The 55,011-nt window shown below is 68.1% G+C and carries 57 protein-coding genes and 4 tRNA genes (1 of these 61 running past the window's edge); 37 read left to right on the top strand and 24 right to left on the bottom strand.

The features are described 5' to 3' along the window. Positions 1-315 precede the first annotated feature (315 nt). The 7 genes from MRBLMX7_RS07155 to MRBLMX7_RS07125 all read left to right on the top strand — a co-directional run bounded on the left by MRBLMX7_RS07155 (position 316) and on the right by MRBLMX7_RS07125 (position 5,831). Positions 316-1,461: a low temperature requirement protein A gene (locus MRBLMX7_RS07155; RefSeq protein WP_363370855.1), complete on the top strand. Its 1,146-nt coding sequence runs from the start codon at positions 316-318 to the stop codon at positions 1,459-1,461. An 87-nt stretch (positions 1,462-1,548) separates the two neighbouring features. Continuing rightward, positions 1,549-2,544 (top strand): intradiol ring-cleavage dioxygenase, encoded by a 996-nt coding sequence (locus MRBLMX7_RS07150; protein ID WP_363367045.1) that lies wholly within the window; start codon positions 1,549-1,551, stop codon positions 2,542-2,544. Positions 2,545-2,600: 56 nt separating this feature from the next. Beyond that, on the top strand, positions 2,601-2,855 hold the full coding sequence (tatA, locus tag MRBLMX7_RS07145) for a twin-arginine translocase TatA/TatE family subunit (protein WP_363367043.1): 255 nt from the start codon (positions 2,601-2,603) through the stop codon (positions 2,853-2,855). Positions 2,856-2,857: 2 nt separating this feature from the next. After that, complete coding sequence (tatC, locus tag MRBLMX7_RS07140) at positions 2,858-3,655, top strand: twin-arginine translocase subunit TatC (RefSeq protein ID WP_363367041.1); 798 nt, start codon at positions 2,858-2,860, stop codon at positions 3,653-3,655. Then, the gene (locus MRBLMX7_RS07135; RefSeq protein ID WP_363370995.1) at positions 3,592-4,098 is read left to right on the top strand and encodes a Sec-independent protein translocase subunit TatA/TatB; all 507 of its coding nucleotides are present in this window, start codon (positions 3,592-3,594) and stop codon (positions 4,096-4,098) included. The genes tatC and MRBLMX7_RS07135 overlap by 64 nt, the downstream gene beginning before the upstream one ends. Positions 4,099-4,286: 188 nt before the next feature. Next, a complete protein-coding gene (locus MRBLMX7_RS07130) occupies positions 4,287-4,571 on the top strand; it encodes a hypothetical protein (protein ID WP_363367039.1) in 285 nt (94 codons plus the stop codon). Positions 4,572-4,715: 144 nt separating this feature from the next. After that, entirely contained in the window at positions 4,716-5,831 is a 1,116-nt protein-coding gene (locus MRBLMX7_RS07125) for a fatty acid desaturase family protein (RefSeq protein WP_414685139.1), read from the top strand. 10 nt (positions 5,832-5,841) lie between these two features. Here the strand turns inward: MRBLMX7_RS07125 and MRBLMX7_RS07120 are convergent, their stop codons facing one another. The 7 genes from MRBLMX7_RS07120 to MRBLMX7_RS07090 all read right to left on the bottom strand — a co-directional run bounded on the left by MRBLMX7_RS07120 (position 5,842) and on the right by MRBLMX7_RS07090 (position 12,629). Beyond that, a complete protein-coding gene (locus tag MRBLMX7_RS07120) occupies positions 5,842-6,465 on the bottom strand; it encodes a response regulator transcription factor (protein ID WP_363367037.1) in 624 nt (207 codons plus the stop codon). After that, a complete protein-coding gene (locus MRBLMX7_RS07115) occupies positions 6,462-7,667 on the bottom strand; it encodes a sensor histidine kinase (RefSeq protein ID WP_363367035.1) in 1,206 nt (401 codons plus the stop codon). The genes MRBLMX7_RS07120 and MRBLMX7_RS07115 overlap by 4 nt, the downstream gene beginning before the upstream one ends. 43 nt (positions 7,668-7,710) lie before the next feature. Continuing rightward, positions 7,711-8,547 carry an ABC transporter permease gene (locus MRBLMX7_RS07110; RefSeq protein WP_363367033.1) on the bottom strand — a complete coding sequence of 279 codons (837 nt, stop codon included), beginning with the start codon at positions 8,545-8,547 and terminating at the stop codon, positions 7,711-7,713. Next, positions 8,544-9,434: an ABC transporter ATP-binding protein gene (locus MRBLMX7_RS07105; protein WP_363367031.1), complete on the bottom strand. Its 891-nt coding sequence runs from the start codon at positions 9,432-9,434 to the stop codon at positions 8,544-8,546. The genes MRBLMX7_RS07110 and MRBLMX7_RS07105 overlap by 4 nt, the downstream gene beginning before the upstream one ends. A gap of 146 nt (positions 9,435-9,580) precedes the next feature. After that, the gene (locus MRBLMX7_RS07100) at positions 9,581-10,993 is read right to left on the bottom strand and encodes a cell division initiation protein (RefSeq protein ID WP_363367029.1); all 1,413 of its coding nucleotides are present in this window, start codon (positions 10,991-10,993) and stop codon (positions 9,581-9,583) included. Positions 10,994-11,159: 166 nt separating this feature from the next. After that, positions 11,160-11,681: a hypothetical protein gene (locus tag MRBLMX7_RS07095; protein ID WP_363367027.1), complete on the bottom strand. Its 522-nt coding sequence runs from the start codon at positions 11,679-11,681 to the stop codon at positions 11,160-11,162. 27 nt (positions 11,682-11,708) lie between these two features. After that, positions 11,709-12,629 (bottom strand): AEC family transporter, encoded by a 921-nt coding sequence (locus MRBLMX7_RS07090; RefSeq protein WP_363367025.1) that lies wholly within the window; start codon positions 12,627-12,629, stop codon positions 11,709-11,711. Positions 12,630-12,692: 63 nt separating this feature from the next. On the opposite strand from MRBLMX7_RS07090, the gene MRBLMX7_RS07085 reads away from it, so the two are divergent. After that, positions 12,693-13,991, top strand: coding sequence for a peptidoglycan DD-metalloendopeptidase family protein (locus MRBLMX7_RS07085; RefSeq protein WP_363367023.1), 1,299 nt, complete (start codon positions 12,693-12,695; stop codon positions 13,989-13,991). 518 nt (positions 13,992-14,509) lie between these two features. On the opposite strand, the gene MRBLMX7_RS07080 is transcribed toward MRBLMX7_RS07085, so the two are convergent. The 4 genes from MRBLMX7_RS07080 to MRBLMX7_RS07065 all read right to left on the bottom strand — a co-directional run bounded on the left by MRBLMX7_RS07080 (position 14,510) and on the right by MRBLMX7_RS07065 (position 18,694). Continuing rightward, complete coding sequence (locus MRBLMX7_RS07080) at positions 14,510-15,451, bottom strand: hypothetical protein (protein ID WP_363367021.1); 942 nt, start codon at positions 15,449-15,451, stop codon at positions 14,510-14,512. Beyond that, complete coding sequence (locus MRBLMX7_RS07075; RefSeq protein WP_363367019.1) at positions 15,438-16,505, bottom strand: ParB N-terminal domain-containing protein; 1,068 nt, start codon at positions 16,503-16,505, stop codon at positions 15,438-15,440. The genes MRBLMX7_RS07080 and MRBLMX7_RS07075 overlap by 14 nt, the downstream gene beginning before the upstream one ends. Before the next feature lie 79 nt (positions 16,506-16,584). Then, complete coding sequence (locus tag MRBLMX7_RS07070; protein WP_363367017.1) at positions 16,585-17,799, bottom strand: DNA cytosine methyltransferase; 1,215 nt, start codon at positions 17,797-17,799, stop codon at positions 16,585-16,587. A gap of 157 nt (positions 17,800-17,956) precedes the next feature. Further along, positions 17,957-18,694, bottom strand: coding sequence for a hypothetical protein (locus tag MRBLMX7_RS07065; protein WP_363367015.1), 738 nt, complete (start codon positions 18,692-18,694; stop codon positions 17,957-17,959). A gap of 106 nt (positions 18,695-18,800) precedes the next feature. Between MRBLMX7_RS07065 and MRBLMX7_RS07060 the strand changes: the two genes are divergently transcribed. The 8 genes from MRBLMX7_RS07060 (at position 18,801) to MRBLMX7_RS07025 (ending at position 25,340) form a co-directional block, all read left to right on the top strand. Next, positions 18,801-19,196 (top strand): plasmid replication, integration and excision activator, encoded by a 396-nt coding sequence (locus MRBLMX7_RS07060; RefSeq protein WP_363367013.1) that lies wholly within the window; start codon positions 18,801-18,803, stop codon positions 19,194-19,196. Positions 19,197-19,276: 80 nt separating this feature from the next. Beyond that, a complete protein-coding gene (locus MRBLMX7_RS07055; RefSeq protein WP_363367011.1) occupies positions 19,277-20,602 on the top strand; it encodes an FtsK/SpoIIIE domain-containing protein in 1,326 nt (441 codons plus the stop codon). Continuing rightward, complete coding sequence (locus MRBLMX7_RS07050) at positions 20,599-21,000, top strand: hypothetical protein (RefSeq protein ID WP_363367009.1); 402 nt, start codon at positions 20,599-20,601, stop codon at positions 20,998-21,000. Before MRBLMX7_RS07055 ends, MRBLMX7_RS07050 begins: the two co-directional genes overlap by 4 nt. A gap of 43 nt (positions 21,001-21,043) precedes the next feature. Next, a complete protein-coding gene (locus MRBLMX7_RS07045; protein ID WP_363367007.1) occupies positions 21,044-22,357 on the top strand; it encodes a replication initiator in 1,314 nt (437 codons plus the stop codon). Next, positions 22,341-22,580 (top strand): helix-turn-helix transcriptional regulator, encoded by a 240-nt coding sequence (locus MRBLMX7_RS07040; protein ID WP_363367005.1) that lies wholly within the window; start codon positions 22,341-22,343, stop codon positions 22,578-22,580. Before MRBLMX7_RS07045 ends, MRBLMX7_RS07040 begins: the two co-directional genes overlap by 17 nt. Then, complete coding sequence (locus MRBLMX7_RS07035; protein WP_363367003.1) at positions 22,552-23,712, top strand: tyrosine-type recombinase/integrase; 1,161 nt, start codon at positions 22,552-22,554, stop codon at positions 23,710-23,712. Before MRBLMX7_RS07040 ends, MRBLMX7_RS07035 begins: the two co-directional genes overlap by 29 nt. After that, complete coding sequence (locus MRBLMX7_RS07030) at positions 23,709-24,614, top strand: hypothetical protein (protein ID WP_363367001.1); 906 nt, start codon at positions 23,709-23,711, stop codon at positions 24,612-24,614. Before MRBLMX7_RS07035 ends, MRBLMX7_RS07030 begins: the two co-directional genes overlap by 4 nt. 192 nt (positions 24,615-24,806) lie before the next feature. Further along, entirely contained in the window at positions 24,807-25,340 is a 534-nt protein-coding gene (locus MRBLMX7_RS07025; RefSeq protein ID WP_363366999.1) for a hypothetical protein, read from the top strand. Here MRBLMX7_RS07025 and MRBLMX7_RS07020 read toward each other — a convergent pair. The 5 genes from MRBLMX7_RS07020 to MRBLMX7_RS07000 all read right to left on the bottom strand — a co-directional run bounded on the left by MRBLMX7_RS07020 (position 25,337) and on the right by MRBLMX7_RS07000 (position 26,797). After that, entirely contained in the window at positions 25,337-25,951 is a 615-nt protein-coding gene (locus MRBLMX7_RS07020; RefSeq protein ID WP_363366997.1) for a type IV toxin-antitoxin system AbiEi family antitoxin domain-containing protein, read from the bottom strand. The two genes, MRBLMX7_RS07025 and MRBLMX7_RS07020, sit on opposite strands and share 4 nt — an antisense overlap. A gap of 108 nt (positions 25,952-26,059) precedes the next feature. Continuing rightward, entirely contained in the window at positions 26,060-26,212 is a 153-nt protein-coding gene (locus tag MRBLMX7_RS07015) for a hypothetical protein (RefSeq protein ID WP_363366995.1), read from the bottom strand. A 268-nt stretch (positions 26,213-26,480) separates the two neighbouring features. After that, positions 26,481-26,553: transfer RNA gene (locus tag MRBLMX7_RS07010), tRNA-Phe, on the bottom strand. Between the two features lie 68 nt (positions 26,554-26,621). After that, positions 26,622-26,695 (bottom strand) — tRNA-Asp (locus MRBLMX7_RS07005). Positions 26,696-26,724: 29 nt separating this feature from the next. Continuing rightward, positions 26,725-26,797 (bottom strand) — tRNA-Glu (locus MRBLMX7_RS07000). 210 nt (positions 26,798-27,007) lie between these two features. Here MRBLMX7_RS07000 and MRBLMX7_RS06995 point away from each other — a divergent pair. Further along, complete coding sequence (locus tag MRBLMX7_RS06995; RefSeq protein WP_363366993.1) at positions 27,008-28,381, top strand: M23 family metallopeptidase; 1,374 nt, start codon at positions 27,008-27,010, stop codon at positions 28,379-28,381. 80 nt (positions 28,382-28,461) lie between these two features. On the opposite strand, the gene MRBLMX7_RS06990 is transcribed toward MRBLMX7_RS06995, so the two are convergent. Further along, positions 28,462-28,953, bottom strand: coding sequence for an inorganic diphosphatase (locus MRBLMX7_RS06990; protein WP_017204665.1), 492 nt, complete (start codon positions 28,951-28,953; stop codon positions 28,462-28,464). Positions 28,954-28,996: 43 nt separating this feature from the next. Next, positions 28,997-29,629, bottom strand: coding sequence for a TMEM175 family protein (locus tag MRBLMX7_RS06985; RefSeq protein WP_363366991.1), 633 nt, complete (start codon positions 29,627-29,629; stop codon positions 28,997-28,999). 66 nt (positions 29,630-29,695) lie between these two features. On the opposite strand from MRBLMX7_RS06985, the gene tilS reads away from it, so the two are divergent. Continuing rightward, entirely contained in the window at positions 29,696-30,679 is a 984-nt protein-coding gene (gene tilS, locus MRBLMX7_RS06980; protein ID WP_363366989.1) for a tRNA lysidine(34) synthetase TilS, read from the top strand. Positions 30,680-30,695: 16 nt separating this feature from the next. Here the strand turns inward: tilS and MRBLMX7_RS06975 are convergent, their stop codons facing one another. Beyond that, positions 30,696-31,274, bottom strand: coding sequence for a DUF937 domain-containing protein (locus tag MRBLMX7_RS06975; RefSeq protein WP_363366987.1), 579 nt, complete (start codon positions 31,272-31,274; stop codon positions 30,696-30,698). A gap of 129 nt (positions 31,275-31,403) precedes the next feature. Here MRBLMX7_RS06975 and hpt point away from each other — a divergent pair, with 129 nt between their 5' ends. From hpt to MRBLMX7_RS06925, 10 genes are all read left to right on the top strand, one after another. Then, the gene (gene hpt, locus MRBLMX7_RS06970; RefSeq protein ID WP_050721927.1) at positions 31,404-31,955 is read left to right on the top strand and encodes a hypoxanthine phosphoribosyltransferase; all 552 of its coding nucleotides are present in this window, start codon (positions 31,404-31,406) and stop codon (positions 31,953-31,955) included. Positions 31,956-32,113: 158 nt separating this feature from the next. Then, positions 32,114-34,114: an ATP-dependent zinc metalloprotease FtsH gene (ftsH, locus tag MRBLMX7_RS06965; RefSeq protein WP_050721926.1), complete on the top strand. Its 2,001-nt coding sequence runs from the start codon at positions 32,114-32,116 to the stop codon at positions 34,112-34,114. 2 nt (positions 34,115-34,116) lie between these two features. After that, positions 34,117-34,719 (top strand): GTP cyclohydrolase I, encoded by a 603-nt coding sequence (gene folE, locus MRBLMX7_RS06960; RefSeq protein ID WP_050721925.1) that lies wholly within the window; start codon positions 34,117-34,119, stop codon positions 34,717-34,719. After that, positions 34,716-35,516, top strand: a complete 801-nt coding sequence (gene folP, locus MRBLMX7_RS06955) for a dihydropteroate synthase (RefSeq protein WP_363366983.1) — start codon at positions 34,716-34,718, stop codon at positions 35,514-35,516. The genes folE and folP overlap by 4 nt, the downstream gene beginning before the upstream one ends. A gap of 3 nt (positions 35,517-35,519) precedes the next feature. Continuing rightward, entirely contained in the window at positions 35,520-35,912 is a 393-nt protein-coding gene (gene folB / locus MRBLMX7_RS06950) for a dihydroneopterin aldolase (protein ID WP_363366981.1), read from the top strand. Further along, positions 35,909-36,463, top strand: coding sequence for a 2-amino-4-hydroxy-6-hydroxymethyldihydropteridine diphosphokinase (folK, locus tag MRBLMX7_RS06945; protein ID WP_363366979.1), 555 nt, complete (start codon positions 35,909-35,911; stop codon positions 36,461-36,463). The genes folB and folK overlap by 4 nt, the downstream gene beginning before the upstream one ends. Then, positions 36,463-36,960 carry a DUF3180 domain-containing protein gene (locus MRBLMX7_RS06940; protein ID WP_363366977.1) on the top strand — a complete coding sequence of 166 codons (498 nt, stop codon included), beginning with the start codon at positions 36,463-36,465 and terminating at the stop codon, positions 36,958-36,960. Before folK ends, MRBLMX7_RS06940 begins: the two co-directional genes overlap by 1 nt. Continuing rightward, complete coding sequence (locus MRBLMX7_RS06935; RefSeq protein WP_363366975.1) at positions 36,896-37,492, top strand: PH domain-containing protein; 597 nt, start codon at positions 36,896-36,898, stop codon at positions 37,490-37,492. Before MRBLMX7_RS06940 ends, MRBLMX7_RS06935 begins: the two co-directional genes overlap by 65 nt. Further along, a complete protein-coding gene (locus MRBLMX7_RS06930) occupies positions 37,489-39,387 on the top strand; it encodes a PH domain-containing protein (protein ID WP_363366973.1) in 1,899 nt (632 codons plus the stop codon). Before MRBLMX7_RS06935 ends, MRBLMX7_RS06930 begins: the two co-directional genes overlap by 4 nt. Further along, positions 39,380-40,084: a DUF2520 domain-containing protein gene (locus MRBLMX7_RS06925; RefSeq protein WP_363366972.1), complete on the top strand. Its 705-nt coding sequence runs from the start codon at positions 39,380-39,382 to the stop codon at positions 40,082-40,084. Before MRBLMX7_RS06930 ends, MRBLMX7_RS06925 begins: the two co-directional genes overlap by 8 nt. 38 nt (positions 40,085-40,122) lie before the next feature. On the opposite strand, the gene MRBLMX7_RS06920 is transcribed toward MRBLMX7_RS06925, so the two are convergent. Continuing rightward, positions 40,123-41,946, bottom strand: coding sequence for a DUF2207 domain-containing protein (locus MRBLMX7_RS06920; RefSeq protein ID WP_363366970.1), 1,824 nt, complete (start codon positions 41,944-41,946; stop codon positions 40,123-40,125). Between the two features lie 122 nt (positions 41,947-42,068). On the opposite strand from MRBLMX7_RS06920, the gene lysS reads away from it, so the two are divergent. After that, positions 42,069-43,595: a lysine--tRNA ligase gene (gene lysS / locus MRBLMX7_RS06915; protein WP_363366968.1), complete on the top strand. Its 1,527-nt coding sequence runs from the start codon at positions 42,069-42,071 to the stop codon at positions 43,593-43,595. Here the strand turns inward: lysS and MRBLMX7_RS06910 are convergent. After that, positions 43,588-44,697 carry a DUF4192 family protein gene (locus MRBLMX7_RS06910; protein ID WP_363366966.1) on the bottom strand — a complete coding sequence of 370 codons (1,110 nt, stop codon included), beginning with the start codon at positions 44,695-44,697 and terminating at the stop codon, positions 43,588-43,590. The genes lysS and MRBLMX7_RS06910 overlap by 8 nt on opposite strands. Positions 44,698-44,809: 112 nt before the next feature. Between MRBLMX7_RS06910 and MRBLMX7_RS06905 the strand changes: the two genes are divergently transcribed. The 3 genes from MRBLMX7_RS06905 to MRBLMX7_RS06895 all read left to right on the top strand — a co-directional run bounded on the left by MRBLMX7_RS06905 (position 44,810) and on the right by MRBLMX7_RS06895 (position 47,310). Continuing rightward, positions 44,810-44,983: a hypothetical protein gene (locus MRBLMX7_RS06905; RefSeq protein WP_200903805.1), complete on the top strand. Its 174-nt coding sequence runs from the start codon at positions 44,810-44,812 to the stop codon at positions 44,981-44,983. A 91-nt stretch (positions 44,984-45,074) separates the two neighbouring features. After that, complete coding sequence (cls, locus tag MRBLMX7_RS06900) at positions 45,075-46,535, top strand: cardiolipin synthase (protein ID WP_363366963.1); 1,461 nt, start codon at positions 45,075-45,077, stop codon at positions 46,533-46,535. A 55-nt stretch (positions 46,536-46,590) separates the two neighbouring features. Next, on the top strand, positions 46,591-47,310 hold the full coding sequence (locus tag MRBLMX7_RS06895; protein WP_363366961.1) for a hypothetical protein: 720 nt from the start codon (positions 46,591-46,593) through the stop codon (positions 47,308-47,310). Here MRBLMX7_RS06895 and MRBLMX7_RS06890 read toward each other — a convergent pair whose 3' ends face one another. Beyond that, positions 47,311-48,312: a diacylglycerol/lipid kinase family protein gene (locus tag MRBLMX7_RS06890; RefSeq protein ID WP_363366959.1), complete on the bottom strand. Its 1,002-nt coding sequence runs from the start codon at positions 48,310-48,312 to the stop codon at positions 47,311-47,313. 96 nt (positions 48,313-48,408) lie between these two features. Between MRBLMX7_RS06890 and serS the strand changes: the two genes are divergently transcribed. The 4 genes from serS (at position 48,409) to MRBLMX7_RS06870 (ending at position 51,943) form a co-directional block, all read left to right on the top strand. Then, positions 48,409-49,692, top strand: a complete 1,284-nt coding sequence (serS, locus tag MRBLMX7_RS06885) for a serine--tRNA ligase (protein ID WP_363366957.1) — start codon at positions 48,409-48,411, stop codon at positions 49,690-49,692. Further along, positions 49,689-50,507: an HAD family hydrolase gene (locus MRBLMX7_RS06880; RefSeq protein ID WP_363366955.1), complete on the top strand. Its 819-nt coding sequence runs from the start codon at positions 49,689-49,691 to the stop codon at positions 50,505-50,507. Before serS ends, MRBLMX7_RS06880 begins: the two co-directional genes overlap by 4 nt. A gap of 42 nt (positions 50,508-50,549) precedes the next feature. Further along, positions 50,550-50,634, top strand: a tRNA-Ser gene (locus tag MRBLMX7_RS06875). A gap of 49 nt (positions 50,635-50,683) precedes the next feature. Further along, entirely contained in the window at positions 50,684-51,943 is a 1,260-nt protein-coding gene (locus tag MRBLMX7_RS06870; protein WP_363366953.1) for an LCP family protein, read from the top strand. 55 nt (positions 51,944-51,998) lie between these two features. Here MRBLMX7_RS06870 and MRBLMX7_RS06865 read toward each other — a convergent pair whose 3' ends face one another. Then, entirely contained in the window at positions 51,999-52,580 is a 582-nt protein-coding gene (locus MRBLMX7_RS06865) for a TetR/AcrR family transcriptional regulator (RefSeq protein WP_363366951.1), read from the bottom strand. 95 nt (positions 52,581-52,675) lie between these two features. On the opposite strand from MRBLMX7_RS06865, the gene MRBLMX7_RS06860 reads away from it, so the two are divergent. After that, on the top strand, positions 52,676-54,952 hold the full coding sequence (locus MRBLMX7_RS06860; protein WP_363366949.1) for a glycoside hydrolase family 3 C-terminal domain-containing protein: 2,277 nt from the start codon (positions 52,676-52,678) through the stop codon (positions 54,950-54,952). Positions 54,953-54,984: 32 nt separating this feature from the next. On the opposite strand, the gene MRBLMX7_RS06855 is transcribed toward MRBLMX7_RS06860, so the two are convergent. Next, positions 54,985-55,011, bottom strand: the 3' end of a protein-coding gene (locus tag MRBLMX7_RS06855) for a Gfo/Idh/MocA family protein (protein ID WP_363366947.1). The gene runs 1,068 nt beyond the window's last position; 27 of the gene's 1,095 nt are visible here — the last part of the coding sequence; its start codon lies off the right edge, out of view; its stop codon occupies positions 54,985-54,987.

Here is a 55,011-nt window from a genome sequence, read left to right as displayed (position 1 = left end):
CGATGCGACATGTGTTTCCCCAGTGTTCCCCAGAAACCGGGGACCCCACGTCCCCGGAAACGTCTGCAACCCGACCCCTCGGGACCTGCCGTGATCCGTGATCCCACATCACGGGCGCTCGCACCGTCCCACACGGTGCATGCATGCAGCAGGTACTGCAGACTTTCGTTCACTCTAGCGGATGCGGCCGTTCAGCGGAAGGTAATTCCGTCGTGTGGACGAAACGAATTCCCCATCGCCCGTCCTGCGGCGGATGCGCATGGGTAGTCTGTCCGCGTGACGACAGCCGCGACGCCCCGATTCCACCTGAGCCGGATGCGTCCGCGCGACCCCTCGCAGCCGCACCGAGCGGCCAGTTCGCTCGAGCTCTTCTTCGACCTGGTCTTCGTCGTCTCGGTGAGCATCGCCTCCGCGCAGCTGCACCATGCGCTCTCGCACGCCGACTTCCTGCACGGGATCACCTCGTACGCCATGGTGTTCTTCGCCATCTGGTGGGCGTGGATGAACTTCACCTGGTTCGCGACGTCCTTCGACACGGACGACTGGCTGTATCGCGTCACCACGATCGTGCAGATGGGCGGTGTGCTCGTGCTCGCCGCAGGACTGCCCGCAGCGTTCGAGCACGGAGACTTCACGGTCCCCGTGCTCGGCTACATCGTGATGCGCGTCGCGATGATCGCGCAGTGGCTCCGTGCCACACGCGGGGCCGGGGAGCTGCGTACGGCGACCCGGCGGTACGCGTTCGGCATCGCCGGCGTGCAGGTGCTCTGGGTGCTGTTCCTGCTCATTCCCGCCGGTCCCGCGCAGATCGCCGCTTTCATCGCGTTCGCTCTGATCGAGGTCGGCATCCCGGTCTTCGCGGAGTACCGACGGCAGACACCGTGGCATCCCCATCACATCACCGAGCGCTACGGGCTCTTCACCCTGATCGTGCTGGGCGAGAGCCTGCTGGCGTCCGCGAACGCGATCATCGACGCGAGTCACGAGCTGGAGTCCTTCGTACCGCTCATCTCGATCTCAGTGCTCACGCTCGTGGTCACGGCGTCCCTGTGGTGGGTCTACTTCTGGCCGCCGCACCACCGCGCGATCACGACGTTCGCGCGGTCGCTGCGCTACGGCTACATCCACTACTTCGTGTTCGCCGCTGCGGCCGCGTTCTCGGCCGGCATCGAGGTCGAGCTCGATGTGCTGACGGGCAAGAGCCACCTGTCGAGCGTCGTCGCGTCGTTCACGGTGACGATCCCGATCGCGCTGTTCCTGCTGGGCATCTGGTGGATCGCGATCCGGGAGAACGCGGATGCCGTCGTCAACGCGGTCGTTCCGGTGGGGGCGGGGCTCGTGCTGCTCGACCCGGTGCTCCCGATCCCCGTCGCGATCACCGCGGTCGTGATGGTCGTGATCGTCGTGGTGCTCGTGCTCCGTCCGCCGGTCACGCGCGAATCGACGAACCAGGGTGCATAGGTTTTACATAGCGGTGACATAGGTCACTGATCGTCCGCTCCGTGACGATGGGGTCATCGACACCCCGTCCCCGAGAGGAGCACGATCATGAGCCGCATCCCCGAACCTGTCCAGACCCCCGAGGGCCCCGCCTACGAGGGCCGCCTCCTCGACCGCGCCGACGAGGAGGTGGTCGACCAGGGCGCGGCCTTCGACATCCGCACTCTCGTCTCGCGGCGAGGCGTGCTCGGTCTCGCCGGCCTCGGGGTCGGCGCCGTCGTCCTCGCGGCCTGCGCCCCGACCGCCTCCGGCTCGAGCGGCACGGGCACCGCCGGCACCCCGACCGCGACGCCCGAGAGCACGAACGGATCGACGGCCACGGTCGCCGGCGAGATCCCCGACGAGACGGCCGGCCCTTACCCGGGCGACGGGTCGAACGGCCCCGACGTGCTGGAGGAGACCGGCATCGTGCGCCAGGACATCACGACCTCGATCGACGGGGGCGCCACCGCCGAGGGCATCCCGCTGACCTTCGAGTTCCAGGTCCTCGACATGGCGAACGGCAGCGTGCCGTTCGAGGGCGTCGCGGTCTACGCCTGGCACTGCACGGCGCAGGGCGAGTACTCGATGTACTCCTCCGGCCTCGAGGACGTCACGTACCTGCGCGGAGTGCAGGTGGCGGATGCCGATGGGCGTGTCTCGTTCACCTCGATCTTCCCCGGGTGCTACTCCGGACGCTGGCCGCACATCCACTTCGAGGTGTATCCCGACGTCGATTCGATCACGGACTCGACGAACGCCATCGCGACCTCGCAGCTGGCGCTCCCCGAGGACACCTGTTCCGCGGTGTACGCGGACTCGCGCTACGACGGCTCCGCGCAGAACCTCGCGCAGACGAGCCTCGCGAGCGACAACGTGTTCGGCGACGACGCGGCGGCGCTCCAGCTCGCCGCGGTCTCGGGCGACACTGCGAGCGGCTACATCGCGAGCCTCGTCGTCGGGGTCGACACGACCACCGCGCCCACCGCCGGATCGGCTCCTTCGGGTGGTTCGGGAGGACCGGGTGGCGGTCCCGGTGGCGGGGGAGAGCCGCCTGCACGCTGACCGATCGGGGCCCCCGCGCGGCGCGGACTCCCACATCACCACCGAAGGAGAGAACCATGTTGCAGAACCTCACGGGCTGGCACGCCCTCATCATCCTCGCGATCGTCGTCCTGGTGTTCGGCGCAGCGAAGCTCCCGGCGCTCGCGCGCAGCGTCGGCCAGTCCATGCGCATCCTCAAGTCCGAGGTCGCGGAGTCCGCGCCCGCCGAGGGGGCATCCGCCGCTCCCGGACGGGCCGATCCCGCGATGCCCGTCACCGTGTCCGCGTCGCGAGTCGACCCGGCGCGCCCGGCGCTGAGCCCGGGGGAGTAGCCGTGACCGCGCTCGCCACGACGACGACGGATCCAGGAGCCGGACTCCGCATGCCGCTCTCCGCGCATCTGCGGGAAGCGCGCACGCGCGGCTGCCGTGCCGCGATCGCCCTGGTCGTCGGCGTCGTGGCGGGCTACCTGCTGGCGGACCAGATCATGGACCTGGTCCGCGGTCCCATCGAGGAGCTCGCCGCCTCGCGGGATGCGAGCCTCAACTACGACAGCATCACCGGGGCGTTCGACCTCAAGCTCAAGATCGCGCTGTTCGCCGGTGTCGCGCTGTCGAGCCCCGTGTGGATGCACGAGCTCCTCGCCTTCCTCGCTCCCGGCCTCGACCGTCGAGAGAGGCGCTACACGTTCGGCTTCCTCGCGGCGGCGGTCCCCCTCTTCGCGCTCGGGTGCACGACCGGGCTCCTGCTGTTCCCGCACATGGTCGAACTGCTCGCCGGATTCGCGTCCACCGAGGACAGCACCCTCCTTCAGGCGTCCGCGTACGTCGACTTCATCCTCAAGATCGTGCTCGCGACCGGCATCGCGTTCGTCCTGCCGGTGTTCGTCGTCGTGCTCAACCTGCTGGGCGCCCTGTCGGCGAGGTCCATCGCCGCGAGCTGGCGCGTCGTCGTCGTGGCGATCGTGCTCTTCGGCGCGATCGTCACCCCCGCGGCCGACGTGCTGTCGATGTTCCTCGTCGCCGTGCCGATGACCCTGCTCTTCCTCGCCGCGCTGCTGATCGCGTGGTGGCACGACCGCGCCGTCGTCCGGCTCGCGGCGTCGTCGTCCGAGCTCGCGACGGAGGTCTGACCGTGTTCGGGCTCACGATCGAGAAGCTGTTCCTCGTCGCCCTGCTCGCGGCCGTGATCATCGGGCCGCGGAGGCTCCCGGGGGTCGCCGCGAAGCTCTCCGCGCTGCTCGGCCAGGCCACGCGGATCGCTCGAGAGGCGGCTCGCCGGATCGAGGACGAGACCGGTGCGTCGACGATCCGCGAGGACTGGCGGGCGCTGGATCCCCGCCGGTACGACCCGCGCCGCATCATCCGCGAGGCCTGGGATGCCGATGCACGGGATGCCGGCGAGCACGATGCCGACGAACAGGCTGAGGGGCGGAGGTCGGAGTCGGGTGCGCCCGCGGAGCCCGACGCGCGGGAGGAACCGTCTCCTCCGGCACCGCCGCGACCGGCGGGCGCGTGGGTCGTGCAGGGATCCTCGGGGCATCCGCGCCGCGTGTGGGTCGCTGCGGAGGACTGATCCGATCGCGGTAGGCGCGGATCTGCTAGACTGGGCCACGCACCGTGCAGCCGTGTCCCCCTCTGGACCGCCACAGTGCCACTGATCAGGGCCATTCCGGACCACGCACATCGACGCGCGCGGCATCCGCCCCGATCTCACGATCTGCGGGCCGCGAACGCGCCCGCCGCACAGCAATGAGTACCAGCATGACCATGACCACCCTTCCGCCCTCCGACCCGCTGACCTGGAAACAGGCCGACATCGACGTGCACGTCGCGACGCGCGCCGGCGAGTTCGCCGGTTTCGTCGAGTTCGACGGCACCGCGCACCTCGCGCACGACCATCGCGGTGTCGAGCTCGGCGTCTTCGAGACCCTCGACGACGCGCGCCGTGCCCTCGAGGGCGCGCACGAGCCCGCTCGACGCCCGCTGACCTTCCCATTCGCTCTGCCGCGCGTGCTGCGGCGGCGTCCTCGTCGCGCCCGCGCCTGACTTCGGACGGGGCTTCCTGGGAGTGGACAGCAAGATGCCGAAGTATTCCCTGGGACGCATGGCGGACGGGTTAGCGTGAGGTAAGCGTTGGGCGATCTGCCTTGGGCTTTCCACAGCTCACGGGCTCCCGATCGTCAGGAGAGCATCATCTCCCTCGCACAGGTCGACACGACCGCCACCCTCGGACCGATCCGCCAGACGTACTCCGGCACCGCCGACTTCCCGCCCATGGCGCACGCCTACAAGCAGGTGTCGCAGGTCGTGCGCGAGACCGGTCTGCTGCAGCGGGCCCGCTGGTTCTACGTGCTCGTCGGCGCCGCCCTGGCCCTCGCCCTCGGCGGCGTGGTCACGGGTTTCATCCTGCTCGGCGACAGCTGGTTCCAGCTCCTGATGGCCGCAGCTCTCGGGGTCATCCTGACCCAGGTGGCGTTCCTCGCGCACGAGGCAGCGCACCGGCAGATCCTCGCCTCGGGTCCCGCGAACTTCCGCCTGGCGCGCATCCTGGCCGCCGGTGTCGTCGGCATCAGCTACGCCTGGTGGGACTCCAAGCACACCAAGCACCACGGCAACCCCAACCAGGTGGGCAAGGACCCGGACATCCAGGTCGACACGATCTCGTTCCTCGACACGGATGCCGCGAAGTCGCGGGGTCTCATCCGCATGATCACTCGCCGTCAGGGTTGGCTGTTCTTCCCCCTCCTCACACTCGAGGGACTCAACCTGCACTACCTCGGCGTCAAGCACCTCGCCACGGGCGCGCGTGTCAAGGGGCGCTGGATCGAGCTGGCGCTGATCGCCGTGCGCTTCGCGATCGTGCTGGTCCCGGTGTTCCTGCTCCTGCCGCTCGGCATGGCGTTCGCCTTCATGGGAGTGCAGCTGGCGGTGTTCGGCGTGTACATGGGGGCGTCGTTCGCCCCGAACCACAAGGGGATGCCGATCATCGACCCGAGCGCCCGTCTCGACTTCTTCTCGAAGCAGGTGCGCACCTCCCGCAACATTCGCGGCGGCTGGTGGGCGACGTGGCTCATGGGAGGCCTCAACTATCAGGTGGAGCACCATCTGTTCCCGAACATGCCGCGCCCCCACCTCTCGAAGGCTCGGGAGATCGTCCGCGACTACTGCGCCGCGAACAGCGTCCCGTACACCGAGACGAGCCTCGGCCAGTCGTACGCGATCGTGATCGCGTACCTGAACAGGGTGGGTCTCGCCGCCCGAGACCCGTTCGACTGCCCGGCGTCGGCGCAGTTCGGCCGCGCCTAGCCGCTCGTCGTCAGAGCAGCCCGAGCTCCAGCGCCAGCGTCACCGCACGGGTACGATCCGAGACGCCGAGCTTCTCGAACACATGGAGCAGGTGCGTCTTGACCGTGGCCTCGCCGATGAACAAGTCGCGCGCGATCTCGGGATTGCTGCGCCCCGCGGCGACGAGTCGCAGCACCTCGAGTTCGCGAGGGGTGAGCTGCGGGCGATCGTCGCGCTCCGCGCGCATGCGCGTCACCAGAGTGGAGGCGATCGCGGGGGCGAGCACCGTGTTGCCCTGGGCGACCGAGCGGATGCCCGCCACGATCTCCTCGTGGGGCGAGGCCTTGAGCAGGTAGCCGCTCGCCCCGGCCTCGATCGCGCCGAGGATGTCGTCGTCGGTCTCGTACGTCGTCAGGACGAGCACGCGCACGGTCGGGAGCTGCGCGGTCAGTCGCGCCGTCGCCTCGATGCCCGAGACGCCCGGCATGCGAAGGTCCATGAGTACGACGTCCGGTCGCAGCTCCGCGGCCAGCGCGACGGCCTCGGCGCCGTCGCCGGCTTCTGCGACGACCTCCAGCCCCGGGTCGAGGTCGAGCAGCCCGACGATGCCGGAGCGGACGATCGGATGGTCGTCGGCGACGATCACGCGGATCATGACACCTCCTGGGAGACGGCTGGAGCGGCGGGGGCGACGGGGGCCAGGGGCACGTCGACGGTCAGAGCGGTACCGCCGTCAGCGCCGTCGGCCACGGCGAGCGTGCCTCCGACCAGGGCGACGCGGTCGCGCATGCCGGCCAGTCCGAACCCGAGGTCGTCGTCAATCGAGACGCCGCCGAGCCCGCGGCCGTCGTCCCGCAGACGGAGACGGGCCTGATCGTCGACCATGAGATCGATCGTCGCCGAGGCGGCGCCCGAGTGCTTGCGCACGTTGGCGAGTCCCTCCTGCGCGCAGCGGAGCAGGACCACCTGGACGTCCCGCGACAGCGCGGCATCCGACGCTCTCACGGTGACCCGCACCCCGGTCTCCCGCGTGAAGCGCTCGGCCAGACGGCGCAGCGCCTCCGACAGAGAATCGGCCGCTGGCGCAGGCGAGGTCTCCGCGACGAGCGCCCGGGCCTCCAGCAGCGCGTCGCGCGCAGCATCCTCGATCAGCCCGATGGCGGCGGGAGAGCCGTCGACCCGCGCGCGTTCGGCGAGCATCACGATGCTGGTGAGGCTCTGCGCGATCGTGTCGTGCACGTCGCGGGCCAACCTCGCCCGCTCGGCCATCGCCCCGGCCTCGCGACTCGCGGTCTCGAGCCCGGCCTGCGCGGCGGTGAGCTCGGCGAGAAGGCGCTGGCGCTGCACCCCCCATTCGGCGATGCGGGTGATCCACAAGCCCAGCGCGAGGCTGAACGCCGTGGACAGACCGCAGGTCAGCGCTCCGGCGGCGATCGCGTCCGTCCGGAACCCGCCCCACGCGGAATACGCGAGCGTGAGCACGATCCCGTTGCCGATCGTCACGAGGATCGCCTGTCGCGTGGTGCACGACGTCATCCACAGGAGAGGCAGCACGAGGGTCTGCAGGATCAGCATGTTCGGCTCGAGGAGGACGCCGAGGGCCAGCAGCGCGACGAGCGACACCTGCAGCAGCGCGGACGTGATCGGCGACGGATCCTGGACGCCCTCGTTGATGCCGACGTACGGACGGGCGCCGAGCGCGTAGACGAGGAACACCGCGACCGCGATCCCGATCAGCACCCACCGCGCGCCGGGAAACCGCTCCGGCAGCGCGACCGTCAGAGCCGACACCGCCACGAGCAGTGCGCTCGCGGCGATGTCCCACCCGAGGCGCTCTCTGCGGATGCCGCGACTCATACGTCCCACTCTTCCACGGGTCCCGCCTGCCGACGCCGCTGGCTCATCCGTCGCGGCGGATCCATCGGAACGTAGCCCGGCTCAGCACGGCTCCGATGATCAGCCACGCCGCGATCGCGAGGGCCACGAGGCCGAGCTGCCACTCGCCGCCCTGTTCCGCCGCCCGGAACGAGTCCGGCAGGAGCGCTGCGCGCATGCCCTGTGCGATCCACTTCAGGGGGAACGTGGCCGAGACGTTCTGCAGCCACTCCGGGAGAGTCGAGAACGCGATGTAGACGCCCGACACGAACTGCAGCAGCAGCACCACCGGGATCACCACGGCCGACGCGGTCTTGCCCGAGCGGGGGACGGCCGACAGGGCGATGCCCAGCAGGCTGCAGCTCAGCAGGCCCAGCACGAACACCCATGCGAACCGCCCCCACGCCTCGGCGTCGGTCGGCAGATCCACCCGGTACAGGACGACGGCGACCGCCATGAGCAGCCCGATCTGCAGGATCGCCGTCACGAACACCTGCCCGATCTTGCCGAGGAAGTACGTGACGGGCGAGATCGGCGTGCTGCCGAGGCGCTTGAGCGTTCCGTCGCTCTTCTCGACCGCGATCTCGATCGACAGCCCCTGTACGCCGGAGAGCAGGATGCCGCCCGCGACGAGGCCGGGCAGGTAGTAGGTGGCCATGCTGACGGCATCCGGTCCCTGTCCGATGTCGCCCGTGAAGATCGTCGCGAAGATCAGGTACATCACCGTCGGGAACAGGAAGGTGAAGAACACCTGGTCACCCGCACGGAAATACTGTCGCAGCTCGAAGCCGATGCGACGGATGCCGAGGCGCACGGTGCGCGCGGGGCCGAAGGTCGAGATCTGAGGGGTCGCGGCGGTCATGACTGCTCCTTCGCCTCGGCGAGTGCCCGTTCGTCGGCGGCTCCGTGCTCGCGGATCAGGTCGAGGTAGACGTCCTCGAGGGTGGGGCGGACGATCTCGAGATCACGAGGCTCGCCCCAGGTGCGATGGAGCTCGGCGACGAGCGTCCCCGGCGCGGACGTGCGCTCCTCGTGCACGGCGCCGGCGGCGTCCCTCCAGCGCACCATCGGCGTGCGCGCATCCGCGCCGCCGATCTCGTCGACGGCGCCGATCGCCGCGAGCCGACCGCCCACGATCACCGCGGCACGGTCACCGAGCTGGGCGGCCTCGTCGAGATAGTGGGTCGTGAGCAGGATGCTCGTGCCCTCGGCTTTCAGGGAGCGGATGAGCTCCCAGAACTGTCGTCGGGCCTCGGGGTCGAAGCCCGTGGTCGGCTCGTCGAGGAAGAGCAGTTCGGGCCGCCCGATGATGCCGAGCGCGACGTCGAGGCGGCGCTGCTGGCCGCCGGAGAGCCGACCGGCCCGAGTGCGCTGCTTCTGCTCCAGACCGACGGCGGCGATCACCTCGTCGACGTCGCGGGGGTGCGGGTAGTAGCCCGCGAACTCGGTGAGGAGCTCGCGCACCGTGAAGCTTCCGGCCTCGCCGGTGGACTGCAGCACGATGCCGAGCCGCGCCTTCCACTCGAGTCCTCCGTGCTGCGGGTCGACGCCCAGCACCCGGACTTCTCCGGAGGTGCGGTGGCGGTACCCCTCGAGGATCTCGATCGTCGTGGACTTGCCGGCGCCGTTCGGACCGAGCAGGGCGAAGGTCTCGCCACGGCGGATGTCGAAGGTGATGCCGTCGACCGCGGTGAACCCGCCGTACGACTTGCGGAGGTCGCGGACCTCGATCACGCTGCTGTCTGTCATGAGTCCAGCGTGCCCGTGCGGCGGCTCTCGCGGTAGCCATGGAGCGGCGGACACCGGCATCCACCGATCGGTGGATGTGACCGCAGACGGAGAGGGGCGCGGGCGGAGGATCCGCCCGCGCCCCTGTCATCGGAGCAGGATGCTGCTCAGCGCGAGGCCTTCTCGTCGGCCTCGACGACCTCGATCGTGATCTTGCCGTCGATCGTCTCGGTGTCCTCGTCGTCCAGTGCCTCGTCGCCGAGGAACTCCTCGTCGCCCAGGGACTCGGGGGTCTCGGAGGCCTCATCCAGGAGCTCGGCCTCGACCGCCTCGTCGGAGGCGTCCTCGTCGTCCGTGCTCGGCACGGCGATCGCCGAGGGGTCGTCGCTGAAGATGCCGTCGGGGCGGATCAGTTCGCGCACCTCGGCCATGAAGCTGGCGAGCTGCTGCTGCTGCCAGCGGAGCTGACGCGCATGGTCCTCGGCGTCGCGCAGCACAGTCGAGGTGTGCTGCGTGACGGAGTCGACGATCTTCTGCGACTTGACGCGGGCGCGGTCGAGTGCGTCCCGAGCGCGCACCTGCGCGTCCGCCTCGATCGTCTGGGCCTGCGAGCGCATGAGCCGCTCGTAGTCGTCGGCCTTGGCCGAGATGCGCTGCGCGTGATCGAGCGACGCCGCGACCTGCTCGTTCGCGTCGGTGGTGATGCGCTCGGCGTGCGCGACGGCCTGGTTGTGCAGCACGAGGAATTCCTGCTGCGCGTCATCCTGACGGCGCGTGAGCGTCTCCTCGAACTCGAGCACGCGGGCGTTCATCTCGCGCACCTCGCGCTCGGCGTCCGCGCGCAGCTGCGTGGTCTCGCGGGTCACGAGCGAGCGGAGCGCCGCGGCGCCCTTCTCGGCCTCGGTGCGGATCGCCGTGGCCTCCTGCGATGCCTGGTGCACCTTCTCGGCGGCGTGCGCGGCCTCGCGCTCGAGGGTGGCCTCGTGCGCCGTGTACTCGGTGTCGATCTTGAGGCGCACCTGGTCCGCGTCGTGCTGGGCCTGCGCGATGATGCGTGCGACGTCGGCGTCGGCCTCGGCGCGCTGCGCGGTGACCTCTTCGCGGGCGGCGGCCATGAGACGGTCGGCCTGGACCGCGGCGTTCTGGATCAGGACGTTGGCCTGCTCCTCGGCAACGCGCAGGATCGTCTCGAACTGCTCGCGCGAGGGGGCGTCCTTGCCCTCAGCGCGCGGGGCGTCGACGAGCTCGTTCGTGAGCGTCGTGACCTGCTGCTCGGCGGCGTCCGCCTGGGCCTTGGCCGCCGTCAGCTCGGCCTCGAGGGCCTCGCGCGCGCTGCGCTCCTCGTCGCGCACCGATTCGACGGCGTCCTCGTGTCGGGCCTCGGCGTCGGCGAGGTCGGCCTTGGCCTGCTGCAGCTGGTTGCGCAGAGCGCTGAGGGCCGCATCGACCTCGGCCTTGTCGTAGCCGCGGAACGAGGCGGTGAAGCCGCCCTGCTGCGGCGACTGCTGCTGCTGCGGAACGTCTTCGATCAGCTTGTCGAAGAAGTCCGGCGTGCGGTCGTTGTCGGGAGTTTCACTCATGGTCAGCCTTTCCGGCGCGTGTCACAGGGAGGGAGAACTGTGATGAGGCGTGGTGCCGTGATGTCGAGGGCGCCCGAACGGCGCATCGACGACACAGCACAGCCTAGTTGCGTCGGCTGTGATCCGCCCACCCCATGTGGAGGGCGGACTCGTCGTGACGCCGGCCTCAGGACGAGGGGTCGACGAGCACCCATATCGGGGAGTCCCCGGCGACGCGGTCGAACAGCTGCGGGGCATCCGGCACCGTCGTCCCGATGCCGCGCGCGGTCGCTTCCCGGAGCACGGCTGCGCGGAGGACGTTCCAGAAGGCGCTGGTGTTGGGGCGACCCAGGTGCTCCCCGAAACGCTCGACCTGGAGGCGCATCCCGTCCGGCGTGCCGACGAGGCGTGCGACCGCGTCGTCGGGCTCGAGGAAGCGGATGCCGTAGGAGCCGTCGTCGAGCACGGTGAACCGCCGAGGATCGCGGCGCACCACGTCGTCGACGATCGATCGCGCCGAGTCGGGCGTCGCGTGCAGGACGACGGTCGCACCGAGGTCCTCGAGGATCTCGAGCACGCGGTCCTCTTCGAAGCGCCGACCCGCGCGTCGTCCGCGGGAGCCTGAGGATCGGCGGATCCAGCGCGGTGCGAGCATCGCCACCACGATGATGATCACGATCACGGCGCCGATCACGAGCGGGTTGTCCACGTGCACCAACCTACGTGACCTGCGGGTTCAGCCGAGCAGCACCATGATCAGCACCAGCACGGGAAGACAGCCGAGTGTCGTGAGGAACACGGTGTCGCGCGAGATCGACTCGCCCACGTCATAGCGCTGCGAGTAGTTGAAGACGTTCTGCGCGGTGGGGAGCGCCGCGAGGATCACGACGAACAGCACCTCGGAGGGGCCGAGGCCGAACGCGAACTCGGCGATGACCCAGGCGATCACGGGCATGGCGACCAGCTTGAGGGTGGTGGCGAGCACGACGTCGCGGCGGTGCCCCGGTGCGCCGAGCACACGCTGGCCGTGCAGGGAGATGCCGTAGCTGATGAGGAGCACCGGCACCGCGGCATCCGCGATGAGCTGCGCGGGGTCCATCACGATCGGAGGAAGGGTGATGTCGAACACCGACACGAGGGTGCCGAGCAGCGAGCCGATGATGACCGGATTCGTCGCGGTGCGTCGCAGCGTGCGCGCGATCGAGACGGAGTCGCTCGTGACGGCATCCAGGATCGACAGTGAGATCGGCGTGAAGACCAGCAGCTGCATCAGCACGACGGGAGCGGGGTAGGCGGCGCTGCCGAGTAGGTAGAGCGACAGGGGGATGCCGATGTTGTTGGAGTTCACCTGGCCTGCCGCGAGAGCGCCGATCACCGTCTCGCCCGCCGGGCGCTTCCACCACAGCTTCGCGACCAGCGCGTACAGGGCGATCACGGCGACCGCCGCGATCGCCGAGACCGGGAGCAGCGAGGAGAACAGCATCTTCGCGTCCGCCTGGGCGAGCACCGTGAAGAGGAGGAACGGGGAGAGCACGAAGAAGATCAGGCGCCCGAGCACGTGGCGCGCGTGCGGCCCGAGGAGGTCGATGCGGCCGATGACCCACCCCAGTGCGATCGCGACTCCCACCACGGCGAATCCGGTGAGCGTCTCGATCATGCATCGAGCGTATCGGGGCCGAAAGGGTGCGGAGCGCATGAGAATATCTCTACGTTTGTACTCATGAACAAGGCATCCTGTGCACAACGAAGGTCTCGCGACGGGTGGCGTCGTGTGTGCGCAACACTCCTTGTCGCCCTCGCACTCGTGGGCGGAGACCTCGTATCACCGCCGGAGGCCGAAGCAGCCGTGGCCTTCGTGTCACCCACGAGCGGCAATGTCGGCGACAGGGTTCTCGGGTGTCCGGCGCAGAGCCGTCCCACACACCAGGGTGTCGACATCAATCAGAATGCCGGAGCAACTGTGTATGCCGCAGCAGGAGGCACCGTGACGACGGCGGTCAACTCGGCGGCTGTCACGGGGTACGGCACGCAGATCGTGATCGCGCACGCCGAGGGATACACCACCCGGTATGCGCACATGGTCTACGGATCCGTCACTCTCACGCCAGGGACGGTCGTGCAGCAGGGAGCCGTTCTCGGGGTCGTCGGCAGCACCGGCGCGAGCACGGGTCCGCATCTCCACTTCGAGATCTACGCCGGGAACGTCAACGTCACGAATAGCTACTTCCTGTGCGGCCAGGGCCGAGTCACCGCTCTCGCGCCGCTCTCCGCCCGTCGCTTCCCGGTGAACGCCGACGTGAGCGGCGACGGCCTTGCCGACCTCGTCGCGATCTCCACGACAGGGCAGATGTACGTATACACGGGCGATGGCCGAGGAGGTTGGGGCATGGTGCTGCTCGGCATGGGATGGGAGACGACCCGAGCGCTCATCCGTGGCGACTTCAACGGTGACGGTCGCGGAGACATCATGGCGGTCCGCGCCGACGGCACGCTCTGGTTCTATCGCAATGCGGGGGGATACGCCTTCTATGCGACACAGGTCGGCTCGGGGTGGCAGAACATCCGCATGGTGACGGGCGGCGGCGACTACAACGACGACGGCCGGGCTGACCTCATCGCGGTCGGGGCGGACGACAGGCTGTACATGTACACCGGTAACGGCGCTGGTGGGTTCACATCTGCCATCGTGATCGGTAGTGCGTGGGGAGTGATGGATCACATTCTCGCCGGGGAGTACTCGGGCGACGGTCGGGGGGATCTTCTGGCGCGAGATCGGGTGGGCAACCTCTACCTGTACCGAGGCAACGGCTACGGCGTGAACAACGCCGCGCAAGTCGGCAGCGGATGGAGCGGAATGACTGTGATAGCCGGAGGTGCCGACTTCAACTCCGACGGGAACGCCGACGTCCTCGCCCGCGACGCGAACGGCAACCTGTTGCTCTACCCGTGGCTCGGGAGCTCGTTCGGGAACCAGTATCTTGTGGGGCACGGGTGGAACATGCATCGCCTCATCCACTGATCGGGGAAGGCATCCCGGATGCCCTGCTAGTCGGTCGCACTCGTGACGTACCGTCCACGCGCAGGTGCCGTCGTTCCCCGACCGCACCGGCGGTGCTGTCACCGCGCTCGCTCTCGTGACCGTCTGCCGCAGGGGGTGGCGACGTCGGTCGCCCACGAGCCGCGGATCGACGCGGTGCCTTCATGGGGGCGAGTTCGGCTACGCGGGCCAGCCGGAGGCGTTCGCCGCGCGGCTGCGGCGAGGTCCTCGACGCGGGCTGAGGCCCCAGGGCAAAGCAAAACCCCCGCCATGTAGAAGCTAGGCGAGGGTTTCTGGGGCCATTGTAATGATGGTCCGTGTGGCTCCGACGGGCGTCGATCCCGTGACCTCACGATTTTCAGTTGGATGTGGCGGGTCAGCGGGTGCTCGTTGGTCGCAGTTTGGCGCGTGATTCTGCGGAAGTCGTCATCCTTGGTCGCGGCTGGTTGAGGGTGGTTTCAGTGGAGCTACCGGCACGGAACCGGCACAGGGCGCCGGGACTAGACCTTAAAGGAGGCGTAATCGCTAGCCATGAATGCCTCGACTACCCGACGTTGATCGGGGCTATTCGCGTGCAGGTTTTGAACCAAACGAGTTCGGTCGAGGATGTTCACGTCAACGCGTGCCACGTATTTGAACGTGTCGTGGTCGGCATGATGAGGGATCGCGAGGAAGGGTACGGGCGCAATTGCTTCGCCGAAAAACTGCTGCCAGTCGAGTGGTACAGGCTCCTGCGCCTTATTCCGCCACGAATCGCTAACTGCGCAAGTAACTTGTCCGATGAAGAGCCAACGCCCGTGCCGGGATACGCCCCAATCGAGGTGCGCAACGACGTCAACATCCTCATCGTTGGCGTTACGTCGACGGGTAGTCGCATTCGGGTTGATAGGGATCGAGAGGTGCTCCCCAAGAGCGTTCATTGTTCGTATGAAGTCGGACCCGTTGGCTCGCGATAGCGGGCCCAGCCGCCCAACGTGAAACCCTACATTTTCGAGGGAATCGCTCACGACCTCTTCCAACAGGTGCTCGACTGAGACCGGAGTGGGAATCTTGAATGCATGGCTCATCGTGATCGCGAGCAGGCTGACGTAGGCGGAATCTGCAGGGTCCAGCCCCTCCGCCCGTCGCAAAACCTTGCCTTGGACGGTGAAGGGATACTTGTCGCCTAGGGCTTCCGCTCGTTCGAGGATCGAGGTCCATGCTTCGTCGGCGAGATCAGTCGCCTTCCACGAAGCCACGGGGTTGCCGTTCGCGTCGACCGCTTCCTCTCCGCCGGGTCGCAGAATCTGCTTTACCCGCGTGTACGTGTCCTCAATCAGGTCCTGCAGCGAGGAGAGCTTGACGCGTCGGTCTCGGAGTGCGACAACCTCGAGATAGTCTGCCAGGAAGGATGCACGTGCTAGCGTTCCGTACTTGTCGATCTGCGGTTCAATCTTCGCCATCGAGCCTGTCCTTGACGAGCGCGTTTAGTGAGCGCGCGGTGTTGAAAACGTTGGCTGCGGATTCAACTTCCTCTGCTCCGATCTCGTATGAGTCGATATTGCGAAGAATGAGGTCGAGGCTCCTAACGATGTTGCGGAGTTTCTGTGGGAGAGTCGCGCCGTCGGCGACTTGTGCAGCGAGATCGAGGTCGCGCGAAGTAAGAAGCGTCTCCCGAGCGGCGTCGTGCGCCAAGACGCGGCCGTAGGTGGTTACGTCTCGCGAATCCTGTAGCAACGCGATATGGCTTCCCGCAGGCGGAACCATGTGGTCGAGTACAATCGCGAGATTCGCAGGATCAAGGTGGCCGAGACGGTCCTTGATGGTTGCGTAATCCAACGCATCGCCCAGGCCGATGAAGTTGCGGACTTCAGCACTGTTAAGCAGTCGATTCCAGACGCCGAAGCGATCCCTGAGCACGACCTTTGCGGGTCCTGCCAGGTCGAGTTCATCGCGTGCCACCTTGAGAGTCTTGAGAGCTAGGTACGGTCCGCGTACCCCCAAGGCATTAGTGCCGACGCGCTTGCCTACATCCTTGAACGGGTTAGTGCTACCAGCAGCGGCGGCGGCCTCGACTTCAGCTTCGAGGTAGCGAGCTTTCGCTTCCGCGCTCCAAGTCTTGATGCCACCGATATGGCGATATCCGAGGAACTTTCGTACTTCTGCGTCACTCGACACGATCACGCATGGCACCGTGCGGAGGTCATCCAGCTGCGCTTGCGTCGGCGCGACGTCGAAATCGAACTCCAGGTCGGCGATTTTCGCTGCATCAGTCTGTAGCAGGATCTGGATGGTGGAGAATCGCCGGTTGCCCTCAACCACGATGTACTCATCTGCATTGGCTGTGGTGCGGACGATGAGTGGTTCGTGGTCGAAGAAGCCGTTCTGAATCATCGACGACGCGAGTTCTTCAAGGGTCGATGTCTCTTCGAGCCACGCGAGCATCTCGGCTTCTGATGAGCCGAGCAGGTCTTCCGGGAGCCGAGGGTTTGCCGGGTCCAGGTGCAGACTCGTCACCGGAAGCCGAACTATACTCGTCGGCGGCTGAGTCGTCGCACCGTGCGCCGTTTCGTTAGACAATGTCTTGTCCTATCCGTCAGGTTGCGGTTGTTGGTAGACCTTGCACGGTGACCGGTCGCGGTGAAGGGCCCCGCCCTGTTCCCTCGTGCGCCGCCTTAGCGCCAATTAGATCTCGATACTCGTGCCGAACTGGCTTCGGCTCCGCCAGCTTAGGCGGTTCGCAACTGGCTCGCGCTAGCGCGAGTTTCGGACTGTGTGTAACGGCTTGCCCGAGTGCCTGAAGGATCGCTGATCCCATCACTTCTGCGAGCAAGGCTGGGGTCGCGTTGCCAACTTGCTTCACCTGTTGGCGTTCATCCCCGATCAGTTCCCAGTCATCGGGGAAGGTTTGGAGGCGCAGCTGTTCGCGAATCGTCAGGTGGCGGTTATCCCAGTGGAAGGGTCCCGTCGCGGGTCCTGGAGATGCTGAGAGCGTCCACGAAGGCTCGCCGGGGGAAAGCTTGAGCAGAAAGTTCCAGTATCGCGTGCGGTACCCGAAGAGCTCTTCACCGCCCCCTCGGCTAGTCAGCCACTGGTAGTTGGCGCCAGCGGGGATGCTCTCGAGTAGGCCTTCCCATTTGCCCGCTGATCGAGTGGAGACGGACCCCTGGAGGTCTCCGATTGCATCCCAAGCGCGAATCGGAGTGCCCGCGTAGGTTGGTTCTGGCCATTCGAAGCCGACGCCGTCTCGTAGGGCCACAATGATTACGCGCCGACGGTTCTGAGGCACCCCGTAGTCCGCGGAGTTCACGAGGCGCCATTCGAGATGGTACGAGGTGCCCGTCTGCTTGGCTATCGCGTCGAATTCTCCCCGGAGGTATTCGATTGCAGAGTGGCGTCCTTGGACAAAACCGAGGACGTTCTCCATTAGGACAGCCTTCGGGAGGAAAGATCGAATGAGTTTCATGGTCGCGTGTACCGTCTGCGCGCGCGGATCCTCCATCCCTCGACGCCCGCTCGCAGCCCATTGGGCAGCGAGTGAGAACGGCTGGCATGGCGGTCCGCCAGCCAGCAGATCGAGGTCTCCCTTCGACAGACTGAGCGACTCCGGTGAAAGAGTCTCGGCCGCGACCAGGACATCACCTTCGCCAAGATGCGCCCACTCTGGCCTGTTGTGGGCAAGGGTTGCGGAAGCCGATTGGTCAATTTCAATCACGCCGAGGTGATCAAAACCGGCTGCCTCGAGCCCGATGTCCATGCCGCCAGCGCCCGAAAATATTGAGAGTGCGGTTGGCTTACCCGGGGAGATCATGCTTCGAGCTCAGCACGTGGACGTGTGCTTGTCAATTCGGTCGTGTTGCCCGCCGAGGAGCGCCCGCCCGCAGCGAAGCGAGGACGGACGCACCGCAGGCGGCGCTGCCGGCCGGAGGCCGGCCTTGAATGAGTAAAGAAAGTCTTCACAGCTCGGCTCACGCGCCTGACCGACGGACGCGGGTGGCCTTGGCCTTGACATCTTCGGGCTTGATCGGTCGGGCTTCGAAGCGCTGGTGCCACGCGTCGAACACTGGCAGAAGCTCCGGCTCGCGGCGCTTCAAAGCGGTGCTCATGAACCCGGAGAGGTCGTCGATCGGTCGGGTGATCCGCTCGTCGGCCGGGTTGCGCACGAAGCCCATCTGCTTGGGGGCGTTCTCACCGAAGAGGGCGACGAACTCCTCGGAGACGATGCTGCGCATGCGGGTGCGGAGGTTCAGCTGTTCGTCCAGTTCGGGACTGATGCCCTTGAAATCGCTGTCGACCACCGCGATGAACGGCTCGAGGACGATATCGATCAGGGGCTCAGGCTTGAGCAACTCGCGCACCGACTGCACGTGCTGCTCGTTGTACCGGTGCCGGAGGGCGCTCGGGGACACGCGTTGCCACTTGGCGAGCATCGACAGCTCAGGACGCGGATCCGCGACTACCTGGCAATAGGCCGTCAGTAGTGCACGAACATCCGCTGAGCGGTCCGCCAACTCGGTGCTGACGCCTGCGACGCGCTGGAGCCACTCTTCTGTCGTGTCCTCGGGGAGGTCCGTGGCCGTCGGAGTCCAACGAGGCGGCGCTGAGCGCTCGAAGTCTGCAGCGGGGTCGGTATGGACCCTCGTGAGGTTGGCGAGCAGCCCGGCGACAGGTGCCGGTATCTGTAACTGATTCAGATTCTTGCTCACCGGATCAGACTACGGGATCTCGTGTCGCAAAGTACTTGCGCAAAGTAAAGCGGCAAAGTACTGTGACAAACGTAAGGCAACCATCTCTAGTTGGAAGGAGCCAGCGATGGCACTTCAGTCAGGAATCCCGGTCAGCTTCGAGGCGTACTTCCCGGTCGGCGCGTTCGCCATCGGCGAGGTCACCCCGGTCATCAAGTGGGAAGACGGGCAGCCCCACGGGCAGGACCTCGACAAGAACACCGGTCACCCGCTGTGGCAGGTCCGCGTGATCGACGCCGATCCCGATGCGCGGAAGGGACAGAACGAGATCACTGTGAAGCTCGCGAGTGTCCTCGAACCGCAGCTTCCCCCGGAAGCGAATGGCCTCCCGTTCCGGCCGGTCGTCTTCGACGGGCTCTTCGTGACCCCGTACATCCAGGAGACCGGCGGACGCCCCCGCGTTGCGTTCTCGCTCCGCGCTCGCGAGATGAAGGCGCCGGCCAAGCCGCGGGGCGGTGAATGATGACGTGGTCATGGCGCCTCGAGAAGGCGTACTGGTCGACGGAGATTCCGGTCCTTGCGCGGCGCGGCTGGTGGCTGCTGGTGCTCATCGTGGTGCTCACGATGTTCAGCGCGATCCCGTTCGTCGGACAGCTCATCAACTGGCTGCTCGTTGTCGCGATCGGAGTCGTGGTGCTTCGCCGAGCGATCGCGAGTCGTCGCTTCGCCACACTGGAGCGCGACCGCTGGCAATCCCAGATGGCTAACTGGATGGTCAGCGTCTGGCCATCCCTCGCTGTTCAGCTCGGGCTCGAGGTCAGGACCTACAGCGGGCAGAAGCTCGTCACGGGCGCGGGCCGGCCGACATGGCACGGGGACACGTGCATCCTGCCCGTGTCGATGCCGGCTGGGCTGGCGCGTGAAGACCTCGTCGCAGCGTCGAACCGCATTGCGCAGGCATTCAACGCAGTACGGGTTACCGTCTCGGGCGAATACCTAAGCGAGCTTGCGCTGCGGATCGACTACGTCGACGCTCTCGCCGAGCCTTTCAGCTTTCCGCTGGGCGGCACTTGGGACGGGGCATCCGTTCTCATGGGCATCACGGATGGGGGAGAGGAGTGGCGCCTGCCGCTTGGCCCTCACACGCTGGTCGCCGGGTCCTCGGGGAGCGGTAAGGCCTCTCTGGTGTGGGGCCTCCTCCTCGGTCTTGTGCAGCCGATCCACTCCGGCCTTGTCGAGGTCTGGGGTATCGATCGCAAGGGCGGCATGGAACTCGCGATGGGCCGCGACCTGCTCACGCGGTTCGCGTCGGATGCTGCTCACTCGGTGGCGCTGCTCGAAGAAGCCGTACAGGTAATGCAGGCGCGTGCTCGAGACCTCGCTGGAGTTACACGTCAGCACACCGCAACCGCCGAGAGCCCGACGGTCGTCGTACTCATCGACGAGTTGGCTGCCCTCACGGCATATGAAACGGACCGCGAGATGCTGCGCCGCGCGAACGCGGCCATCGCGACACTCGCGTCGCAAGGGCGGGCAGTCGGCTTCATCCTCTTCGCATGTCTTCAGGATCCGCGGAAAGAGACGCTGCCTGCGCGCGGACTCTTCACCCAGACCGTTGGGCTGCGCCTTCGCGACCGCGTCGAGACCGGGATGGTGCTGGGGGACGGTGCCGTCGCGGCCGGGGCCATGTGCCATGAGATCTCGCCGCGGACACCCGGCGTCGCCTACGTGCTCGCTGAGGACGGGGCGCCTCCCGAGCGCGTGCGCGCAGCCTACGCCGCAGACGAGCAGATCCGCGACGCAGCGCTCGGATACTTCGCGCCCAACCCCCGTCCGATCGAGCTGCCGGAAGCGGACGACGCACCAAAGCCTCGACGCGCGCGTGCTCGGAGGAACAGAGAGACGACAGAAACAAAGGAGGAGTCATGAACAAGGCGACGATCACCGTGACCGCGGTGCTCTCCGGCCTGGTTCTGCTTGCCGGCGGCGGTGCAATAGGAGCGGCCATGCGCCCCGCACTCGAGACCAGCGCGGAGACGGTAACGAATCCCGTTCCCTGCAACCTGAGGCTCGTATGGGACCGCTCTGAGCAGACGTTTCAGGCCGTCTACGAAGACTCGGCGATGATCAGCTACACGCCTACGTACGGTCGCGTGGCGAACCTCTCCTGCACGGATGCCGAGATCCTCGAGTGGCAGGGCCAGCGGGAAGCGGACGGCCAGGACTCAGATGTCTGCCGCCCTGTGCTTCAGAGCGACGTCGCGGGCAACGTGTACCCGATCGGCTGCGCCAACCCGACGATGGTGGTGACCGGTGAGCCTCGCTGAGTCCGTCGCAGCCCGACTGCGGAGCCCGGAGTTCGACTCGTGGATGGCCGGCGCGGCGAGAACCGGATACTGCTCCAACCCGGTGCGGCTCTCCGGTTCGTCGTCGACACTGCATCCCGGAACCGGCGAAGTGCTTAGCGAGTTCAGCAGCACCTCCCAGCCGGACGGGCTGACGTACACCCGCTGCGGCAACCGGCGATCCCGTCGGTGCGAGTCCTGCAGTCACGAATACAAGGGCGACACCTGGCACATGATCATGGCGGGTGCAGCCGGTGGGATGAAGGGTGTTCCGGAACGAATCGCCGAGCATCCGATGGTCTTCGTCACGCTGACCGCGCCATCGTTCGGCACGGTGCACTCGACCTCGCGCTCACGCATTCATGGCACCTGCGAGCATGGTCGCCCTCGAGGCTGCCGCTGTGGTCATAAACCGGGGGATCCGCTGCTCGGCGACCCGATGTGCGACGACTGCTACGACTACGAGGCGCACATCGTGTGGCAGTACTTCGCTCCAGAGCTCTGGCGACGGTTCACGATCCAGCTTCGTCGCAGTCTCGCGCACGAGCTCGGCCTCACCCAAAAAGCCGCAGCCGAGATCGTACGGGTGCAGTTTGCCAAGGTCGCGGAGTTCCAACGACGGGGCGCCGTGCATTTCCACGCGATCATTCGACTTGACGGTGTCAGCCTGGATGAAGAGTTCCCAGCCACTCCGCGCGAGGTGACGGAGGTGCACCTGAGTGCCGCTATCCGATCAGCGGTACGTCTTGTCGCCTACGTCGCGCCGCCGCTCACGTCTGGTGCTGAGTCACGCACGCTGCGATGGGGTGCTCAGATCGACGTCCAACCGATCGTGCGGCGCGACGGGCTCGACGGAACGCTCTCCGACCGGGCCGTGGCTGCATACATCGCGAAGTACGCGACCAAGGCGACGGAAGACCTTGATGGCGGAGCCGGCGCTCGGATGCACATTCGCAGGCTCAAGGAATTATCGACTCGGATGGGTGAAACCGGCGACGCGGACGGCCCATACGCGCTGCTGTCCAAGTGGGCTCACATGCTCGGCTTTCGAGGTCACTTCTCCTCAAAGTCGCGTCGCTACTCCGTCACCCTCGGGTCCCTTCGCGACGCTCGTCAGCGCTGGAGACTCGATCGCATTGTCGAGCGTGCCCAGAGCGATGGGCACGACGTCGAAGAAGTGCTCGTCATCGGTTCGTGGAGCTTTGCAGGCATGGGATGGCGATCCGACGGTGACCGGGCGCTCGCGATCGAAGCGGCTCGAGCTGCGCGGGAATGGCGGGACGGGCGACGCGTCCGTTTCGAAGACAAGAAAGGAGAGAAAGATGCGCAACGCAACTGAACTCGTCGACGAGCGAGCCGACGTCGAGTCCGTTGAGATCGACAAGTACATGACGAGGAGGGAGGTCGCCGAGCGCTGCCGCGTTCCGCTCTCCACGTTCGACTCGCTGAGGCGACAGGCGCGCGTGCCATTTCCGGATGCCCACGTGGGCAAGCACATGCTGTGGCGGACATCGACGATCGAAGCGTTCCTGGATGCTGGAGGCACTCGTGTCCTCTCGTAGCTCGAGGATCGATCCGAAGACTCGAAAGCCACTGCCTGAGGGCATCCGCTACCGCGCCGATCGGAACAAGTATCAGGTACGCGTGTGGGCTGTCGGGATGAACGGCGAGGACCGCGAACGCAGTTTCCTCGTCGAGACACTTGCAGAGGCAAAGAAGGTCCGCAGCGAAGCGCGTTTGACCGTGCGCCCCGAAGGTGGGATGACCCTCAACGCCTGGCACACGAGATACTGGCCGGTCCTCACTGAAGGGATCCGCCCCGCGACCGAAGCGGCGTACGAACGCGGATGGCGACTTCGGGTGCAGCCGTGGCTCGGTCACCGCAGGCTTGAGACGATCTCGGTCTCGGACATCGACGGCGCCATCGCGGAGTGGAGTGGGTCCGCATCGACTCGAAATGACGCACTCGCACTGCTCAGCCGTCTGCTGGAAGGTGCGGCACGAGCGGGGATCATCGTCACGAACCCTGTCCGTCTGGCTCGCAGACCCCGGCCCGAACGGCCGGAGAGTGTTCGGTCGCGAGCGCTGAACACGGCCGAGGTCAGGGCGATGCTCGACTTCGTAGGCGAAGGGCCGCATCGCGACTACCTCGCAGCGTTGGTCTACACCGGGATGCGCGCGGGAGAGGCCAGCGCATTGCGAGTGAGTGATGTCGATCTTGATCACGGTGTCATCAATGTGCGGCGGAGCTTCTCGCCGGCGGGAGGCGGCAAGGTGAGAGAACAGTCGCCAAAGAGCCACAAGGAGCGCACCGTTCCGCTTCCGGCTGCGCTGCGCCCGATCCTGGTGCGACGCCTGGACGGGCTCGGCCGGAATGAGCTGGTGTTCACCGGTGCTCGGGGTGGCCGGCTCAATCCCTCGAATGTTCGGCGGGCCGTCGACTGGGATGGGCTGCGATCAAGGCTCGAGCGTCCGGATCTGCGCATCCATGACCTTCGCCACACACTCGCGACGCTGCTGTTCGACGCGGGGGCAGCAGCGAACGACGTCCAGGCCATCCTCGGGCACTCGTCGATGCAGGTGACCGAGAAGTACAGCCGTGCGCGGTCGGATGCCGCCGTGCGAGCGAATGGTGCACTTGACCGCCTGCTGGGCGGAACCCGAGCAGTAGCGACGGAAAGAGGGAAGCGATGAACATGAACGTGTGCCCCTACCGGTACACGAGTCTCACGGCTGCGATCGGCGATCGGACCTCACCCCTGCGGCAGTTGTTGACCGCGGAGTTCCCGAACACGCGTCTGATCCAGGCCGAGTATCGCGCTGCGCGGCCGACCCTCCGCGTTGAGGGCGGATCGTCGAACCCTGGCACGCTGGGCGGAGCATTTGACTACGCCACACGGTTCCGGCTGGATCACTCCTACAGTGCTGACCTCGCACGGTTGGCTTTCCTTGGCGACGAGAATGACCTCGCCAACATCGACGCAGTGATCGTGGCAGCTCAGGTCGCGCAGTCGATCGGGGATCGCTCAACTGTCTTCCGGGCGTCGTGGGCGCTGTCGCTGCTCACCGAGGTATACAGGATCGGGCTTGCCGGGGGATCACCGCTGGCTGCGCTGCTTAAGGACGCCACATTCGACGCCATGCACCTGCTTGAGCTGGCCCCGGAGGACGCGATCCGCCAGCTGGACTCTCTCGTCACGCTTGCCGAGACGGCACTGATTCCGAACATCGCGGGGCCGTTCCGCATCGGGCCGATCTTCGACGGATCTGCGTTGTGCGCTGCGGACGCCGACATCATTGCGGGTGATCTGCTCTTGGATCTCAAGACGAGGCTTGGCGACAAGGTCAAGAGGGCAGGCGGACGATCGGACACCTTGCGGATCCAGGACCTCCTGCAGCTGGTCGGATACGCCCTGTTCGACCGCTCCGATACTTACCGCATCGCACGGGTGGGCATCTACTCCGCCAGGTTTGGACGCATGGTCGTGTGGGGCCTCGACGAGCTACTCGAGAAGCTCGCGGGGCAGCCTGTCGATCTCAGCGAGATGCGGGAGCGGGTCTGGGCAGTACTTGGAGGAGACTCCGATGGCGAGTGAGATGCGAGCGACGAACGTAGTCAGTGACATGAAGCAGGTTCTGATGATCGGCGCGCTCGACGAGTATCGAATGCTGTTGCTCGGAGCATCGGCCTCGAGAAGATCGAGGCGAAGTTGTCGACACTGGAATGGGCCAACACCGGCGCGACCTGGTGACCGTCTGCCTTGTAGCCTGCTCGGTAGCCTGGGTGCATGCCGGAACTCATCCGAAGTGCCGCCGGAAGCTTGCAGGAAGCCGGGTGGACGTTTGAGCCGCCGACGTCGACGGAGAACGGCGTTCCCTCCCCGCTGCGGGCGGCACCCGAAACGGTGATCCGCTGGGTGTCCTCGTTCTCACTCCTGTCGAGCTCAGACGAGACGGTGTGGTTCTTGTCCCGCGACGACTACTCGACCGGCGCGGAGGGGGCGTTCGCGTGGAACGAGTGTGAACTGCTGAGCATCCAGGCTGCGACGACGGATGATGAGGCGGTCGCGGTCTCCCGTTTCTGGAGGCGCCACGCACCCATCCTGCTTTCCGTTCGCAACGGATACGAGTACCTGGCGGTGCGAGACGACGGAGCAGTCGTCCACGGTTCCGAACCAGAGTTCGAAGAAGCGGCCGTCGTGTTCTCTCACTTCGAAGATCTGCTGAGGTACACCACCGCGCGGCCGGCCCGGCGCAACCAGGTCGTCGACAGCTTGCTGTTCGGTGCCGCCGACGTCACTGACCCGACGCCAGGCGACTAGCTTGGCACCGCTTCACTGAGTCGCTCCATGAGCGCGGCCCCCGACGGCTCCCGGTATCGGTGGGCCAGTGGTTCGAGCATCTCGTTCAGGCGATTCGGGCGCAGCAGAGTCCCTCGTTGAATTGCCTGCGCGACGGCATCGGACACGAGAGATAGGTCTTCCCGCGATTCGACGAGGTCCGCGATCGTCCGCTCGACGGTCATGGACGGCATACCGTCCACGAACACGATGTCTTCGGTCGCCAGTGATCGGACACGGATTCGAACTCCGTCGATCCTCGTGGTCCGTCGAGTGGCGGCGACGAACTCGGATGCTCCAGGGAACCAGTCGCCGATCTCGTGCAGCGCCGCTGCCGACTTTCCCGATGCGATCACGGATGCCGTGCCGCCGAGAGCGAGCCAGTGAACTCTGATGGTGTCGATCTCCAGCGCGGCCTCCGGTGCGCCGGCCATGCGGTAGACGCCCTGCGCGAGACGTTCGAGGGCGCCGGCAGCAGTGAGGCTCGAGAGTGTCTTGCGAGAGATGCCGGCGTTGGCCGCCTGCGCGGTCGTGACCATGCCCCAGCGCTCTGCGGCGATCGCACCGAGCTTCGCGATCGTGGAGCCTGCCATGCAGCATTTGTACACCAGATTGATTACAAATGCTGCACGCGGTCGTCGCTGGGGTTTCGACTCGCGTGGAGTTACATGTGCCGAGAAGGCGCTCGCGACGAGTTGACCTCACAGGGCGTTGAGGTCGACTCCGAAGCGGGCCGCGATGTCGCGAAGAGGCTCAGCGTCCATGTTGCGACGCTCGTGCAGAATTGCAGCGATCTCCTGGTCCTCGAGCGCTGCCAGCGTGGCGTTGCGATCCCAGTTCACACTGGCGTCCATGCGATCGCCTCCTCCGTTGCAACGCTACGCTACCGGGCGGACGAGTGTCGTTGGCGGCTCCCTACCGGCACAAAACCGGCACAACGCCTCAGGGAACGCGTTTCGTCTCGCCCCGCTCGCTCTCGTTCGAGGATGGGAAGCCCGTTTCGTCTAGCTCCGTCCGTCCCTCGACGGGAGGCGAAAACCTCCCCTCACCAGCCCAAAGCAAAACCCCCGCCATGTAGAAGCTAGGCGAGGGTTTCTGGGACCGTTGTAATGACGGTCCTTGTGGCTCCGACGGGCGTCGATCCCGTGACCTCACGATTTTCAGTCGTGCGCTCTACCAACTGAGCTACAGAGCCGTGCGACCGGCGAACCTGTCGCATCTAGACGAAAGGCCCTCTCCGAAAAAAGGACCCATCGCTCAGAGCGACCCTGACGGGACTTGAACCCGCGACCTCCGCCGTGACAGGGCGGCACGCTAACCAACTGCGCTACAGGGCCATACTTGTTTTCAATTGTATCGGATGGAGTGACCCCAACGGGATTCGAACCCGTGCTACCGCCGTGAAAGGGCGGCGTCCTAGGCCGCTAAACGATGGGGCCGAAGGTTCGTCCCGGGGGACTTCCTTGCCGACGCTCAAGCATAAGGGATGCGTCGGCGAAATTGCGAATCGAGGGCGCGCCTGCCCGACTCCCGGGCGTGTTCAGGGTCAGGATGGGGAGGGTCGAGCGCGAGAACGCTGCCTTCACCCCTGTTGCGGATGTGAAAGTTGTTGTTACTGTGACAAGTGTGAAACCGGCGGAAGGGGCCGAGTGAACGACAATCTCCCCACGAAGGATGCTGCCCTCGCGGCATCCGACGACTGCGGCTGCGCTCCGACGCCGGCCGAGAGTCGCGCTCTGTGGCCCCGTGGTCCGCTCAGTCGCCGCGGTGCGCTCGGGCTCGGCATGGGCGCCCTCGGCGTCGTCGCGCTCAGCGCCTTCGGCATCGGCGCTTCCACCTCCGCCGCGTACGCCGCCACGTATCCCAGCTGGGACGACGTGCAGCGTGCCAAGGGCAACGAGGCTGCGAAGGCCGCCGAGATCACGCGCATCGAGGGCCTCATCAACTCGCTCACGCAGAAGGTCGCCGAGACGCAGGCCGCAGCGGAGGCTGCGGGCCAGGAGTACTTCGAGGCGCAGCAGGCCTACTTCGACGCGATCGCGACAGCGGATGCCCTGCAGGCGCAGGCCGACGCGCAGGCGGTCGTGGCCGACGAGGCCACGAAGAAGGCGGCGCAGCTCGCCGCGCAGCTGTACCGCAACGGTGGTGACGACACCGCCCTGGAGCTCTTCTTCTCGGGGTCGGCCGACAACGCCGACGACCTGCTCTCGCGCCTCGGCTCGATGGACAAGGTCTACCAGTACAACCAGACGATGTACGACAAGGCGGTGGCCGCACGCAACTCCGCTCAGTCGCTGAGCGACCAGGCCGTCGTCGCGAAGACCGAGCGCGACCGTCTGCAGCAGGTCGCCGAGCAGAAGATGATCGCCGCGCAGCAGGCCGCTGAGGCCGCGCAGGATGCTCTCGACGAGCAGACCGCGAACCTCGCCACGATGCAGGCGCAGCTCGCCGCCCTCAAGGACCAGACCGCCACCACGGTCGCCGGGTACCAGGAGGGCGTGCGCGTCGCCGAGGAGCAGCGCCGGCAGCGCGAAGCCGCGGAGGCGGCAGCGGCAGCCGCCGCAGCCAACAACGGCGGCGGTGGCGGTGGAGGCACCGGCGGGAGCGCCGGAACGGGCGGCTGGGTGCGCCCGCACGGCGGCCACCGGAGCGCAGGCTTCGGACCGCGCCCCAAGCCGTGTGCCGCGTGCTCGGGCTACCACTACGGCGTCGACCTGGCGAACGGATGCGGTGCGGCGATCTACGCGGCCCAGTCCGGCACGGTCGACTACGCGGGCCCGAACGGCAACTACGGCAACTACATCCGCATCCAGCACGGCAACGGCGTCGCCAGCGGCTACGCGCACATCCGCGACGGCGGCTTCGCGGTGCGTCGCGGGCAGTACGTCAACTCTGGTCAGGTCATCGCGTACGCCGGCAACACGGGTGCTTCGGTCGGATGCCACCTGCACTTCGAGGTGTACATCGGCGGCGCCTACACGAACCCCATCACGTTCCTCGCCGATCGCGGCATCTCGGTCTGATCGCCCCGGCGCACACGCACAAGACCCCCGGTCGCTGAGCGGATCCGGGGGTCTTCTGCGTCGATGCCGACGGCGTGAGGTCAGTGACCCTGCTCGCCGAAGCGGACGATCGCCTCGTCGAGGATGCGCTGCGCCTCGGCGGCGTTCCCCCACTCGTCGACCTTGACCCACTTGTTGGGCTCGAGGTCCTTGTAGTGCTCGAAGAAGTGCGCGATCTCCTTCTTCGTGTACTCGGCGATGTCGTCGATGTCCTGGATGTGCGCCCAGCGCGGGTCCTTCGACAGCACGGCCACGAGCTTGTCGTCGCCGCCGGCCTCGTCGCTCATCTTGAGCACGGCGACGGGGCGCACCTCGACGACGACGCCCGGGTAGATGGCGTGGTCGAGCAGCACGAGCACGTCGAGCGGGTCGCCGTCCTCGCCGAGCGTGTTGTCGAAGTAGCCGTAGTCGGCGGGGTAGCCGAAGGTCGTGTAGAGCACGCGGTCGAGGTGCACTCGCCCGGTCTCGTGGTCGACCTCGTACTTCACGCGGCTGCCGCGCGGGATCTCGATGACGGCGTCGTGTGCGCCCATGCGTGTGCTCCTCAGAAATGACGGGTGGATGCCGCCGACCAGCCTACCCGTGCGCTTCGCGCCGTGCCGCGACCCGGTTCAGCACCCGGGTGACCAGCCCCGTGGCGAGCAGCAGGAACAGGCCGGCGTAGCTGTGGTCGGGGAGCAGCAACGCGATCGCGAGGGCGAGCGCGAACAGGACGATGGCCGACAGGTCGCCGATCACCCCCGCCCGCAGGGTCGACGGCGTCGCTGTGGTGAGCTCCGGGTTGCGCTGCAGATAGAGCCACGCGGCCAGGGTCGTGACCTGCGTGAGGATCAGGGTGCCGATGTACACGACGGTCTGCAGCGCGTCCGTGTCCATCTGGCCGATCATCGCAGTGGGCACGGGCAGCCATACGATCGTCAGCATCCAGGCGATGTTGATCCACAGCAGCGGCCCGGTCATCCACTCGACGTCGCGGTACTGGTTGTGGTGGCCGATCCAGAAGGTCGCGATCAGGACGAAGCTCAGCGCGAAGCTCAGCAGCTGTCCCGAGTGCTCCGAGAAGAACTCTGCCGTCGTCAGTGTGCCTTTCGCCGCCTCCGTGACGGCCTCCATGAGGGGCAGGATCAGCAGCGTCATGGCGATCGCGACGACCGCGTCGACGAACGCCTTGAATCGCTCGGGTCGGAACCGGGAGGAGTCTTCTGCCACGGCGCCAGACTAGGACGCATCGACGCCACTGCGCGAGAGGCGCGTGCCGTGATCTAGCGTGGAGGCGTGCCCTCGCTCCCTCCCGCCATCGCCGAGATCCGTCTGGCCGTGCGCACCGCGCTCGCCGACCTGCCCGCCGAGTCGACCGTCGTCGTCGCGCTCTCCGGGGGCGCCGACTCGCTTGCGCTCGCCGCAGCCGTCGCGTTCGAGGCGCCGAAGCTCGGCCTCCGCGCCGAGGCCCTGACCGTCGACCACGGACTGCAGGTCGGATCGGATGCCGTGGCGCAGCGCGCCGCGCAGATCGCCGGCGATCTCGGCATGACCGCCCGCGTGGTCCGTGTCGAGGTCGAGCGCGGGGCGGACGGTATCGAGGCTGCGGCCCGTGCCGCCCGTTACGCCGCCCTGCGCGATGCGGCCGGTGGAGCCGTCGCGGTGCTCCTCGGGCACACGCTCGACGACCAGGCCGAGACCGTGCTGCTCGGACTCGCGCGCGGCGCCGGAGCGACGAGCCTGCAGGGGATGGCACCCTCGCGCGAGGACGAGGACGGTCTGCGGTGGGTCCGGCCGCTGCTGGGAGTGCGTCGCGCGACCACGCGGGCCTTCTGCGCGGCATCCGATTTAGCGGTGTGGGACGACCCCCACAACCTCGACGACCGCTTCGCCCGGGTGCGCGTCCGCGAGCGCGCGCTGCCGGTGCTCGAGGCCGAGATGGGGCCCGGCGTCGCCGAGGCGCTCGCGCGGACGGCCGAGCAGCTGCGCGAGGACGCCGAGGCGTTCGAGGAGATGATCCACGAGACGATCGAGGACATCGTCGAGCACGCCGAGGCGGGCATCTCAGTCAGCGCGGCGGCCCTCGCCGCGAATCCGGCCGCTCTGCGCAACCGCATCATCCGCCTCGTGGTCGACAGCGAGTTCGGTGCGAGTCTGACGCGGGTACAGACGCTCGAGGTCGCGCGGCTGGCGACCGAGTGGGCGGGTCAGGGCCCGATCGACCTGCCCGGATGCTCCGCCGCACGACTCGGCGGACGCATCGTCTTCACCGCACGTTGAGGTGGTTCGAGAGACCCTACTTCTTTCCGCCGAACAGGCCGCCGAGCAGGTCGCCGATGCCGCCGCCGGAGTTCGAGCCGCCGCCGAGGACTCCGCCGAGCAGGTCGCCGATGCCGCCGCCCGACTTCGAGTCCCCACCGCCCAGAAGGCCGCCGATCACGTCGCCGATGCCGCCGCCGGACTGCGCCTGACCGGCATCCGACTGCTTGCCCTTGTTCGCGTTCGCGATGAGCCCCATGACGATCGGAGCGAGGATCGGGAGCAGCTTGCCGAAGTCGATGCCCGCGGTCGCCTTCGACTCCGTGAGCTTCTGGGTGACCTCCTTCTCATCGGAGCCGAGGATGTGCGAGACGATCTTGCCGCCGTCGGCCTGGTCGATGTCGTCGACCTTCGCCGCGCCGCCCGTGCCCTCGTGCCGTTTCAGCGCGTTCTCGATCGCCGACGACCCCTCGGAGGTCGAGGCGTTCTTCGCGAGCCCGCCGAGAAGCACCGCGCCGCCCTGCTCGACCGCGGCCTTCGCCTCGTCGGCAGAGACGCCCAGCTTGGCGGCGATGTCGTCGATCGGGACCTGCTTCAGGATGTCGTCGAGAGCCATGGGATTCCTTCCGTCGGTGGGCGCGACCGCCCCTCTCACCGCTCACAGTAGTGCGCGGTCCCGCGCGGCGGGGAGCGATCCTGGGTTCCGGAGGCGAGAGCATCCGATCGCGTCGCCTAAAATCGATCCATGCGCGCCGCGGAGATCCAGGACGACCTTGCACAGATCCTCGTCACCGAGGAGGAGATCGTCGCGAAGCTCGACGAGCTCGCTGCCCGGGTGGCGGAGGACTACGCGGGCAAGGACCTCGTCCTCGTCGGCGTGCTCAAGGGCGCGGTCATGGTGATGGCCGACTTCGCCCGAGCCCTGCCGTTCCACGCGCCGATGGACTGGATGGCGGTGTCGAGCTACGGAGCCAGCACGAAGTCCAGCGGCGTCGTGCAGATCCGCAAGGACCTCGACACCGACCTGCACGGCAAGCACGTGCTGATCGTCGAGGACATCATCGACTCGGGTCTGACCCTCAGCTGGCTGCTCGAGAACTTCGAGTCGCGAGGCGCCGAGTCGATCGAGGTGCTCGCGCTGCTGCGCAAGCCCGAGGCGGCGAAGGTCGAGATCGACTGCAAGTATGTCGGGTTCGACATCCCCGTCGAGTTCGTCGTCGGCTACGGGCTCGACTACGCCGAGCGCTACCGCAACCTGCGCGACGTGGCGGTGCTCGCCCCGCACGTGTACTCCTGACCCTCAAACCCGTCTATTTCTGCCGTTTGACGCAAACCGGACGCCGGTTTGCGTCAAACGGCAGAAATAGCGGGGTGGGGAGCGAGGCGGGGCTACGGGTACGCCGTGGGTGAACGCACAGCGGTCCCCTAGCCCGTGCGCGATACGCTGATCCGACCATGGATGTCAAGAAGCTCACGCGGAACCCGCTGATCTACGTCGCCCTGATCGGTCTGCTGCTGTTCGGCGGATTCCTGCTGATCTCGAACCTCGGCGCGCCGAAGCAGATCACGACCCAGGAGGGGCTCGAGCTCCTCAAGGGCGAGACCGTGACCGAGGTCGTGACCACCGACGGCGACCAGCGCGTGGACATGACGCTCTCCAAGCCGTTCGAGGGCTCCGAGAACGTCCAGTTCTACTACGTCGAGGCTCGCGCCGACGAGGTCGTGACGGCGATCAATGCCGCCGATCCCAAGGACGGCTTCAACGACAGCGTCCCGCGTGCATCCTGGTTCGACGGCATCCTCTCGCTCCTCCTCCCGCTCGTGCTGCTCGGACTGCTGTTCTGGTGGCTGCTCTCGTCGATGCAAGGCGGCGGCGGCAAGGTCATGCAGTTCGGCAAGTCCAAGGCCAAGCTCGTCAGCAAGGAGACGCCGACCGTCACCTTCGCGGACGTCGCCGGTGCCGACGAGGCGATCGAAGAGCTCCACGAGATCAAGGAGTTCCTGCAGGATCCGGCGAAGTTCCAGGCCATCGGCGCGCGCATCCCGAAGGGCGTGCTGCTGTACGGCCCTCCCGGAACCGGCAAGACGCTGCTCGCCCGCGCCGTCGCCGGTGAGGCCGGAGCACCCTTCTACTCGATCTCCGGCTCGGACTTCGTCGAGATGTTCGTCGGCGTCGGCGCCTCCCGCGTCCGCGACCTGTTCACGCAGGCCAAGGAGAACGCCCCGGCGATCATCTTCATCGACGAGATCGACGCCGTCGGACGTCACCGCGGCGCCGGCATGGGCGGCGGCAACGACGAGCGCGAGCAGACCCTCAACCAGATGCTCGTCGAGATGGACGGCTTCGACCCCAACGCGAACGTCATCGTGATCGCGGCGACGAACCGCCCCGACATCCTGGACCCCGCGCTCCTGCGCCCCGGTCGCTTCGACCGGCAGATCGGCGTCGACGCGCCCGACCTCAAGGGCCGCCAGAAGATCCTCGAGGTGCACAGCAAGGGCAAGCCCCTGTCCAAGAGCGTCGACCTCGAGGTCGTCGCGCGCAAGACCCCCGGCTTCACCGGCGCCGACCTCGCGAACGTGCTCAACGAGGCCGCTCTGCTCACGGCGCGCTCGAACGCCCAGCTCGTCGACAACCGTGCGCTCGACGAGGCGATCGACCGGGTCATCGCAGGTCCCCAGCGGCGCACGCGCGTCATGAAGGACCGCGAGAAGCTCATCACCGCCTATCACGAGGGCGGGCACGCGCTCGCCGCTGCGGCCATGAACTACACCGACCCCGTGACCAAGATCACGATCCTGCCGCGAGGCAAGGCGCTCGGCTACACGATGGTGCTGCCGCTCGACGACAAGTACTCCGTCACCCGCAACGAGCTGCAGGACCAGCTCGCCTACGCCATGGGTGGTCGTGTGGCCGAGGAGATCGTGTTCCACGACCCGACGACCGGTGCGTCGAACGACATCGAGAAGGCGACCTCGATCGCCCGCAAGATGGTGCTCGAGTACGGCATGACGACCGAGCTCGGCCCCGTCAAGCTGGGCTCCGAGGGTGGCGAGCCGTTCGCCGGCCGGGACATGGGTCGTGGCCGCGAATACTCCGAGACGATCGCCGAGCGTGTCGACACGGAGGTGCGCGCGCTGATCGAGCAGGCGCACAACGAGGCGTACGAGGTCATCAGCGACAACCGCGAGATCCTCGACCGGCTCGCTCTCGCTCTGCTCGAGGAGGAGACCCTCGACCACAACCAGATCGCCGAGATCTTCTCCGAGGTCAAGAAGCTGCCCGAGCGCCCCCTCTGGCTCTCCAGCGACGAGCGCCCCGTCTCGGAGCAGCCGCCGATCGAGGTCCCCAAGAAGGTCATCCCGGTCGCGGCCTCCGTCGAGGAGCCGCAGGTCGCCCCGCGCACGCAGCCCGGAGCGGCGGGAGCCGGTCAGGCCCGACCCGCGACGGCCTGATCGTGGCGGTCGACCGCGCGCGCGTCGAGCGGCTCACCCGTGAGCTCCTCGAGGCGATCGGGGAGGACCCGGACCGGCCGGGTCTGCGCCAGACGCCGTCGCGCATGGCGGAGCTGTATTCCGAGTTCTTCGCCGGAGTGGGAGAGGATGCCGCGGCACCCCTCGCACACACGATCAGCGTCTCTCGCGGTCCTGCCCCGGACACCCTTCCCTCCGGCGCGGTGCTGCTGCGCGACATCCGCTTCCGATCGGTGTGCGAACACCACCTGCTGCCCTTCGCCGGACGCGCGCACATCGCCTACCTCCCGGGAGAGCAGGTCGTCGGCCTCGGTGCGCTCGTCCGCGTCGTGGAGACCCTCGCGACCAGACCGCAGGTGCAGGAGCGCTTGGGCGAGCAGATCGCCGACACGATCGCCGAGAGCCTCGACACCCGCGGGGTGCTCGTCGTGCTCGACGCGAGCCACGGATGCGTCACGATGCGCGGCGGACGCCAGCCCGAGGCGTCGACGCTCACGATCGCCGCGCGCGGGGAGTACACCGACACCGCTGCGAGGGCCGAGCTCATCGCGCTGATCGGTGCATCGCCGGGAGGTCTGCACGCATGACCGCGATCTGGGGCATCGTCAACGTGACGCCGGACTCGTTCAGCGACGGCGGACGCTATCTGGACGTCGATCGGGCGGTCGCCCACGGGCTGCGACTGCGCGAGGAGGGCGCCACGGTGCTCGACGTCGGCGGAGAGTCCACCCGACCGGGGGCAGAGCGGGTGGGACCCGAGATCGAGCAGCAGCGCGTTCTCCCCGTGATCGAACAGCTCGTCTCGGCCGGTGCTCCCGTCAGCATCGACACCCTCAACGCCTCGACGGCCGACGCCGCAGTGCGCGCGGGCGCGCGCATCGTCAACGACGTCTCCGGCGGCCTCGCCGACCCCGAAATGCGCGCTGCCGTCGCGGCGTCGGGCGCGGACTACGCGATCGGCCACTGGCGCGACTTCTCCGACGACATGTACGCGCACGCCCAGTACCGGCGCGCCGCGCGCGAGGTCGCGGGCGAGCTGAAGGCACGGATGGGCGAGGCCGCGGCAGCCGGCATCGCGCCGTCGCGGCTGATCGTCGATCCCGGCATCGGATTCTCCAAGCGGGGCGGCCAGAACTGGGGAGTGCTCTCGGGCCTCGACGAGATCGTCGCGCTCGGGCCCCGCGTGCTGATCGGAACCTCTCGCAAGCGGTTCCTCGCCGAGACGCTCGACGCCGATCCCGCCACCGTCACCGAGAAGCGCCGCGACCTCGCGACCGCGGTCACCAGCGCACTGGCCGTGCGGGCCGGGGTGTGGGCCGTGCGCGTGCACGACGTCGCGGCGACGCGCGACGCCATCGTGATCGCCCAGGCCTGGGAGGGTTAGACCATGGACTTCCTCGACGAGATCGTGCTCACCGGGCTCACGGTGTTCGGTCGCCACGGCGTCTACGACCACGAGCGCGCGAACGGGCAGGAGTTCACGATCGACCTGACCGTGCGGATGCCGTTGCGCGATGCCGCGGCATCCGACGACGTGGTCGACACCGTGCATTACGGGGAGCTCGCCGAGAAGGTCGCGGCCGTGGTGGCGGGGGAGCCGGTGAACCTCATCGAGACTCTCGCCGCGCGCATCGCCGATGTCGCCCTCGATGATCAGCGCGTGCACTCCGTCACCGTGACGGTGCACAAGCCGCACGCTCCTATCGCCCTCACGTTCTCGGACGTCGCGGTCACCGTGCACCGCGCGCAGCCCTACACCGCCGTGGAGTTCTCCTCATGAGCCGCAACCTCGCCCAGCCTCCGCAGCTGCCCGGACCGCATCCGGGCCGAGAGGACACTCAGGCGGTCGTCGCCTTCGGAGCGAACCTCGGGGACCGCGAGGAGACGATCCGCGAGGCGGCCGCCCGCATCGCCCGGCTGCCCCTCGTGTCGGAGGTGCGCCTGTCTCCGCTGCACGAGACCGTCGCCCTCACGCTCGACGGCCCCGACCCGGATGCGCCCGGGTACGTCAACGCCGTCGCGATCGTGACGACCCGCCTCGCGCCGTCGGTGCTTCTGGGCATGCTGCACGCGATCGAGCAGGAGCACGGTCGCGAGCGCCACGTGCGCTGGGGCGATCGAACCCTCGATCTCGACCTGATCGCCTACGGCGACGAGTCCTCCGACGACGAGCGCATGCTGCTCCCGCATCCCCGCGCGGCAGAGAGACTGTTCGTGCTCGACCCGTGGCTCGACCTCGATCGCGACGCCGTGCTCCCGGGGCATGGCAGGGTCGCCGACCTCGCGGCGGCCCTGCGCGACACGAGCGACCGGGATGGTCGGGGCGACTGATGCGCCGCACCTCGATCGGCCTCCTGGTCGTGCTGGCGCTGCTCGGGGGCGGAGCGGGCTATCTGCTCGACCATGCGCTGACGGCGATGGGCCGCGTCACCTTCACGCCGTCGCTGCTGCTGCCGCTTCTGCTGCTGCTGATCGGCGCCGCGTCGTTCGCGGTGGCGTGGCCGGTGCGTGCGAGCGTGCGCTCCGGCATCCGCATCGATCCCTTCCGCGCCACGCGCGCGGTGACGCTCGCCCGCGCCTCCAGCCTCCTGGGCGCGATCATGGCGGGCTTCGGCGCGGGTCTCCTGGTGTTCCTCCTGTCCCGCCCCATCGATCCCCCGGTAGGGTCGACTGTGGCGATGCTGGCGCTGATCGGGAGCGCGATCGTGCTCGTGGTCGCCGCGCTCATCGCCGAACAGTTCTGCACACTGCCGAAGGATCCTGATGACTCAGAACCCAGAGACCGAGCCGACGACCCCGGCCCCGCTGAACTCGGCGGAGGTCACTGACCTCGGCGCCCTCGACCAGGGCACGTACACGCAGCTCCGCACCGTGCGCAGTGAGGCGCGCCTGGAGCTCGACGGCACCTGGCACCAGATCTCGCCGCGCTACGTGGTGTCGCAGATCGTCCAGAACCTTCTCTTCCTCGTGTTCGTCGCCGCGGTCGCCGTGGTCCTCGCGATGGTGCTGCATCAGACCTGGGCATGGATCCCGGCGGGCGCGATCGCCGTGGTGGTGCTCATCACGCTCGTGATCCTCCCGCGGCAGGCGCGTGCGATCGGATACATGCTGCGCGACGACGACATCGTGTTCCGCAAGGGCATCCTCTGGCAGCGCATGATCGCCGTGCCCTACGGCCGCATGCAGCTCGTCGACATCACGCAGGGTCCGCTCGACCGCGCGTTCGGCGTCACGCAGCTCAAGATGGTCACGGCCGCAGCCACGACCGGTGTGCAGATCCCCGGTCTCACGCAGGGTGCGGCCGAGACGCTCCGGGACACCCTGATCGAGGTCGCCGAGACCCGCCGGACCGGCCTGTGAGCGAGCCGCAGCTGCCGCCGCCTCCTGCGGCCACGACGCCGCGTCCCTCGGGGGAGTCGTCGACTCTCGCCGACGGCGACTGGCATCGGATGCATCCGCTCACCCCGCTCTTCAAGGGCGGGCTGGCGCTCATCATCGTCGCCGGCATCGCGATCGCGAACCTGCGCGATCGTCTCATCGCCTGGTTCGTCGACCTCTTCACTCCCGAGGAGGCGCACTACGACCAGTACGGCGGCGACCCCGTCGAGTGGGTGCTCGCGAACAACCTGATCCTCGTGGTGCTGCTGGGCGTACTCGCGCTCGCCGTGGTGCTCGTCGGGATCTTCTGGTTCGTCTGGCGCTTCCAGCAGTTCCGCATCACGGGCGACCACGTCGAGGTGCGCAAGGGCATCATCTTCCGCTCGCATCGTCGCGCGCCGCTCGATCGCGTGCAGGGTGTGAACCTCACGCGCCCGTTCCCCGCGCGCATCATCGGTCTCGCGAAGCTCGAGGTCGTGGGCGCCGGGAACGACTCGAACGTCGAGCTCGAGTATCTGGCGACGCCGCGAGCCGAGTCGGTGCGGGCCGACATCCTGCGCCTCGCCTCCGGCGCTCGCGCAGCCCGGCAGTCCGCGACGGGGGGAGCCCGCGGCGGTGCATCCTCCGTCGATGCCGGGGCAGTGGGCCCGGGGGCCGCGGGTCCCGCCGCACCCGGATCGGCTCGTGCGCAGCTCGTCGGCACCATGAACGACGGGGTCAACGATCTGATCTCCGGCGTCGACCTCGCCGACGTCGAACCCGAGAGCGTCGTCAAGATCCCCACCGGTCGCCTGGTGGGGTCGCAGCTCATCTCGAGCGTCCTGTGGATCGTGTTCTTCGGGCTGATCTTCCTCGTCGCGATCGGCGGGATCCTGATCGGGTCGCTGCTCGACGGCGAGCCGCTGGGCAGCGTGATCGGCCTCGGCCTCGGGCTCGGCATGGGCATCCCGCTCGTGATCGCCGTGATCGGTATCACCTGGGCGCAGATCTCGAAGTCGCTGCGCTACTCGATCGCGCCGACTCCCGACGGCGTGCGCATCACGTACGGTCTGCTCACCACCGTGACCGAGACTCTTCCTCCCGGGCGCATCTTCGCGGTCGAGGTGACGCAGTCGCTGCTGTGGCGACCGTTCGGATGGTGGACGGTCCGCATCAACCGCATGAGCGGCAAGAGCGCGGCGCAGCAGCAGTCCGGTTCCGCCCAGCAGTTCAACGTCGTGCTGCCGGTGGGCAAGCGCGCCGATGTCGAACGCGTGCTGGGGCTGATCCTGCCCGACGCCCCGGCCGCCGATCTCCCGGTCGTCTGGGACCACGGGATCCTCGGCCCGATCGACGGCGATCCCTATGTGCGGATGCCGCGCCGCGCGTGGTGGCGGCGCCCGTTGTCGTGGAAGCGTCAGGGGTACTACCTGACCGATTTCGGCCTGCTGCTGCGGCGCGGGATCGTATGGCGCAAGCTCGCGATCTTCCCGCTCGCCCGCCTGCAGGGCGTCTCGCTCTCGCAGGGGCCCATCGACCGCGCGCAGCGCGTCTCGGGGGCGCAGATCCACTCCGTGCAGGGTGCCATCACCGGTTATCTGGCCGGACTCGAGATGCCGGACGCGCGCTTCCTGATCGACGGTGTGACGGCCGCGGCTGCCGCTGCGGCTGAGGCCGATCACTCGCATCGTTGGGGGCAGTACGCGGCGAGTGCGACACCGGATGCCGGGGAAGCGGATGCGGGGCCGCCCGCGCCGCCCGCGTGGTCGGAGGACTCTGCGCTGCCGACTTCTTCCATGCCGTCTGCGCCTCCGGCGCCGCCAGCGGCTCCGCCGTCCGTTCCGCCGGCGCCGCCTGCGGCTCCGCCGTCCGTTCCTCCTGCTCCGCCTCGTGACTGACCCGACGACGCGTGATGGGCGTCTCGGTGTCGGCATCATCGGCGCCGGACGTGTCGGGCCCGTGATCGGGGCCGCACTGGCGGGCGCCGGACATGCCGTGACCGGCATCACGACCGGCTCGGATGACGACCGAGCGTCGGCGGTGCTCCCGGACGTCCCGGTCCTCGAACCTCTCGACGTCGTGCGCCGCAGCGAGCTGGTCGTGCTGGCCGTACCGCACGACCAGCTGCCCGGCCTCGTGGCGGGCATCGCCGAGGTCGGCGGCTGGCAGATCGGTCAGCTGGTGCTGCACACCGACCCGGCGTACGGGATCGAGGTGCTGCGTCCGGCCGCGGAGCGCGGGGCGATCCCGTTGGCGGTGCATCCCGCGATCACGTTCACGGGGACGTCGATCGATCTGCGACAGCTTCAGGTGGGCTACGCCGCCGTGACCGCCCCGGCAGCCGTGCTGCCGATCGCGCAGGCGCTCGCCGTCGAGATGGGCTGCGAGCCGGTGGTCATCGCGGAGGCGGATCGCGCAGCCTACGCGGACGCGATCCAGACCGCGACCGAGTTCTCCCGCTCGATCATCGCGCAGTCCACGGCTCGGCTGTCGGAGATCGGCGTCGAGAACGCCGGCGGGTTCCTCTCCGCCCTCGTGCAGTCCACGGTGGAGCGCGCGCTGCGCGAGGCCTCGGCCCCGCCGCCGCTGCTCTGACGACCTCATCCGCCGGCGGGTGGAGGGGCTGCCATGGTTCAGCGACCGCCGGAGAACCCGCCGCCGCCTCCGCCGCCCGAGAAACCGCCACCGAACGATCCTCCGGTGCTCGAGGAGGTGCTCGCGCTCGGCGCCGTGTACGTGGCGGACTGGTTCGAGGTGGCCGCGAACGCGGCGAGGTGGCCGTAGACGAACGGCGAAGCGGGGTCGCCGATCCAGGTGGCACCGCGCTGCTCGGTCGCGTAGGCGCGTTCGAGCACGGCGCCCCACTCGTTCTCCATGCCGAAGAGCATCGCGTAAGGGAGCAGCCGCTCGTAGACGACGACCACGTTCGCGCTGCCGTCCTGGCGGCGCTCCGCGCCCGTGTACGACTGCAGCATGCGCAGCCGGTCGGCCTCGGCGACGCGGATGAACTCCTTCACGCCGAGGAGGTATTCGAGCTCCCGCGCACCGTCGGCCGTGAGCACCGTGTGCTTCGAGAAGCCGTAGAAGCTCGACAGCAGCACGAGGAAGAGGCCGAAGGCGATCGCGACGAACGCGGGGATCGCCGTGACCCGCCCCGCGATGACGCCGAACAGTCCGATGCCGAATCCGGCGAGCGCGACCGCGATGGCGCACCACTGCAGGGCGATAGCCACTCCGCTCCGCGCCTTGGTCGTGAGACCGCGCGTCGTGGCCGCGGCGACTCCGCTCGCGCTCAGCGCGGACATGCGCGCGGCGAACGTCTCGCTGTCCGCGGGCAGCTCGACCACGCCCTCGGCATCCGCATCCGCGAACAGGGCATCGAGCGCCTCGGCGTCGAGCTGATCGGGCACCCTCGCGCCCGGAAGCCGTCGCAGCCGCGGCTGCTCGTCATCTGCGACCTCTTCGATGCGCAGGGTTCCGCGCACGGCGAGGTGCACGATCTCGGAGGGGACCGGGGTGCGCGCGCCTGGGATGATCGCTGCGGCGAGGAGGGGAGGCATCGAGTCGGGCACGTCGTACTGCGCGACGACGATCCCGCTCGATCGACGCCGCGACCTGCGGAACGCGCCGACGCCGAACCAGCTGCCGACCGACAGTGCCGCAGCCCCGACCGCGGCGATGGCCGGCACCGTATCGGTCACGGGGTCTGGCTGACGCGAGGTGGGCTGCGTCACGGTGCCGCCGGCGAAGCCGACCGCGACCGTGACGCCTTCGCCGGGGGCGAGGTCGCTCTCTTCGACCGTGAAGGCGCCGCCATCGGCCGAGTTCGACAGCGTGCACTCGTCCGTCGATCCCGAGACGCCGATGTAGCAGCGGGAGTCTCCGGTCAGGCGGTCGGTCAACTGCTCGTCGAACACGACGTCGGCGCGGAACTGCTCGATCGGCTGGGTGCTGTCGAGCGGCAGGAGGTCCCAGTAGAACTCGTCCACACCGGTGTCGGCGGCGAGCATGACGTCGCGCATCTCATACTCGATCACGTACGTGGTGAGCCCGTGCACATAGTCGTCGTCGCCGGTGAGCACGTAGAGCACTCCGTCGTCTTCATCGGTCTCGTAGGGGACGGAGGCGCCGTCCTGATCGGTGACCGACAGGATCCGGGCGTCGACCCAGGCGTTCTCGTAGCTCGTCGGCACCCCGCGCACGATCCCGCGATTCTGATCCGTATCCGGGAAGCGCGCGGTCAGCGTCTCCGTCACCCGCATGTGCGCGCGACCCTCGTCATCGAGGCCGACGTCGTAGCGTGCGTCCCAGGATGCATAGGAGAAGTCGTTCGCGTCGGAATCGGCGTCCGCCGCGACCGCGCTCGCCGATTCCGGAGTGCCGCCGATCGCCGGAGTGACGGCGGCGAGCGCGATGCCGATCGATGCGAGTGCAGGGGCGAGTCGGAGGGCTGCCATGCTTCGAGGCTACAGAGTCGCCTTCCCGAGCCGAGAGTCCAGGGCGGGGAGTCTCGATCGGGACCCGCAGGGCGGCTCCCGCGCGCTCGGTAGACTGGAGGCGACTTTCCAAGGAGCCCCGAATGACTGACGCGTCCGCCGCGCCCGAGCAGCCCACCGACGCCGCCGAAGAGGACGTCCACGAGCAGAAGGCCGTGCGCCTCGCCAAGCGCGAGCGTCTGATCGCCAGGCGGACGGATGCCGGTGGCGGGGCGTTCCCCGTCGCTGTTCCGGTGACCCACAGCATCCCTGCCGTCCGCGCGGAGTACGGAGACCTCGAGGCGGGGGCCGAGACCGGCGTCCTGGTCGGCGTGGCCGGCCGCGTGGTGTTCAGTCGCAACACCGGCAAGCTGTGCTTCGCGACGCTGCAGTCGGGCGACGGCTCCCGCATCCAGGCGATGATCTCCCTCGCGAACGTCGGCGAGGACTCGCTGGCCGACTGGAAGGAGTACGTCGACCTCGGCGACCACGTGTTCGTGCACGGCGAGGTCATCTCGAGCCGCCGCGGCGAGCTGTCGATCATGGCCGATGACTGGGCCATCGCGGCGAAGGCGATCCTGCCGCTCCCGAACGCCTACTCGGAGCTCAGCGAGGAGGGACGAGTGCGCAGCCGCTATCTCGACCTCATCGTGCGCGAGCAGGCCCGCACGACCGTGCGCGCCCGCGCCGCGGTCAACGCGAGCCTGCGCGCGACGTTCGGCTCCCACGACTACCTCGAGGTCGAGACCCCGATGCTGCAGGTGCAGCACGGCGGTGCGTCGGCCCGGCCGTTCATCACGCACTCCAACGCCTTCGACACGGAGCTCTACCTGCGGATCGCGCCGGAGCTCTACCTCAAGCGCGCTGTCGTGGGCGGGATCGAGCGCGTGTTCGAGATCAACCGCAACTTCCGCAACGAGGGAGCCGACTCGACGCACAGCCCCGAGTTCGCGATGCTCGAGGCGTACCAGGCCTACGGCGACTACCACCAGATGGCGCAGCTGACCCAGGAGCTCGTGCAGCAGGCCGCGATCGCGGTTGCCGGGTCGACGACGGTCACGTGGGCCGACGGCACGGAGTACGACCTGGGCGGCGAGTGGGATCGCATCTCGATGTACGACTCCCTGTCCGCGGCCTCCGGTCGCGCGGTCACGCCGGAGGACTCGGTCGAGGACCTCATCGCGTTCGCGGAGGAGAACGACGTCGACCTGCCGGCGCAGGCCACGCACGGCAAGCTCGTCGAGGAGCTGTGGGAGCACTTCGTCAAGCCCGGCCTCGTGCGCCCGACGTTCGTGATGGACTTCCCCGTCGACACCTCGCCTCTCGTACGCGAGCACCGCTCGATCGCGGGCGTCGTGGAGAAGTGGGACCTGTACATCCGCGGTTTCGAGCTCGCGACCGGATACTCCGAGCTCGTCGACCCCGTCATCCAGCGCGAGCGCTTCGTCGAGCAGGCGAAGCTCGCTGCGCGCGGAGACGTCGAGGCGATGCCCGTCGACGAGGAGTTCCTGCGTGCTCTCGAGCACGGCATGCCGCCGTCCGGAGGCATGGGGATGGGGATCGACCGCCTGCTCATGGCGATCACGGGTCTCGGCATCCGCGAGACGATCCTCTTCCCGCTGGTCAAGTAGTCGCACGGCGGAACGCCCATTCGGGGAGCACCGCGACGCTCATCATGGTGTCGAGGAGCTCGGCGAGTCCGTACCGCGGATCGATGTCCCGCACCAGTTCGAGGTAGCACGCGGCGTGACTGGAGCGGCCCAGCGCCCACGACAGCCACGCGGCGGCCGTGAGCGGTGCCGGACGGGATGCGCGCGGGGCTGAGGCCGCCGCCGCGCGTGCGACCAGGAGCGCTCGCCGCAGCCGTTCGGTGTCGGGCTGCGCGCCCCGCCCCAGGAACACATCGCCGATGTCGTCGGGGATGCGCGCACCAGAGGCGGCGAACGCGAGCTGGGCATCCAGCGTGCGGAGCCCGCCGGCCAGGTCGGAACCCCACTGGGCCAGGGCGACGTCGCGGAACAGCGGCCTGTCGAGGCACCACAGCAGCGCCGCGACGGCATGGGCAGGCAGATCCTCGGGGGCCGCGAGGACGGACTCGAAGAGGGCAGGGATGTCCTTCAACAGCAGGACTGCCCCGATCGTCGGCGGGTCGGCGTCGCGGAGCTCCGGGCCGCCTGCCCCGTCGATCATGGCGGTGATGTCGCGCAGGGTCCTGCCCACCCTCTCGGTTCGGCCGAGATCGACCGTCGGCAGCCCGACGCCCGAGACCTGATCGCCGGAGACGTCGCCCATGTCCGGCATAGCGACGCCGTCGAGGTCGTCGAGATCGCCGAGCTCCGGCTCCTCGTCGAGGTAGCCCGCCCAGCCGGACGGTGTCACGCACAGGGCGTCGACGATCCGGAGTCCCGCGTCGATCGCGCACCCGAGCACCGCCTCCACCTCGACGGCGAGCGGGAGCACGATGCCGTCGGGCGTACGGACCGGCTCGTCGTCGGTGTAGACGACCACGGCGACGGCATCCGTCCGCTCCACTCTGGCGACGAGCGCGATCGCGGTGTCGGCGTACTCGACGAGGTCGATCTCGTCGCGTGGAAGGTCGAGGCGCATGGCGCCGGTGGTGCGCGAGGCATGGAAGGGCAGCAGCACGAGGCTCTCGACGGGCGTGAAGCCCACGAGGGACGGGACGATGCCGAGGAACTCGGCGGAGCCGGAGGCACGGAGAACGGTAGTCATCCCGCGAGTGTCGTCGGGTCGGTCGCCCCGTCGTCGCGTTTCCACAGGCAGACGCCGGAATCCCTGGGAACGGACGAATGTGGAGGGGGAGTCGCTCGCGTACCATGGAAGCATGGAGAATTTCTGGCTCGCCGTCGCCTGGTCGATCCTGCCGACCATCGGCGTGAGCGTGGTGTTCTTCTTCGTGATCCGCAGCATCCTGCGATTCGACCGCACGGAGCGCAAGGTCCACGCCCGTATCGAGGCCGAAGAGCGCGCAGCGCGCGGCCTGCCGCCCCGTTCCTGAGCGACGTCGGTGCCATCGGCTACTGTGTAGCCAAGCTGCCGGGGCGGACGCCGACTCCCGGCGATCGCCGTTGCCGGCGGAGAGGGACGCGATGACGACGGAGACCTGGGGCTGGTGGATCACCGCGTTCCTCGTGGTGCTCGACCTCTCGATCCGCATCACGGCCATCATCGTGATCCCGCGGAATCGCAAGCCCACCGCCGCGATGGCATGGCTGCTCGCGGTGTTCTTCATCCCCTTCGTGGGGGTGTTCCTGTTCCTGCTGATCGGGAACCCGCGCCTGCCGCGCGCCCGGCGACGCAAGCAGGACCAGATCAACGAGTACATCGCGGAGACGAGCGAGCACCTGCACTTCGGCACCCTGCGCCCGGACGCGCCGAGCTGGTTCCCGCCCCTGGTCGAGATGAACCATCGGCTCGGTGCGCTGCCGATCTCGGGTGACAACGGGGCGCACCTGATCAGCGGGTACCAGGAATCGCTCGACGAGATGGCCGAGGCCATCCGCACCGCGCAGGACTACGTGCACGTGGAGTTCTACATCCTCCAGTCCGACTCGTCGACCGACAACTTCTTCCGTGCGCTGGAAGAGGTGGCCGCCCGAGGGGTGCACGTCCGGGTGCTCCTCGACCACTGGGCCAACCGGTGGAAGCCGCGATATCGCGCGACCGTCTCACGACTCAATCGCATGGACGCCGACTGGCACCTCATGCTCCCGGTGCAGCCGCTCAAGGGTCGCATGCAGCGTCCGGATCTTCGCAACCACCGCAAGCTGCTCGTGGTCGACGGCGTCGTCGCGTTCGTCGGCTCGCAGAACGTCACAGACTCGACGTACAACCTCCCGAAGAACATCAAGCGCGGCCTGCACTGGGTCGACCTCATGGTGCGCGTCGACGGACCGGTCGTGCTCAGCGTCAACGCGATCTTCCTCAGCGACTGGTACAGCGAGACCGACGAGGTCCTGCAGGAGATCGACATCTCGCACGCCGAGGCCGGATCCGGAGACCTCGACTGCCAGGTCGTGCCGTCCGGGCCGGGTTTCGAGGTCGAGAACAACCTCCGGCTGTTCCTCGGCCTGCTCTATGCGGCCAAGCACAAGATCATGATCGTGAGTCCGTACTTCGTGCCCGACGAGGCCCTGCTGCTCGCCGTCACGGCGGCCGTGGACCGCGGCGTCCAGGTCGAGCTGTTCGTCTCGGAGGAGGGCGACCAGGCCATGGTCTACCACGCCCAGCGCAGCTACTACGAGGTGCTGCTCAAGGCGGGGGTGCGCATCTGGATGTACCGCAAGCCGTACATCCTCCACACCAAGAGCCTCACGATCGACGACCAGGTCGCGGTGATCGGATCGAGCAACATGGACATGCGCTCCTTCGGTCTCAACCTCGAGGTGTCGATGCTCGTGCGCGGCGAGGAGTTCGTGGGCGAGATGCGCGTCGTGGAAGATCAGTACCGTTCCCTCAGCCGCGAGCTCACGCTCGAGGAGTGGATGCAGCAGCCGCTGCGCTCGACCGTGCTCGACAATCTCGCCCGATTGACGTCCGCGCTGCAGTAGGCGACTCCCCGCGAACGCCCTCCCGCCGTGATATCGCCACCGGTACCCTGAGGTCATGACCTCCACGTCTCGCGCCGTCGGCGCCCTCTCGGTCCTCGCCGCCGCCCTCCTGTTCGCCGGATGCGCTGCGGGTCCGGGCAGCACGACGCCGACGAGCTCGCCCGGGTCGTCGGCCGGCACCACGGACGGCTCCGACGATTTCGACGACATGGAGGGAGCGCTGCTCGACGAAGGTCGCATGTTCGCGGTCGTGACGTGGGGTTCGTCGACATGCATCCCGCAGGTCGACGAGGTGACGGCGGACGGCCAGACGGTCACGGTGACGCTCGTCGACGCGGACCCGGATGCCGCCTGCACGATGGACATGCAGCAGCGCGCGAGCATCGGCGCGCTGCCCGAGGGCGTCGATCCGACGCAGGACATCACGCTCCAGGTCACCTACGGCGACGTCTCGGACGACGTGGATCTCGACGGCGACGCCGCGGCGACGGGCACGCCCGGATCGATGAGCGAGTTCCTGCCGTCGGCGGGCTGGGTCGGCGACGGTGCGCTGGTCCTCCTCACCTGGGGCTCCTCGAGCTGCCCGCCGATCGTGGAGAGCGTGGACGCCGCGACCCTCACGGCCACGTTCACGACGGACGACACCCGGATGTGCACCATGGACATGGCTCCGCGGGCGACGCTCCTGGCCTTCGGAGACGATGCGCCGGATGACGACGCCACGCTCACGCTCGTCGGGGGCGGCCTCGACGGCACGGTCGCGATCCGGGGCTGATCAGAGCGACGACACGGGGTGCCCCGAAGGCAGAGCCAGCACCAGGGCCGAGGGGTCGACACGGCAGGTGATGCGCACGGCCGTGCCGAACTCGTCTCCGTCGAGCTCGATCGGGATCGGCTTGGTCGCCGCGGCCTCGGCGGCCGTCCCGCGGAAGTAATGCACCGAGGCGTCCTTGCCTCGCCTGTCGAGCACGCGTCGGCCGGCGCGAAAACGCCGGAGCACGGAGTTGTCCCACCAGATCTTGCGCCACACGCCGAGCCAGCCGAGCACGCCCGTCGGCTGGATCACCGCGACGTCGAGCGTGGCATCGGTGATCGACGCGTCGGGGATCAGGGCGATGCCCGCGGGCAGCGTCCCGCAGTTCGCGAACAGGATGCTGTGCACCTTGGTCGTGTGCAGGCGGCCGTCGTCGATCTGGAACACCGCGCGGAACGGCTCCGCCGTCACGAGCGACCGGGCCGCACCGTCGACGTAGGCGATCCAGCCCACCGAGCGCTTGAGATCGGGGCGGGTGTTCGCGATCATGTCCGCGTCGAGTCCGATGCCGGCGAGCACCACGAAGGCATGCTCCTCCTCGTCGTCGCCGTCCTCCCGGGTGAGACGTGCCCAGCCGATGTCGATCGGGTGACGGAAGTCGCCCAGAGCCGCGCGGATCATGGCGTCAGGCCCGGCGAGAGGCAGACCCAGGTTGCGGGCGAGGAGGTTTCCCGTGCCGCTGGGCAGGATCGCGAGCGGCACGCCCGTGTTCGCGATCGCCTCCGAGACCGCGCGCACCGTTCCGTCGCCGCCCGCGACGAGCACGACGTCGACGCCCCGCTCGAGCGCCTGTGCGGTCGCCCGCTGGCCGGCATCCTCCAGGGTGGTCGTGTAGAAGGCCGGATGCTCCCACCCGGCCTCCTTCGAGAGCGATCGCACGCGCGCGCGCAGATCCTTCTCGTCGACCTTGATGGGGTTGTAGACGAGCGCCGCCTGGCGTCGGGCGGGGGCGCTCTTCGTCATGGCGCTACTCTAGCCCCGACCGTGGGGGCGATCCGTCGTGCGGCACCCGGCCGATCAGCGCGTAGGACGGGAGGGTGCGGCGCATAGACTTGGTGGATGATCGACCTCGCACTCCTCCGCGACAATCCGGAGATCGTCCGCCGTTCGCAGGCTGCCCGTGGCAACGACCAGGGCACCGTCGACGTCGCGATCGAGGCGGACCGATCGCGCCGAGCGGCCCTCGCCGCGTTCGAGGAGCTGCGGGCCGAGCAGAATGCGTTCGGCAAGCTGGTCGCGAAGGCACCCAAGGACGAGAAGGTCGCGCTCGTGGCGCAGGCCAAGGATCTCGCCGACCGGGTCAAGCAGGCGCAGCAGGTCTCGAACGAGGCGTCCGAGAGGGCGGCGGATGCGCTGGCCCGCATCGAGAACGTCGTGATCGACGGTGTCCCTGCCGGCGGCGAGGCCGATTTCGTCGAGCTCCGCCGCGTGGGCGAGGTACCCGCATTCGACTTCGAGCCGCGGGATCACCTGGAGATCGGAGAGATCCTCGGGGCGATCGACATGGAGCGCGGTGCCAAGGTGTCGGGCGCCCGGTTCTACTTCCTCCGCGGCATCGGTGCGCGGCTCGAGATCGCACTCATGAACCTCGCTCTCGACAAGGCGCTGCAGAACGGCTTCGTGCCGCTCATCACCCCCACGCTGGTGCGGCCCGAGATCATGCAGGGCACGGGCTTCCTCGGCGAGCACGCCGACGAGGTCTATCACCTCGACAAGGAGGACGACCTCTACCTCGTCGGCACGAGCGAGGTCGCGCTCGCGGGATATCACAAGGACGAGATCGTCGACCTCGGGAAGGGCGCTCTGCGCTACGCCGGCTGGTCGACGTGCTACCGCCGCGAGGCCGGTTCGCACGGCAAGGACACCCGCGGCATCATCCGCGTGCATCAGTTCAACAAGCTCGAGATGTTTGTGTACACGACGCCGGAGGACGCGGAGGCCGAGCACCTGCGCCTCGTGGCGCTGCAGGAGGAGATGCTGACCTCGCTCGGGCTGTCGTATCGCGTGATCGATGTGGCGGCCGGAGACCTCGGATCGAGCGCCGCCCGCAAGTACGACATCGAGGCCTGGGTGCCGACGCAGGGCGCGTTCCGCGAGCTCACCTCGACCTCCAACTGCACGACCTACCAGGCTCGGCGCCTCGACGTGCGGCATCGGCCCGAGGCGATCGAGGGGCAGAGCGCGAAGACGCAGCCCGTCGCCACGCTCAACGGCACCCTCGCGACGACCCGATGGATCGTGGCGCTGCTCGAGACCCACCAGCAGGCCGACGGCTCGGTGCGCGTGCCGGAGGTGCTTCGTCCCTATCTGGGTGGCCTCGAGGTACTGGAGCCCACAGCGTGACCGCGTGGCTCATCGGCCTCGACGTCGACGGCACGATCCTCCTGCAGGACGAGACGATGAGCCCTGGCGTGCCCGAGGCTGTCGCGCGGCTGCGGGATGCGGGTCATGAGGTGACCATCGCGACGGGTCGCAGTTGGTCGGCTACGCAGCGGTACGTGGAACTGCTTGAACTGACTCCGCGGTATGTGGTGTGCTCCAACGGCGCTGTCACGATGCGCCGCACGGACGACGAATGGGAGCGCTGGCACATCGAGACCTTCGACGCGGCTCCCGTGCTGGCGCTGCTGCGTGCTCGCCTGCCCGAGGCGCGGTACATGGTCGAACTCGCATCCGGCCAGCGCCTCTACACCGAGCATCTCGACGACTGGACGCTCGATGGCGGACGTCAGGTCGGCTTCGAGGAGCTCGTCGCCGAGCCCGTCTCGCGCGTGGTCGTCGTGTCGCCCGGTCACGACGAGGAGGACTTCCACCGTCTCGTCGCCGACGCAGGTCTCAACGAGGTCTCGTACGCGATCGGCTGGACCGCGTGGCTCGACATCGCCCCCCAGGGCGTGGACAAGGGCACGGCTCTCGAGCGGGTGCGCACCGAACTCGGCTTCGAGGGACCGCAGATCCTCGTCGCGGGTGACGGACGCAACGACATCGGGATGTTCGAGTGGGCTGGAGGGCTGGGCGGACGTGCGGTCGCGATGGGGCAGGCGCCGGCCGAGGTCAGGGCTGTCGCCGGCGAGATCACGGGAGACGTGGAGGACGGCGGGCTCGCCGACGCGCTGAACACGCTTCCAGCAGCCGCCCAGGTCAGCGCGGGAGAATAGAACTCGGCTAGACTCACGGCTTGTCGGCGGATGCATCCGTCGGGAGGGTTGTCCGAGCGGCCGATGGAGCTGGTCTTGAAAACCAGTGGGCAGAGATGTCTCGTGGGTTCGAATCCCACACCCTCCGCTTCCGAGCACGGTGCCCCGCACCGAGACGCTGAACCGAAAGGCCCCGAGTGAGTCCCAGCACCCGACGCCGTCGTACCATCGCACGCCACGGTCAGCAGCGCACCCCGGGTGCCGTCAGCCAGCTCCTCAAGTTCATCGCCATCGGCCTCGCGGTCGTGCTGGTGAGCGGTATCGGGGTCGCCGCCTATGTCGTGTACGACCTGTCCAGCACGGTCACGGCGAACGCGGTCGAGCTCGAGGGTACCGAGGAGCTGCCGCCGGACATCGGCGAGTACAAGGGCGGGTTCAACCTCCTCCTCACCGGCGTCGACACGTGCGAGGAGGCGTACGCGCAGTACTTCGGCGCGCGGTGCTCCGGTGCGGACTCGGAGGGCACCCTCAACGACGTGAACCTGCTGGTGCACGTGTCGGAGGAGCCGCGCCGCATCACCGTGGTGAGTTTCCCCCGCGACCTCATGCTCGGCATTCCCTCCTGTGAGGACGAGGACGGCAACGTGAAGTCCGCGATGAGCAAGCAGCCGCTGAACACCGCCTACACCGACGGCGGCCTCAACTGCGTCGCCAAGACGATCACGCAGCTCACCGGGCAGGAGATCCAGTTCGCCGCCTCCGTGACGTTCGGTGGTGTGATCGAGATCACGAACGCGATCGGCGGCGTCGACGTCTGCCTGGCCAACCCCATCAAGGACAAGTACACGGGTCTCGACATGGCCGCGGGGACGCACACGGTCCAGGGCCTGGAAGCGCTGCAGTTCCTCCGGACCCGCCATGGCGTCGGCGACGGCAGTGACCTCGGCCGCATCGGCAATCAGCAGCAGTACATGTCGAGCCTGGTGCGCAAGCTCATCAGCAGCGACACCCTCGGCAACGTGCCGGTGATGCTCAAGCTCGCCAACACGGGGCTCAGCAACCTCGAGGCCAGCACCTCGCTCGCGGACCCGATGAAGATCGTGCAGATCGCACTGGCGGTCAAGTCGGTGCCCTTCGAGGACATCGTCTTCCTGCAATACCCGACGGGCACGGATTCGGACAACCCCAACAAGGTGGTGCCGAACAAGGCCGCGGCTCAGGCGATGTGGGACGCGATCAACCAGAACGCCCAGCTGCAGGTCACGCACGAGAACACCGCCAACGACGGTGTGGTCGTCACCGACCCGGTGCCCGAGACTCCCGCCGACGGCACGGTTCCGGATGCCGGGGCGACACCGCCGGCCACAGAGGAGCCGACCAACGTCGTTGCCCTTCCCAACTCGATCAAGGGCAACTCCGCGGCGCAGCAGACCTGCTCCAACGGCAACGTGCGCTGAGGCCGTGGCCCGGCGCGCAGGCGAGAGCCTCAGGGCCCTGGGCCGGCGCTGAGCGTCAGGAGTCGGACGCCGTCGGATAGAGCACGTCGAGGAGTGCCTCGAGGACGCCCGGCATGTCGACGCTCGGGTCGATCATCCACTGCAGCTGGAGCCCGTCGGCGACGGCCTGGATCACGCGGCCCATCGTGTCGGGGTCGAGGGCAGCGCGACGCTCCACGTCGGCGTCGAATGCCTCCGCGATCGTGCCGCGCAGACGCTCGCTGCGCTCCAGGAAGTACGTGTGCGCGGGGTGGTCGGGATCGCCGGCATCGACGGACAGGCGTGAGAAGAGCTCCACGACGCCCGGCACCTCGGCGTTGTGGCGGACGACGTCGAGGAAGGCCGCCTTGGCCTGGAGCGGATCGACGAGTCGGGGGCTCAGCTGATCGCGCTCGTCGCGCGCGCGGAGCACGGCCGTGAACAGCTCCTCCTTCGAGCCGAAGTAGTGGAGGAGGGCGGCTGGGGTGACGCCCACGCCCTCGGCGATCTGCTTGAGGGAGGCGTTCCGGTAGCCGGATCGGCCGATGACGTCGAGCGCGCTCTGGAGGATCTCCTCGCGTCGGGCGACCCCTTTCGCGTATGAACCTCGTCGTGCCATGCCCTCGACCCTAAACCTGAACACTGTTTGAATTCCAATACTGACTGACATATAGTTTTCGCAACGACGCCGCCGTCGACTGCGAAAGGACCACCATGACCGAGATCTCGGCATCCGACCTCACCCTCGAGGAGAAGGCCTCTCTGACGAGCGGCGCGGACTTCTGGACCACCACGGCCATCGATCGGGTGGGCCTCCCGTCGATCATGATGACCGACGGCCCGCACGGGCTCCGCAAGCAGGCCGGAGGCACCGACCACCTCGGCCTCGCCAGCAGTGTGCCGGCCACCTGCTTCCCGCCCGCGGTCGGCATCGGCTCGTCCTTCGACCCTGATCTGCTCGAACGTGTCGGAGCGGCGATCGGCGTCGAGGCCGCGATCGAGAACGTCGCGGTCGTGCTCGGCCCCGGCATCAACATCAAGCGCTCACCCTTGTGCGGCCGCAACTTCGAGTACTTCTCCGAGGATCCGATCGTCTCCGGGGTGCTCGGCGCTGCCGCGGTCCGCGGAGTGCAGTCACAGGGCGTCGGCACCTCTCTCAAGCACTTCGCCGCGAACAACCAGGAGTTCGATCGCATGCGCGCGAGCTCCGACGTCGATCCGCGCCCGCTGCACGAGATCTACCTCCGCGGATTCGAACGGGTCGTGACCGACGCGCAGCCGTGGACGGTCATGTGCTCGTACAACCGCATCAACGGCGTGTACGCCTCGGAGGACCCGTGGCTGCTCACGCAGGTGCTCCGCGACGACTGGGGCTTCGAAGGACTCGTCGTCTCCGACTGGGGCGCCGTGAACGACCGCGTGGCGGGCGTCGCCGCGGGTCTCGATCTCGAGATGCCGTCGTCGGGTGGGCGGACGGATGCTCAGCTCGTCGCAGCGGTGCAGGCCGGCGACCTCGCCGAGAGCGTCCTCGACACGGCCGCCGCACGGGTGATCGATCTGGCGCGCAAGGCGGGAGAACGTCCCGCGGTCGACGGTCCTCTCGACATCGACGCGCATCACGCCCTCGCCCGCGAAGCCGCCGGCAGGTCGATCGTGCTGCTGAAGAACGAGGACGCCATCCTCCCTCTCTCCCGGGAGCAGCGGGTCGCCGTGATCGGCGCCTTCGCGACCGAGCCGCGCTTCCAGGGTGCGGGGTCGTCGCTCATCAACCCCACCCGCGTCGACGCCGCGCTCGACGCCCTCACGGAGATCGGCGGCGACAACGTGACGTATGCCGCGGGCTTCGCCGTGGAAGGCGGCGCCGTCGCGGCATCCGGGCGTTCCGCCGACGACCTCCGTGCCGAGGCCGTCGACGCCGCGTCCGCGGCCGAGATCGCCGTCGTCTTCCTGGGCCTCCCCGCCGCTGAGGAGTCCGAGGGCTTCGACCGCGATCACATCGACCTCCCCACTGTGCAGCTCGAGCTTCTGGACGCCGTCGTCACCGCGAACCCGAGGACCGTCGTCGTGCTCTCGAACGGGGGCGTGGTGGCGCTGCCGTTCGCCGACCGCGTGCCCGCGATCGTCGAGACGTGGCTGCTCGGTCAGGCCGGCGGCGGTGCCGTGGCCGACGTGCTCTTCGGCGCAGTGAATCCCTCGGGCAAGCTCACGGAGACCGTCCCGGTGCGCCTCGAGGACAACCCCTCGTTCGGCAACTTCCCCGGGGAGTTCGGGCACGTGCGCTACGGTGAGGGCATCCTCGTCGGATACCGCTGGTACGACGCGAAGCGCCTCGACGTGACCTTTCCGTTCGGGCACGGCCTGTCGTACACGGCGTTCTCGTACGGCGACGCGGAGGTGACCGTCCGTGAGGACGGCGACCTCGTCGTGCGCGTCGACGTCACGAACACCGGAGGCCGCGACGGACGCGAGATCGTGCAGGTCTACGCCGCACCCGCGCGGTCCGCGGTGCAGCGCGCACCACGGGAGCTCAAGGCTTTCTCGTCGGTCGCCCTCGCCGCGGGCGAGACCCGCACGGTCGAGCTCGTGGTCCGACGCGAGGATCTCGCGTACTGGGACGTGCGGGTCGACCGCTGGATCGTCGAGGGCGGCGAGTACACGATCGATGTCGCCGCGTCGAGCCGCGACATCCGCTCCTCGGTCGTGGCCGAGGTCGAGGGCGACGTCGTTTCGCTCCCGCTCACACTCGCCTCCTCGATCGGCGACGTCGTCGCGCACCCGATCGCAGGTCCGATCGTCATGCAGGCGCTCGGCGATCTGATGGGCGGGCTCACCGAGGCCGATTCCTCGGCCGCATCGATGATGCCGAACGACGAGGCGATGCAGAAGATGATGGCGTCGTTCCCCATCGGACGCCTGCTCGGCTTCCCCGGGGTCGACGTGACTCACGAGCAGATCGAGCAGCTGCTCGCCGGTGCCAACGCGGGGGCCTGAGGGTCCGTCGCCGTCGTCGACGACGTCGGAGTTCAGACGTGTCCTGCCGCCGAAGCAGC

Origin of the sequence: Microbacterium sp. LMX7-1.2, from assembly GCF_040675935.1 — a bacterium.
GTDB lineage: Bacteria > Actinomycetota > Actinomycetes > Actinomycetales > Microbacteriaceae > Microbacterium.
This window is presented reverse-complemented; position numbering and strand designations above follow the sequence as displayed.

Excerpts from the sequence above, each read along its gene's own strand:
- MRBLMX7_RS07155 (WP_363370855.1), top strand. The coding sequence starts at position 316 with ATGCGTCCGCGCGACCCCTCGCAGCCGCACCGAGCGGCCAGTTCGCTC.
- MRBLMX7_RS07150 (WP_363367045.1), top strand. The coding sequence starts at position 1,549 with ATGAGCCGCATCCCCGAACCTGTCCAGACCCCCGAGGGCCCCGCCTAC.
- tatA (WP_363367043.1), top strand. The coding sequence starts at position 2,601 with ATGTTGCAGAACCTCACGGGCTGGCACGCCCTCATCATCCTCGCGATC.
- MRBLMX7_RS07130 (WP_363367039.1), top strand. The coding sequence starts at position 4,287 with ATGACCATGACCACCCTTCCGCCCTCCGACCCGCTGACCTGGAAACAG.
- MRBLMX7_RS07120 (WP_363367037.1), bottom strand. The coding sequence starts at position 6,465 with ATGATCCGCGTGATCGTCGCCGACGACCATCCGATCGTCCGCTCCGGC.
- MRBLMX7_RS07115 (WP_363367035.1), bottom strand. The coding sequence starts at position 7,667 with ATGAGTCGCGGCATCCGCAGAGAGCGCCTCGGGTGGGACATCGCCGCG.
- MRBLMX7_RS07110 (WP_363367033.1), bottom strand. The coding sequence starts at position 8,547 with ATGACCGCCGCGACCCCTCAGATCTCGACCTTCGGCCCCGCGCGCACC.
- MRBLMX7_RS07105 (WP_363367031.1), bottom strand. The coding sequence starts at position 9,434 with ATGACAGACAGCAGCGTGATCGAGGTCCGCGACCTCCGCAAGTCGTAC.
- MRBLMX7_RS07100 (WP_363367029.1), bottom strand. The coding sequence starts at position 10,993 with ATGAGTGAAACTCCCGACAACGACCGCACGCCGGACTTCTTCGACAAG.
- MRBLMX7_RS07090 (WP_363367025.1), bottom strand. The coding sequence starts at position 12,629 with ATGATCGAGACGCTCACCGGATTCGCCGTGGTGGGAGTCGCGATCGCA.
- MRBLMX7_RS07085 (WP_363367023.1), top strand. The coding sequence starts at position 12,693 with ATGAACAAGGCATCCTGTGCACAACGAAGGTCTCGCGACGGGTGGCGT.
- MRBLMX7_RS07080 (WP_363367021.1), bottom strand. The coding sequence starts at position 15,451 with ATGGCGAAGATTGAACCGCAGATCGACAAGTACGGAACGCTAGCACGT.
- MRBLMX7_RS07070 (WP_363367017.1), bottom strand. The coding sequence starts at position 17,799 with ATGATCTCCCCGGGTAAGCCAACCGCACTCTCAATATTTTCGGGCGCT.
- MRBLMX7_RS07060 (WP_363367013.1), top strand. The coding sequence starts at position 18,801 with ATGGCACTTCAGTCAGGAATCCCGGTCAGCTTCGAGGCGTACTTCCCG.
- MRBLMX7_RS07050 (WP_363367009.1), top strand. The coding sequence starts at position 20,599 with ATGAACAAGGCGACGATCACCGTGACCGCGGTGCTCTCCGGCCTGGTT.
- MRBLMX7_RS07045 (WP_363367007.1), top strand. The coding sequence starts at position 21,044 with ATGGCCGGCGCGGCGAGAACCGGATACTGCTCCAACCCGGTGCGGCTC.
- MRBLMX7_RS07040 (WP_363367005.1), top strand. The coding sequence starts at position 22,341 with ATGCGCAACGCAACTGAACTCGTCGACGAGCGAGCCGACGTCGAGTCC.
- MRBLMX7_RS07035 (WP_363367003.1), top strand. The coding sequence starts at position 22,552 with ATGCTGGAGGCACTCGTGTCCTCTCGTAGCTCGAGGATCGATCCGAAG.
- MRBLMX7_RS07030 (WP_363367001.1), top strand. The coding sequence starts at position 23,709 with ATGAACATGAACGTGTGCCCCTACCGGTACACGAGTCTCACGGCTGCG.
- MRBLMX7_RS07025 (WP_363366999.1), top strand. The coding sequence starts at position 24,807 with ATGCCGGAACTCATCCGAAGTGCCGCCGGAAGCTTGCAGGAAGCCGGG.
- MRBLMX7_RS07020 (WP_363366997.1), bottom strand. The coding sequence starts at position 25,951 with ATGGCAGGCTCCACGATCGCGAAGCTCGGTGCGATCGCCGCAGAGCGC.
- MRBLMX7_RS07015 (WP_363366995.1), bottom strand. The coding sequence starts at position 26,212 with ATGGACGCCAGTGTGAACTGGGATCGCAACGCCACGCTGGCAGCGCTC.
- MRBLMX7_RS06990 (WP_017204665.1), bottom strand. The coding sequence starts at position 28,953 with ATGGGCGCACACGACGCCGTCATCGAGATCCCGCGCGGCAGCCGCGTG.
- MRBLMX7_RS06975 (WP_363366987.1), bottom strand. The coding sequence starts at position 31,274 with ATGGCTCTCGACGACATCCTGAAGCAGGTCCCGATCGACGACATCGCC.
- hpt (WP_050721927.1), top strand. The coding sequence starts at position 31,404 with ATGCGCGCCGCGGAGATCCAGGACGACCTTGCACAGATCCTCGTCACC.
- ftsH (WP_050721926.1), top strand. The coding sequence starts at position 32,114 with ATGGATGTCAAGAAGCTCACGCGGAACCCGCTGATCTACGTCGCCCTG.
- folP (WP_363366983.1), top strand. The coding sequence starts at position 34,716 with ATGACCGCGATCTGGGGCATCGTCAACGTGACGCCGGACTCGTTCAGC.
- folB (WP_363366981.1), top strand. The coding sequence starts at position 35,520 with ATGGACTTCCTCGACGAGATCGTGCTCACCGGGCTCACGGTGTTCGGT.
- folK (WP_363366979.1), top strand. The coding sequence starts at position 35,909 with ATGAGCCGCAACCTCGCCCAGCCTCCGCAGCTGCCCGGACCGCATCCG.
- MRBLMX7_RS06940 (WP_363366977.1), top strand. The coding sequence starts at position 36,463 with ATGCGCCGCACCTCGATCGGCCTCCTGGTCGTGCTGGCGCTGCTCGGG.
- MRBLMX7_RS06935 (WP_363366975.1), top strand. The coding sequence starts at position 36,896 with ATGACTCAGAACCCAGAGACCGAGCCGACGACCCCGGCCCCGCTGAAC.
- MRBLMX7_RS06920 (WP_363366970.1), bottom strand. The coding sequence starts at position 41,946 with ATGGCAGCCCTCCGACTCGCCCCTGCACTCGCATCGATCGGCATCGCG.
- lysS (WP_363366968.1), top strand. The coding sequence starts at position 42,069 with ATGACTGACGCGTCCGCCGCGCCCGAGCAGCCCACCGACGCCGCCGAA.
- MRBLMX7_RS06910 (WP_363366966.1), bottom strand. The coding sequence starts at position 44,697 with ATGACTACCGTTCTCCGTGCCTCCGGCTCCGCCGAGTTCCTCGGCATC.
- MRBLMX7_RS06905 (WP_200903805.1), top strand. The coding sequence starts at position 44,810 with ATGGAGAATTTCTGGCTCGCCGTCGCCTGGTCGATCCTGCCGACCATC.
- cls (WP_363366963.1), top strand. The coding sequence starts at position 45,075 with ATGACGACGGAGACCTGGGGCTGGTGGATCACCGCGTTCCTCGTGGTG.
- MRBLMX7_RS06895 (WP_363366961.1), top strand. The coding sequence starts at position 46,591 with ATGACCTCCACGTCTCGCGCCGTCGGCGCCCTCTCGGTCCTCGCCGCC.
- MRBLMX7_RS06890 (WP_363366959.1), bottom strand. The coding sequence starts at position 48,312 with ATGACGAAGAGCGCCCCCGCCCGACGCCAGGCGGCGCTCGTCTACAAC.
- serS (WP_363366957.1), top strand. The coding sequence starts at position 48,409 with ATGATCGACCTCGCACTCCTCCGCGACAATCCGGAGATCGTCCGCCGT.
- MRBLMX7_RS06865 (WP_363366951.1), bottom strand. The coding sequence starts at position 52,580 with ATGGCACGACGAGGTTCATACGCGAAAGGGGTCGCCCGACGCGAGGAG.
- MRBLMX7_RS06860 (WP_363366949.1), top strand. The coding sequence starts at position 52,676 with ATGACCGAGATCTCGGCATCCGACCTCACCCTCGAGGAGAAGGCCTCT.